At 42.2% G+C, this 57,671-nt stretch carries 45 protein-coding genes (2 of these 45 cut by a window edge); 15 read left to right on the forward strand and 30 right to left on the reverse strand.

Annotated elements, in window-relative coordinates:
- The 16 genes from N5852_RS13755 to N5852_RS13830 form a co-directional block, all read right to left on the reverse strand.
- Window positions 1-216, reverse strand: the start of a protein-coding gene (locus tag N5852_RS13755) for an ABC transporter ATP-binding protein (RefSeq protein WP_262099953.1). The gene continues 561 nt to the left of window position 1, outside the view; the window shows 216 of its 777 coding nt (coding positions 1-216); the start codon lies at window positions 214-216; its stop codon lies beyond the left edge, outside the window.
- Entirely contained in the window at window positions 216-1,088 is an 873-nt protein-coding gene (locus N5852_RS13760) for an ABC transporter ATP-binding protein (protein WP_262099954.1), read from the reverse strand. The genes N5852_RS13755 and N5852_RS13760 overlap by 1 nt, the downstream gene beginning before the upstream one ends.
- Window positions 1,081-2,007 carry a nickel transporter permease gene (gene nikC / locus N5852_RS13765; protein WP_262099955.1) on the reverse strand — a complete coding sequence of 309 codons (927 nt, stop codon included), beginning with the start codon at window positions 2,005-2,007 and terminating at the stop codon, window positions 1,081-1,083. Before nikC ends, N5852_RS13760 begins: the two co-directional genes overlap by 8 nt.
- Window positions 2,008-2,009: 2 nt before the next feature.
- Window positions 2,010-3,083 (reverse strand): ABC transporter permease, encoded by a 1,074-nt coding sequence (locus tag N5852_RS13770; protein ID WP_262099956.1) that lies wholly within the window; start codon window positions 3,081-3,083, stop codon window positions 2,010-2,012.
- Between the two features lie 80 nt (window positions 3,084-3,163).
- Window positions 3,164-4,768 carry an ABC transporter substrate-binding protein gene (locus N5852_RS13775; protein WP_410004272.1) on the reverse strand — a complete coding sequence of 535 codons (1,605 nt, stop codon included), beginning with the start codon at window positions 4,766-4,768 and terminating at the stop codon, window positions 3,164-3,166.
- Window positions 4,769-4,800: 32 nt separating this feature from the next.
- Window positions 4,801-6,423, reverse strand: a complete 1,623-nt coding sequence (locus N5852_RS13780; protein WP_410004273.1) for an ABC transporter substrate-binding protein — start codon at window positions 6,421-6,423, stop codon at window positions 4,801-4,803.
- 35 nt (window positions 6,424-6,458) lie between these two features.
- The gene (locus tag N5852_RS13785; RefSeq protein ID WP_262099957.1) at window positions 6,459-8,090 is read right to left on the reverse strand and encodes an ABC transporter substrate-binding protein; all 1,632 of its coding nucleotides are present in this window, start codon (window positions 8,088-8,090) and stop codon (window positions 6,459-6,461) included.
- A 71-nt stretch (window positions 8,091-8,161) separates the two neighbouring features.
- Window positions 8,162-9,592, reverse strand: a complete 1,431-nt coding sequence (locus tag N5852_RS13790; RefSeq protein WP_262099958.1) for a M20 family metallopeptidase — start codon at window positions 9,590-9,592, stop codon at window positions 8,162-8,164.
- 46 nt (window positions 9,593-9,638) lie between these two features.
- Entirely contained in the window at window positions 9,639-11,069 is a 1,431-nt protein-coding gene (locus N5852_RS13795; protein ID WP_262099959.1) for a M20 family metallopeptidase, read from the reverse strand.
- Window positions 11,070-11,098: 29 nt separating this feature from the next.
- On the reverse strand, window positions 11,099-12,907 hold the full coding sequence (locus N5852_RS13800; protein ID WP_262099960.1) for a S9 family peptidase: 1,809 nt from the start codon (window positions 12,905-12,907) through the stop codon (window positions 11,099-11,101).
- A 308-nt stretch (window positions 12,908-13,215) separates the two neighbouring features.
- Complete coding sequence (locus N5852_RS13805) at window positions 13,216-14,343, reverse strand: M20 family metallopeptidase (protein ID WP_262099961.1); 1,128 nt, start codon at window positions 14,341-14,343, stop codon at window positions 13,216-13,218.
- A gap of 142 nt (window positions 14,344-14,485) precedes the next feature.
- On the reverse strand, window positions 14,486-15,214 hold the full coding sequence (locus N5852_RS13810; protein WP_262099962.1) for an SDR family oxidoreductase: 729 nt from the start codon (window positions 15,212-15,214) through the stop codon (window positions 14,486-14,488).
- Between the two features lie 23 nt (window positions 15,215-15,237).
- The gene (locus N5852_RS13815; RefSeq protein ID WP_262099963.1) at window positions 15,238-16,707 is read right to left on the reverse strand and encodes a mannitol dehydrogenase family protein; all 1,470 of its coding nucleotides are present in this window, start codon (window positions 16,705-16,707) and stop codon (window positions 15,238-15,240) included.
- A 39-nt stretch (window positions 16,708-16,746) separates the two neighbouring features.
- Complete coding sequence (locus N5852_RS13820; protein WP_262099964.1) at window positions 16,747-17,748, reverse strand: ABC transporter ATP-binding protein; 1,002 nt, start codon at window positions 17,746-17,748, stop codon at window positions 16,747-16,749.
- Window positions 17,749-17,761: 13 nt separating this feature from the next.
- Window positions 17,762-18,586 (reverse strand): carbohydrate ABC transporter permease, encoded by an 825-nt coding sequence (locus N5852_RS13825; RefSeq protein ID WP_262099965.1) that lies wholly within the window; start codon window positions 18,584-18,586, stop codon window positions 17,762-17,764.
- A gap of 8 nt (window positions 18,587-18,594) precedes the next feature.
- On the reverse strand, window positions 18,595-19,467 hold the full coding sequence (locus N5852_RS13830) for a carbohydrate ABC transporter permease (RefSeq protein WP_262099966.1): 873 nt from the start codon (window positions 19,465-19,467) through the stop codon (window positions 18,595-18,597).
- Window positions 19,468-20,585: 1,118 nt separating this feature from the next.
- Here N5852_RS13830 and N5852_RS13835 point away from each other — a divergent pair.
- Window positions 20,586-21,506: a carbohydrate kinase family protein gene (locus N5852_RS13835; RefSeq protein WP_262099967.1), complete on the forward strand. Its 921-nt coding sequence runs from the start codon at window positions 20,586-20,588 to the stop codon at window positions 21,504-21,506.
- Window positions 21,507-21,572: 66 nt separating this feature from the next.
- Here N5852_RS13835 and N5852_RS13840 read toward each other — a convergent pair whose 3' ends face one another.
- On the reverse strand, window positions 21,573-22,886 hold the full coding sequence (locus N5852_RS13840) for an ABC transporter substrate-binding protein (RefSeq protein ID WP_410004274.1): 1,314 nt from the start codon (window positions 22,884-22,886) through the stop codon (window positions 21,573-21,575).
- Window positions 22,887-23,156: 270 nt separating this feature from the next.
- On the opposite strand from N5852_RS13840, the gene N5852_RS13845 reads away from it, so the two are divergent.
- The 4 genes from N5852_RS13845 to msrA all read left to right on the forward strand — a co-directional run bounded on the left by N5852_RS13845 (window position 23,157) and on the right by msrA (window position 28,267).
- The gene (locus N5852_RS13845; protein ID WP_410004275.1) at window positions 23,157-24,575 is read left to right on the forward strand and encodes an MFS transporter; all 1,419 of its coding nucleotides are present in this window, start codon (window positions 23,157-23,159) and stop codon (window positions 24,573-24,575) included.
- A gap of 368 nt (window positions 24,576-24,943) precedes the next feature.
- Complete coding sequence (gene msrB, locus N5852_RS13850; RefSeq protein ID WP_262099968.1) at window positions 24,944-25,441, forward strand: peptide-methionine (R)-S-oxide reductase MsrB; 498 nt, start codon at window positions 24,944-24,946, stop codon at window positions 25,439-25,441.
- Window positions 25,442-25,544: 103 nt separating this feature from the next.
- Window positions 25,545-27,461 carry a cytochrome c biogenesis protein DipZ gene (locus tag N5852_RS13855; RefSeq protein ID WP_262099969.1) on the forward strand — a complete coding sequence of 639 codons (1,917 nt, stop codon included), beginning with the start codon at window positions 25,545-25,547 and terminating at the stop codon, window positions 27,459-27,461.
- A gap of 101 nt (window positions 27,462-27,562) precedes the next feature.
- The gene (msrA, locus tag N5852_RS13860) at window positions 27,563-28,267 is read left to right on the forward strand and encodes a peptide-methionine (S)-S-oxide reductase MsrA (protein ID WP_262099970.1); all 705 of its coding nucleotides are present in this window, start codon (window positions 27,563-27,565) and stop codon (window positions 28,265-28,267) included.
- Window positions 28,268-28,364: 97 nt separating this feature from the next.
- Here the strand turns inward: msrA and N5852_RS13865 are convergent, their stop codons facing one another.
- The 6 genes from N5852_RS13865 to N5852_RS13890 form a co-directional block, all read right to left on the reverse strand.
- The gene (locus tag N5852_RS13865) at window positions 28,365-28,913 is read right to left on the reverse strand and encodes a hypothetical protein (RefSeq protein WP_262099971.1); all 549 of its coding nucleotides are present in this window, start codon (window positions 28,911-28,913) and stop codon (window positions 28,365-28,367) included.
- A 523-nt stretch (window positions 28,914-29,436) separates the two neighbouring features.
- The gene (locus tag N5852_RS13870) at window positions 29,437-31,167 is read right to left on the reverse strand and encodes an acetyl/propionyl/methylcrotonyl-CoA carboxylase subunit alpha (RefSeq protein ID WP_262099972.1); all 1,731 of its coding nucleotides are present in this window, start codon (window positions 31,165-31,167) and stop codon (window positions 29,437-29,439) included.
- Between the two features lie 110 nt (window positions 31,168-31,277).
- Window positions 31,278-32,909: a 5-oxoprolinase subunit B/C family protein gene (locus tag N5852_RS13875; protein ID WP_262099973.1), complete on the reverse strand. Its 1,632-nt coding sequence runs from the start codon at window positions 32,907-32,909 to the stop codon at window positions 31,278-31,280.
- Between the two features lie 24 nt (window positions 32,910-32,933).
- Entirely contained in the window at window positions 32,934-33,722 is a 789-nt protein-coding gene (locus tag N5852_RS13880; RefSeq protein ID WP_262099974.1) for a putative hydro-lyase, read from the reverse strand.
- A 166-nt stretch (window positions 33,723-33,888) separates the two neighbouring features.
- Window positions 33,889-34,650: a LamB/YcsF family protein gene (locus N5852_RS13885; RefSeq protein ID WP_262099975.1), complete on the reverse strand. Its 762-nt coding sequence runs from the start codon at window positions 34,648-34,650 to the stop codon at window positions 33,889-33,891.
- Window positions 34,651-34,659: 9 nt separating this feature from the next.
- Entirely contained in the window at window positions 34,660-35,919 is a 1,260-nt protein-coding gene (locus N5852_RS13890) for an NRAMP family divalent metal transporter (RefSeq protein ID WP_262099976.1), read from the reverse strand.
- A 239-nt stretch (window positions 35,920-36,158) separates the two neighbouring features.
- Between N5852_RS13890 and N5852_RS13895 the strand changes: the two genes are divergently transcribed.
- Entirely contained in the window at window positions 36,159-36,842 is a 684-nt protein-coding gene (locus N5852_RS13895) for a GntR family transcriptional regulator (protein WP_262099977.1), read from the forward strand.
- Between the two features lie 124 nt (window positions 36,843-36,966).
- Here N5852_RS13895 and N5852_RS13900 read toward each other — a convergent pair whose 3' ends face one another.
- Window positions 36,967-37,797: an amidohydrolase family protein gene (locus N5852_RS13900; RefSeq protein ID WP_262099978.1), complete on the reverse strand. Its 831-nt coding sequence runs from the start codon at window positions 37,795-37,797 to the stop codon at window positions 36,967-36,969.
- A 97-nt stretch (window positions 37,798-37,894) separates the two neighbouring features.
- Between N5852_RS13900 and N5852_RS13905 the strand changes: the two genes are divergently transcribed.
- The 5 genes from N5852_RS13905 (at window position 37,895) to N5852_RS13925 (ending at window position 41,839) form a co-directional block, all read left to right on the forward strand.
- Entirely contained in the window at window positions 37,895-38,671 is a 777-nt protein-coding gene (locus N5852_RS13905) for an amino acid ABC transporter ATP-binding protein (protein WP_262099979.1), read from the forward strand.
- Window positions 38,672-38,681: 10 nt separating this feature from the next.
- A complete protein-coding gene (locus N5852_RS13910; RefSeq protein WP_262099980.1) occupies window positions 38,682-39,515 on the forward strand; it encodes a glutamate ABC transporter substrate-binding protein in 834 nt (277 codons plus the stop codon).
- A gap of 69 nt (window positions 39,516-39,584) precedes the next feature.
- Entirely contained in the window at window positions 39,585-40,232 is a 648-nt protein-coding gene (locus N5852_RS13915) for an amino acid ABC transporter permease (RefSeq protein WP_262099981.1), read from the forward strand.
- The gene (locus N5852_RS13920; protein ID WP_262099982.1) at window positions 40,229-41,020 is read left to right on the forward strand and encodes an amino acid ABC transporter permease; all 792 of its coding nucleotides are present in this window, start codon (window positions 40,229-40,231) and stop codon (window positions 41,018-41,020) included. Before N5852_RS13915 ends, N5852_RS13920 begins: the two co-directional genes overlap by 4 nt.
- Before the next feature lie 36 nt (window positions 41,021-41,056).
- Window positions 41,057-41,839: a GntR family transcriptional regulator gene (locus N5852_RS13925; protein ID WP_262099983.1), complete on the forward strand. Its 783-nt coding sequence runs from the start codon at window positions 41,057-41,059 to the stop codon at window positions 41,837-41,839.
- 545 nt (window positions 41,840-42,384) lie between these two features.
- On the opposite strand, the gene N5852_RS13930 is transcribed toward N5852_RS13925, so the two are convergent.
- From N5852_RS13930 to N5852_RS13945, 4 genes are all read right to left on the reverse strand, one after another.
- Window positions 42,385-43,560: a tetratricopeptide repeat protein gene (locus tag N5852_RS13930; RefSeq protein ID WP_262099984.1), complete on the reverse strand. Its 1,176-nt coding sequence runs from the start codon at window positions 43,558-43,560 to the stop codon at window positions 42,385-42,387.
- 71 nt (window positions 43,561-43,631) lie between these two features.
- Window positions 43,632-44,807 carry a tetratricopeptide repeat protein gene (locus tag N5852_RS13935; protein ID WP_262099985.1) on the reverse strand — a complete coding sequence of 392 codons (1,176 nt, stop codon included), beginning with the start codon at window positions 44,805-44,807 and terminating at the stop codon, window positions 43,632-43,634.
- Between the two features lie 170 nt (window positions 44,808-44,977).
- A complete protein-coding gene (locus N5852_RS13940) occupies window positions 44,978-46,057 on the reverse strand; it encodes an NAD(P)-dependent alcohol dehydrogenase (protein ID WP_182419825.1) in 1,080 nt (359 codons plus the stop codon).
- A gap of 142 nt (window positions 46,058-46,199) precedes the next feature.
- Complete coding sequence (locus N5852_RS13945) at window positions 46,200-47,618, reverse strand: helix-turn-helix domain-containing protein (protein ID WP_262099986.1); 1,419 nt, start codon at window positions 47,616-47,618, stop codon at window positions 46,200-46,202.
- Window positions 47,619-48,130: 512 nt separating this feature from the next.
- Here N5852_RS13945 and N5852_RS13950 point away from each other — a divergent pair.
- From N5852_RS13950 to mce, 4 genes are read left to right on the forward strand one after another with little or no spacing between them, the layout of a single operon-like run.
- Entirely contained in the window at window positions 48,131-49,663 is a 1,533-nt protein-coding gene (locus tag N5852_RS13950; protein WP_262099987.1) for an acyl-CoA carboxylase subunit beta, read from the forward strand.
- Between the two features lie 18 nt (window positions 49,664-49,681).
- Complete coding sequence (locus N5852_RS13955; RefSeq protein WP_262099988.1) at window positions 49,682-51,694, forward strand: acetyl-CoA carboxylase biotin carboxylase subunit; 2,013 nt, start codon at window positions 49,682-49,684, stop codon at window positions 51,692-51,694.
- Between the two features lies 1 nt (window position 51,695).
- On the forward strand, window positions 51,696-53,846 hold the full coding sequence (gene scpA / locus N5852_RS13960) for a methylmalonyl-CoA mutase (protein ID WP_262099989.1): 2,151 nt from the start codon (window positions 51,696-51,698) through the stop codon (window positions 53,844-53,846).
- A 42-nt stretch (window positions 53,847-53,888) separates the two neighbouring features.
- On the forward strand, window positions 53,889-54,296 hold the full coding sequence (mce, locus tag N5852_RS13965) for a methylmalonyl-CoA epimerase (RefSeq protein ID WP_262099990.1): 408 nt from the start codon (window positions 53,889-53,891) through the stop codon (window positions 54,294-54,296).
- Window positions 54,297-54,648: 352 nt separating this feature from the next.
- On the opposite strand, the gene N5852_RS13970 is transcribed toward mce, so the two are convergent.
- Window positions 54,649-55,452, reverse strand: a complete 804-nt coding sequence (locus N5852_RS13970; protein ID WP_262099991.1) for a tetratricopeptide repeat protein — start codon at window positions 55,450-55,452, stop codon at window positions 54,649-54,651.
- 516 nt (window positions 55,453-55,968) lie between these two features.
- Window positions 55,969-57,671 carry the 3' portion of an AMP-binding protein gene (locus tag N5852_RS13975; protein ID WP_262099992.1) on the reverse strand. 223 nt of this gene lie beyond the right edge of the window, so the window shows 1,703 of its 1,926 coding nt (coding positions 224-1,926); its start codon lies beyond the right edge, outside the window — the gene reads right to left on this strand; its stop codon occupies window positions 55,969-55,971.

Consider the following 57,671-nt stretch of genomic DNA (forward strand, 5'->3'; position numbering starts at 1 on the left):
TTTACCATTAAGCCTATAAGTACCACTATAATCAGGAATGAGACCTGCCATTGCGCGTAATATAGTTGATTTGCCGCAGCCAGATTCCCCGATCAAGCCGTAGGATTCACCACGGCCAATCGAAAAACTAACATTATGAACAACTTGGACCAAGTTGCTACCATAGCCAAAACTCACGGATAAATCGGTAATATCGATCAGTTTGCTATTTTCCATTAATAAACTCCTTCAACGCCGTTGACGAAAGTTGGACCATTAATCCATGATGGATCCCGTTGAGGGACAACCAAACGATCGACCGGATGGTCAAGACGTGGCAGGCTGGCAAGCAAAGCTCGCGTATAGGGGTGTTTGGCATTGTTTAATTGGTTTGCAGGTAAATCCTCCATAATACGGCCAGCATACATTACCAACACGCGATCACAAAAATCAGCAACCATATTAAGATCATGGCTGATAAATATTAACCCCATGCCTGAACGGGTTACCAGCTCGTCTAAAACAGTAAGAACCTGTCTTCTCACCGTAACATCCAATGCCGAAGTTGGCTCATCGGCGATAATTAAATCTGGTTGCGGGATTAGCATCATGGCAATCATTACCCGTTGCCCCATTCCGCCAGAAATTTCATGCGGATAAAGTTTTACAACATGTTCCGGATTACGAATATGTACCGAATTGAGCATTGCGATCGTCTTATCCATCGCGTCTTTTTTCGAAACCTTATAATGCATACGATAGGCTTCAATAATCTGATCGCCAATCCGCATTAATGGGTTGAGTGAATATTTAGGATCTTGCAATATCATCGATATGCGCTTACCGCGGATAGAACGCATTTGCCTTTCACTCATGGCCAATAAATCTATATCGTCAAATTGCATTTTATCTGCACTAACTTTTGCAATCTTTGGATTTAGCTTTAGTAATGAGCGGCCAGTCATGGATTTTCCAGACCCGGACTCGCCAACTATGCCAATTTTTTCTTTGCCAAACGCAAAACTAACACCACGCACAACTTCAATTGGTCCACCAACAGATGGAAAGCTAATGCGTAAATTTTTAATTTCGAGAAGATTTTTATCCATTGCGTGGATCCAATATATCACGAAGACCATCGCCCAAAAGATTAAAGGCAAGACTAGTCAATAAAATTGCACAACCTGGAATTGCTGCAAGCCACCAACTCGTCATCATAAATTCACGGCCAGTGGATAGCATTGCACCCCATTCAGGGCTGGGTGGCTGTGCGCCTAAGCCCAAAAAGCCTAAGCCTGCAGCGGTCAAAATAATTGCCGACATATTAAGCGTTAACCGTACAACCACTGATGGGATACACATAGGTGCAACATGATTAAGAATAATCCTAAGCGGTGATGCACCAAGAAGTCTTACGGCTGAAACATAGTCAGATGAACGAATGGTCAATGTTTCAGCACGTGCGAGGCGAGCAATTGGTGGCCATGCCGCCAAGGATATGGCCATAACTGCATTTTCGATGCCGGGGCCTAAAGCTGCGGCAAAGGCCAAAGCAAGAACAAGGCTTGGAAAAGCAAGGAAAATATCGACTATACGCATAAGCACAACATCAACCCAACCACCAAAATAACCTGATGTTGCGCCAATTATAAGTCCAATCGGCCCAACGATAATTGTCGTGAGTGCAACAATGTAAAGGGTTATGCGCGCACCAAATACAAGTCTGCTAAATATATCGCGTCCCAATTCATCGGTACCAAAAAAATGCGCCGTTGAAGGTGGCTGCAAGCGCATTGCAAGGTCTGTTGTCGTGGTATCATGGGTTGCAATCCAAGGCGCAAAAATTGCAACCAATATAATCAGCATAATAATGAAAAAGCCAAATAAGGCCGAAAGATTGCTACAAAATCTTAAAATAGAACGATAAGATTTTTGAACATGGGATTGTAATGCCGATTGAGGTACAGGCACATTCAACCAAGCATAAAGCGATTTTTTTTCTAACTTATTATCATTAATCGATGTCATGATTAGCGTGTCCTCGGGTCAAAAATGCGATAAAGCAAATCACAAAGCAGATTAATGGCCACAAATGATATGCCGACGATTAATGTACAGCCAATAACCGCGTTCATATCTCCTGCTAACAGTGCATTTGTTAGATAACGACCAAATCCGGGCCAAGCAAAAACTGTTTCGGTTAACACCGCGCCTTCCAGCAAAAAGGCGTAAGATAAAGCGACAACAGTGATAATTTGCACACCAGCATTACGAAAGGCGTGAAACCAAACGGTACGCGCCCATGATAGGCCTTTTACACGGGCAGTGATGATATATTCTTGATTGAGTTGCTCGATCATAAAACCGCGCGTCATACGGCTAATATAGGCCATAGCGCCGAAAGCGAGGATAAGGGCTGGCATGATAATATGGCTAAACGCATTACGAAAAGCCTCCCATTGCCCCTGCATGGCCGTGTCTAACAAAATAAATCCGGTTTTAGGTTCAAAAGAATATTCATATAAGAAATCTATCCTACCCGGCCCCCCTATCCAGCCAAGAATTGCATAAAACAATAATAAAGCCATCAATCCAAGCCAAAAATTTGGCGTTGAATAACCAATAAGTGTAAAAAATCGGACAAAATAATCGATGAATGAATTTCGATACATTGCCGATAATACACCAAAGGGAATACCAAGTCCCGTACCTATGATAATTGCAACCGTTGCCAGTTCAATGGTCGCAGGAAACACTCGCGCAATATCAACAAGAACAGGGCGACCAGAAGTTAAAGCATTACCAAAATCCAAGACACAGATATTTTTGATATAGTTCCAATATTGCACAATGAGCGGCTGATCGAGCCCAAGCCTTTTATACATGGTATCATAGGCTTCTTGGGTGGCATTATCACCAATAATGGCGATAACAGGGTCAAGGGGCAAAAGTCGGCCGATAAAAAAAGTAATTGTTATCAGCCCCAATAATGTTATCAAAATAGAAACAAAAAGTTTGAGCACTTTTAATAGATAGGACTGTAATTTAGAATTTACTTTTTTAGGCGATTGTTCTTGTATTGATGGCGTGGTGATGGATGTCATTATAAAATTCTCCATTCGGGATATAAAGACAAAAACCTGATATTTTTGCCTTTATGGTGATTTACAACAACGAAATAGCCCTATTTTTCAGCCATATCATAATAAACTTGGTATCCGGTCCATGTCCAATTTTTAAGTCTTTTATTGACCCCTGCCAAATAATAGGTTTGAAACAAATAGGCCATAGGGCCATGCTCAAACATATATCGTTGGATTTCATGGTAGTCTTCGCCACGTTTTTTGGGATCAGTTTCAAATAATGCCTTATTGACCATTTTATTGGCTTCTTCATCATAATATCCAACACGCCATGACACATACATATTTTGCTTTTGTGTATAGGTCGCGTCTGGATTAAAAACATGTCGCGACGAATTAGCATGGCCGTCTGGCGCACTGGACTGCCAGCCCATAATGGCGGTATCAAATTCGCCGCCGCGTGTGCGACTGAGCAATTGTGCTTGAGCCATTCGTTCAATTTTCAAATTAATGCCAATTTTTTTGGCGTTATCTTGTATTGATTGGGCAACAGGTGTCATATAAGGCAAGCTGCCAATGAGAAAATTGGCATCAAAACCATTTGGATAGCCAGCCTCGGTAATTAATTGTTTTGCCTTTTCTAAATCAAGCTTGAATGGCTCGCCTTCGCTTTCATCCAAGGCACCAAATGTTTGCAAAGGCAAATAGCTTGCCCGCGGAATGGCTATGCCATTTAAAATGGTTTTACCGAGCGTGTCATAATCAATAAGATAGCGAAATGCCAATCTTACTTTTTCATTGGCCAAAATAGGGTTTTTATTATTGATCATAATATAAACCATTTGTGGCCGTAAGGTTCGTTCTATATTAACATTGCCTTTTTTCTCTAAATCAAGAATATCTTCGGCCGATAAATCCCGTGCGACATCAATATCGCCTTTTTCAAGCAGAAGACGCTGTGTGCCGGATTCTGAAACATGTTTAATAAACACTTGTTTAAGTTTTGGAGCTTTTCCCCAATAATGGTCACTTGCTTGCAATAAGACCACTTCGCTTGGGTTCCATCGCATTAATTTATAAGGTCCAACACAAGCGGTATGGGTTGTAAGATATTTATTCCCCATATCCCCATCCATTGCATTTTTTTCTAATGTTTGGCGGTCAAGTAAATAGGTAACGCGATTGGCACCAATTGCACTTAGTATAAGATCAATAGGATAAGGATCGACAAGCTTTATTACCAATGTATGATCATCAGGCGCACTCACCAATTCATCAATATTATCTTTGGTAAAGCCATATTCTGTCAAAGTGGCCGCATTACCAAGGCCAAGTTTGACAACACGTTGAATAGACCATGCATAATCAGCTGCGGTTGCAACACGGCCATCATCAAATTTCAAATTATCACGCAAATGAAATGTCAAGGTCTTAGCATCATCGGAAATATCCCATGATTGCGCTAGGGCAGGTAAAACATTTGTCGGATCTTTGGGGTCAAATTGCACCAAAGCATCACAGGTATTTTGCAATATTTCTGCCGTAACTACTTCAACCGTTTGAGCAGGGTCAAAAGAGCTAATTGCATCAATATTCCAAGCCATAATTAATGCATTTGGCGGGGTTTGTGCTTGTAGCGGTGAGCCAGATGACAAAGTTAATCCAGTCATAGTGGCAAGAGCTAGAAAATGATTTAATTTAGACATGAGGCCTCCCATTATTATCCTGACGATAATTGCTATTTTTGTGCTAAATTATAATAAACTCTAAACCCATTCCAGGTCCAATTATGGAGTTTTTTATTAAGCCCTGCGACGTAATAGCTTTGGAATATATATGCTATTGGACCATTTTCAAACATGTCACGCTGTAGCTCAAAATATAATTGTTGACGTTTTTCTCGATCTTTCTCAAATAAAGCTTGCATGACTTTTTTATTGACATCTTCATTATAATAACCAACACGCCAGCTTGGATACATGCTTTGTTTTGCATCTGGCCTATTATCAGGATTATAAAGCATACGCGAGGCATTACCATGAGCATCGGGAACGGTGGCTTGCCAAGCCATCATGGAAGTATCAAATTCACGAGCGCGCACACGGCTGAAAAGCTGGTTATTGGCCATGCGTTCAATATTTATTTTTATCCCAACTTTGCTCGCATTATCTTGGATTGATTGAGCGATTGGCGCCGTATAGGGCAAGCTGCCAATCAGCATATTCACTTCAAATCCATTTTCATATCCAGCCTCTAACAATAAGGATCTTGCTTTTTCAATATCGAGTTTAAAAGGTTCGCCTTGTTTTTCATCAAGTGCGCCAAAAGCACCGAGCTGCACAAAACTGGCTCTTGCTATACCAATATCCTTGATAACAGTATCGGCAATTGCCTGATAATCGATAAGATAGCGCATTGCTAAACGCACTTTGGGATGCGAAAATGCGCGATGACCATTATTTAAATTTAAAAAAACCAATTGTGGACGCAATGTCCGTACACTATTGATTTTATTCTGGCCTGCCAAATCCCTCATATCCTCGGGGGAAAGGTCGCGGGCAACATCAACATCACCTTTTTCAAGCAATAGTCTTTGCGTTCCAGCTTCTGTCACATGTCTAATCAGAATATTGCTTAACTTGGGTGCTTCGCCCCAATATTGATCATTGGCTTGTAATTGTACGACTTCACTTGGGTTCCAACGTATTAATCTATAAGGACCAACACAATCCATGTGGGTAGCTAAATATTTATTACCAAAATCGCCGCTAACTTCATTTGCCAATATAGCTTGCTTATTTAAAAGAACCGAAACGCGATTGGCACCAATTGCCGTCAAAAACAAATCCAAAGGATAGGGTTTATCAAGCTTGATAACCAGTGTATATGGGTCCGTTGCAGTTACAGCTGTATCAATAGTTTCCTTTGTAAAACCATATTCGGTTAAAGTTGCAGCATTACCAAGACCAAGTTTAATTACTCTTTGCAGTGACCATGCAAGATCATATGCGGTGGCGGGCTGTCCATCTGAAAATTTTAATGTCTTTCTTAGGTTAAATACAATCTCTAAACCATCATCGCTAAGGTGCCAGCTTTCAGCTAATGCTGGAATAACCTTAGTTTCATTGTCAGGATCAAGATTGACAAGGCTGCTGCAAATATTCATTAAAATTTCATTGGAGACCACCTCACCAATTTGGGCTGGATCAAAGGTGCTGATTGCATCAATATTCCAAGCCATGACTAAGGTATTATCGGGGGTGGCAGCCGTTGCCATCAGGCAATTTGCAGAAACAAAACTACCTCCTAAAATAATTTTAGCCAATATTGATTTGAATAAATTCCCATTTTTAACTTTCATGACGTTCCCCTTCATGGTTGGATTTTTATCCAATTTTATTTTTCAGCTAGATCATAAAATGCTCGATACCCATTCCAAACCCATTTTTTTATCTCTGGACGGAGGCCAGCAACATTATACAGTTGGAAAATATATGCCTGTGGCCCTTTTTCAAACATTTCCTTTTGTAAATCAAAATAGCGTTGCTCACGCTTTTGTGGGTCTTTTTCAAATAAAGCAGCGAGTATTTCGTTATTTACATTTTCATCAAAATAGGACGCACGCCAGCTTGGATAGCCAGCATTTTTCGCCTCCAATCGATTATCGGGGTTATAAATGAGACGCGAGGCATTGCTATGGGCATCAGGCACAGAAGCGGCCCAACCATACATCGCCGTTTGAAATTCGCGACTACGCACCTTGGAAAAAAGCTGCGAATTTGCCATGCGCTCTATTTTTAATTTCACGCCAATTTTTGACGCATTGTCTTGGATAGACTGAGCAATGGGTGATGAATAAGGATGTGTACCGATTAAAACACTCGCCTCAAAGCCATCCTTATATCCAGCTTCTACCAATAATGATTTGGCTTTTTCAATATCTAAAGAAAAGGGCTGGCCTTGCGCTTCATCCAATGCGCCAAATGCTCCCAATTGCACAAAACTTGCTCGTGTTACGCCAACGCCTTTTAGTACAGTTTTAGACAGTCCCTCATAATCAATGAGATAGCGCATTGCCAAACGTACTTTTTCGTTAGAAAATATTGGATCCGCTGTATTAAACGACCAATGATTAAGTGTCGGCCGTAATATCCGACTAACCACGACATCGGTGTTTTTTTCAAGATCATTTACATCTTCAGGCGTAAGATCACGGGCAACATCAATATCGCCCTTTTCCAATAAAAGCCGCTGGGTTCCTGGTTCACCGACATGGCGGATAAGGATTTGCCTGAGCTTTGGCGCGGCACCCCAATAGTTTTTATTTACCGTAAGCAAAACACCTTCGCCGGCATTCCACCTTTGTAATTCATAAGGGCCAACACAGGCTGTATGGGTTATCAAATATTGATTGCCAAAATCGCCATTTTTCTCGTTTTGCATAATTGTTTCGCGATCAAGAGCACTTGCAACACGATTGGCACCAATGGCGGTAAGCGTTAATTGAGGTGGATAGGGCTTATCAAATTTTAAAATTAAAGTCTTGTCATCAATAGCCTTTACTGCTTCATCAATATTATCAGCAGTTATGCCATATTCTTTTAAGGTTGCAGCATTGGCAAAATTTAACTTAACAACGCGTTTTAGCGCCCATTCAATGTCACTTGCACTTGCAGGCCGGCCATCTGCAAATTTTAAATCATCACGCAAATGAAACTTAATTTGGGTATTGTCTTGCGACACTTCCCAACTTTGCGCCAACATTGGTAATATTGCCTTTTCGTTATTAGGATCAATCGACACCAATGAATTACACATGTTTTGGAATATTTCATCGGTAACGACTTCAACAATTTGCGCCGGATCAAAAGTAATGATGGCGTCTATATTCCATGCAATAATAAGTGTATCTGACGGGGTTTTAGCGTTTGCATCAAACGGCAATGTACAAATAGTTGACCCTATCGCCCATATGCTTGCAAAAGTTAATAACTTGCTTTTAAAAGTTTTTATACAATATAACGCCATTGTTTTCCCTTTGCTAAACTCGTTCCCTAAACTATTTTAATTCATTTATTGATATCACTTACTGTAAATTTCTATTCTAGATTTGTTGGTTTTGGTTGTATTGGCGGCTTTACGTCAGCTGGAATTGGGCAAATATAAGGAGTTTTTGCCAAACGCTTTTTATGGTCATTCTTTATTTCTTGCATCAAGACAGGATCGCGTAAAACATCCAATCCAGTGCCCGCCATGACTTTGGCTGCATAGAGCATTCCTTTATGGGCAGCAGGTGCTTTGCCTTGTGCGGTAATTTGCCAAGAATGGCCCGGTGTTCCAATGGCATGGGTTGCAATTTTTGCTTCAACAGTTGGCACCACCCAGCTAACATCACCAACATCGGTTGAGCCAATCATTGGCACACCTTGTTGCGTATAAGGAATAACATAATCACATAGGGGCTTTTGCAAATCCAAAGCCTGCCCTACCCTTAAATAATCGGTTTCTATTTCCTGTGCGCTCAAGGTTGCTTGGATTTCTGCGGCAAATTTACGATCTTTTTCATCAAAAGCTACACCGCCAAGGCAATGCATATTCTTATCCATAACTTCTTGAAGCGGTGTATTGGGCAGCATATTAGAAACGGCACTCATGATGGAAATATCAACTTTAGTTTCCGTCATCATCGCCGCGCCATAAGCAATCTTTTTAACTCTTTCATTAAGATCAAGCATTCCAGATAAGTTGGACGAGCGAATAGCATAACGCACCCACGCCTTTCCCTGCACAACATTAGGGGCAACGCCGCCAGCATCAAGATATGCATAATGAATGCGTGAATCTGAGGGAACATGCTCGCGTAAATAATTGACACCAACATTCATCAATTCAACCGCATCAAGTGCACTGCGGCCAAGATGGGGTGATGCTGCGGCATGGGATGTGCGGCCGGTAAATTTAAAATCCATCCTTGTATTTGCAAGAGACAGGGATTCACCAACACGGGTAAAAGAGGCAGGATGCCATGTAATGGCAATATCAACATCATCAAATGCGCCAGCTCGTGCCATATAGGCCTTTGCTGCGCCCCCCTCCTCTGCTGGGCAACCATAATAACGCACGCGCCCAGCAGTACCCGTTTCTATAAGCCAGTCCTTAACAGCTGCCGCCGCAAGCAGCGCCGCAGAGCCTAACAGATTATGGCCGCAGCCATGACCATTGCCATTTCCTTCAAGGGGGCGATATTGGGCGATATTGGCCTCTTGGCTAAGGCCGGGAAGAGCATCATATTCACCCAAAAATGCAATAATAGGCCCCCCTTCACCGGCCTCGCCGATGATGGCGGTGGGAATACCTGCTACATTTTCATGAAGTTTAAAGCCTTCCGCTTCTAGCATTTTTTTATGCTCAAGCACCGATCTATATTCTGTATAGGCAATTTCAGGCATGCCCCAAACGCGGTCGCTTAATCCTTCATAATCGCTACGCTTTTCCTCAATAATATCCCAAACGCGTTCACTGTTTTGCATTTTCTTCCCCTATTATTTAATACGTTAGAATTGTAAGAATATGGGCTTAAACAAGGTCGCTTGGTTTTGGTTGTATTGGCGGCTTTACGTCAGCTGGAATTGGGCAAATATAAGGAGTTTTTGCTAAACGCTTTTTATGGTCATTCTTGATTTCTTGCATCAAGACAGGATCGCGTAAAACATCCAACCCAGTACCCGCCATGACTTTGGCTGCATAGAGCATTCCTTTATGGGCAGCAGGTGCTTTGCCTTGTGCGGTAATTTGCCAAGAATGGCCAGGTGTTCCAATGGCATGGGTTGCAATTTTTGCTTCAACAGTTGGCACCACCCAGCTTACATCACCAACATCGGTTGAGCCAATCATTGGCACACCTTGTTGCGTATAAGGGATGACATAATCACATAAGGGCTTTTGCAAATCCAAAGCCTGCCCTACCCTTAAATAATCGGTTTCTATTTCTTGTGCGCTCAAGGTTGCTTGGATTTCTGCCGCAAATTTACGATCTTGTTCATCAAAAGCTACACCGCCAAGGCGATGCATATTCTTATCCATAACTTCTTGAAATGGCGTATTGGGCAGCATATTAGAAACGGCACCGCGTACCTTAATCTCGACACTTGTTTCGGTCATCATCGCCGCGCCTTCTGCAACTTTGCGGATGCGTTCATTAAGTTCAACAACCGCTGAATTATTCGCACCGCGAATAGAATAGCGTATAATGGCTTTTCCCTGCACAACATTAGGAGCAACACCGCCGGCATCAAGATAGGCATAATGAATGCGTGAATCTGAAGGAACATGCTCGCGCAAATAATTGACACCAACATTCATCAATTCAACCGCATCAAGTGCACTACGGCCAAGATGGGGTGAAGCTGCGGCATGGGATGTGCGGCCAGAAAAAATAAAATCCGTACGCGTATTAGCAAGAGACAGAGATTCACCAACACGGGTAAAAGAGGCAGGATGCCACGTTATGGCAATATCAACATCATCAAATGCGCCAGCTCGTGCCATATAGGCCTTAGCTGCGCCTCCCTCTTCTGCTGGGCAACCATAATAGCGCACACGCCCAGCAGTACCCGTTTCTTTAAGCCAATCCTTAACAGCTGCCGCCGCAAGCAGCGCCGCAGAGCCTAACAGATTATGGCCGCAGCCATGACCATTGCCATTTCCCTCAAGGGGGCGATATTGGGCGATATTTGCCTCTTGGCTAAGGCCAGGAAGAGCATCATATTCACCCAAAAATGCAATAATAGGCCCCCCTTCACCGGCCTCGCCGATGATGGCGGTGGGAATACCTGCTACATTTTCATGAAGTTTAAAGCCTTCCGCTTCTAGCATTTTTTTATGCTCAAGCACCGATCTATATTCTGTATAGGCAATTTCAGGCATACCCCAAACGCGGTCGCTTAATCCTTCATAATCGCTACGCTTTTCCTCAATAATATCCCAAACGCGTTCACTATTTTGCATTTTCTTCCCTTTTTAATGTTTCAACATTTTTAAAGATGACGCTGCCAAAAATTTGCAACCGCAGTAAAAACATTGATGCGATTATGTTGTTTTAAAAAACCATGCCCTTCTTTTGGAATACGCAAATATTCAACCTCTTTGCCTAACCCGCGTAAGCATGAATAAACCATTTCACTTTCACATGGGGTTACCCTTGGATCCTCAAGACCATGAGCTAGAAAAAGCGGCGCATTGATTGCGCCAATCATATGAATGGGTGAAAACTCTTTAAGTTGTTTGCCCATGCTTTCTATGTCACCATATTCCGCCTCGCGTAAACGTCTGCGCCATGGGCCTGTGGTTTCCAAAAGAGTATGAAAATTGGCAATGCCATAAAAATCAACGCCAGCCTTCCATAAATCAGGATAACGTGTCATGGCAGCAAGAACCATAAAACCGCCATAGGATTGTCCGCAAATCCCTATCCGGCTTTCGTCAATATCGTCCTTGCTGGCAACATCTAATCGGATATTGATGAGATCAAGGACGCTATTTAACCTTAATTTTTGATCGTCTAATTCGCTATATGCACGGCCATATCCAGTTGAACCACGAACATTGGGAGCAATAATAGCTATCCCTTGAGCAAGATAATATTGGATATCTGCCCGAAAATTTGGCTGCCATTGCGACTCTGGACCACCATGAACAAAAATAATAGCTGGAAAACCTGCGAGTGGCGGCTTTTGGTCCGGCATATATATAAAATAAGGGACTTCTAATCCGTCAAAACTTTTAATACTCGCCACCATAGGCTGTCGTGAAGGAGGTAAAATGTTATTTTTTAACGGTGCCTGCTCTTCAAATATTTCACTATTTAAATCATAAATCCAAATGGAAGGAGCAACATTTGGCGCTTCTATACAAAGCAATAATTTTTGGCCATCCTCTAACCAGTCGATAGATTGAATAACACCGGCAAAAGGTAAATTGACCATGCGTGTTGTCTCACCAATGATATCGTAAATAATGAAACGACACCATCCATCATCAATATAACTGATAGCCAAATCTTTTTGATTACTGGATAAGGCAAATAAATCAATGTCTTTATTTTCCAGCAAAAAAACTTGCTGAAGGTCGATTTTTCCTGAAGATTTTTTGGCTATATGAAAAAAATCGTGGCTCTGGTCGGTGATGAGTAAAATGTCGCCATTTGCAGTTGATTTTATATTTTTATAGCGTGCCTTGCCACTATGCGGCAAATAATTTTGATATTCACCACTTAAAAGATCGAGCCGAAAAATATCCTGATCAAAGGATGAGCGGTTTGAATCAAGAATTAAAATCGCATTGTCTTTTTCAATAAAACTCATTGCCGTGCGATAGCCATCACCCTCATAGACGCATCTCGCCTGCCCATCGTCAACAGACATTACATAAATTGCCATGGAAAATTTGTCGTTAAGATTAGCCGAATAGGCAATCGACTTGCCATCTTTAGACCAACACCCCCAATCATGGCGGGTTAATGGGTCTGAGGTTAGTGCCCTTGAGGAATTTGAGCCAGCATCATAAAGCCAAATTTGTAACCGCTCATCGCCACCATTATCGGTTAGAAAAATTAAATCATGCGACAAAGGACGAAAAGATATTTTATATATATTACCGCAATGATCGGTAATTTGGATTTTTTTATTTGTTTGGCGATCAAGCAACCAAATTTGATAGCTGCCGCTAAAATTGCTGCGCCAAGCCAAAAACCGTTTATCATCCGATAAAATAGGATTAAGTTGCGAAAAGATCGCAATATAATCTGCCATATCTTTAAAATTATTATCAAATGGTGTCACTGGCATATTCAACTCCCAAAATACCGCCATTCCATATTGAATATTATCAAATATATTTTTATTGAATCAACCGAATAAACGACGTAACCGGTTGATTTAGTTCCCTTTTTATGTTTATTGGGGTCTTTTATACTGTCATTAAAATTTATAAATATTTTTTTGACAATTTTGACAGTTCATGCCCCATTTTATTATTTTAAATTAGGCTGTAGATTTTTAAATGTCCAGTTTTAAATGTATGGTCATTTATCATCAAAGACCTTAACCTTAATGATAAGGATTAGCTACATTAAGTTTATTGCCATTGCTGACTTTTATTGGCCGCTTCCTAATATTTCCGCTAAAAGTGCCGCACGCTTATGTAAAACATCAATAATCACATGTTCATATTCGGCATGCGGCCCACCGCCCTCAGCGCCAAGACCATCAAGGGTAGGAATATTAAGTGCGGATGTAAAATTACCATCACTACCGCCGCCAACGGAACTGCCGCCAACTACCATACCAAGATTATTGGCCGCCTTTAGCGCGATATCAAATAGTTGCTTATTTCCGGCATTTTGCTCCATGGGTGGTCGGGTCAATTTACCGTTCATTTCTACCTTAGCACCAGCTAAATAGGGTTTGCAGGCTGATAGCGCAGTATGAATACGTTCAGCTTCATCCATTGAGGTAACCCGCACATCTATGGATATTTCGGCAAAATCTGGAATAACATTGATGCGATTGCCAGAAGTTGCAATCCCGACATTAACTGAAGTACCACGCGCCAAATCTTGTAAACTATTAATCCATAAAATTTGATGGGCCATTTCTTCAGCTGCACTGATACCACCTAAGGGATTATTACCCGCATGAGCGGCTTTTCCATAGATTTTTATGAAGAAATTGCCAACACCTTTACGAGCGATTTTTAAATTTCCTGTTCCCTCTTCGCAAGGTTCAAGAACAAATACATCATTGCATTGTTTAGCAATATCTTCAATTAATTGGCGTGAATGGTTACTGCCAATTTCTTCATCACTTGTGCAAAGGAACCAAACTTCACGGCTGTTTAACGCACCCATTTCTTGTAAAGCCTTAAGCGCCCAGATACCTTGAACAAGCCCTGCTTTCATATCAAAAGCGCCGGGCCCATAAAACTTGCCATTTTCAATACGTGTGCCAAGGCGATCAATATCCCAAACCGTATCAAAATGGCCGATTAATAATGAACGGTGATTGCCCTCACCTATTTTGAACAACAGGTTATCGCCAACAAGCGTTTGTTCAAATTTTTCAACACCAATGCCCAATCGTTTTTGAAATAATTCGCTTAAAAAACTACCGCAAACATCAACTGCATGCTTATCATGTGATGGTGATTGCTTGGCAACCAAAGCTTGTAAATCTTCCAATATATCGTGCTTATGACGTTCTAAAAAATTGGCGATATTGTTCATTTTATCCTCCTAATTGCATTGCACCCCACATATAATGGCTAAACTAGGCCTTGCTGGCTTTTAATCAGTAGCTCTGTCTACCCACCATATTAATAGTTTTTACCTCTTTGCAGAGCCGATAATCGGTTAGTGATTTTACCCGTTAAAGGTCAAAATTGGATGGGATAATGACCATATCGCGAATGGTGACATTGCGTGGGCGCGAAAGCATAAAAACGATAGCATCCGCAACTTCGCTAGGCTCCATCAGGCTGCCTTCTTTTTTTGCTTTTTCAAGATTTTCTTCCGGCCAATCAGCAAGTAAGGCACTAATAACCGGGCCCGGTGAAACAGAACCGACGCGTATACCAAAACTGCGTAATTGCCGGCGCATGGTTTGCACAAAGCAATCAACTGCCCATTTTGATGACGCATAGACCGGCTCCCAAACCACTGCGGCATGAGCGGCAAGCGAGCTTGTTACAATAATATCACCGGTTTTGCGTTCCATCATATGCGGCATAATTGAACGAACATTTTTCATAACTACGTTAATATTAAGCTCTAACATGCGATCAATATGATCAAGGTCGGCATTGATAAGATCGCCGCCAATGTAAATACCGGCATTGGCATGGAATATATCGATATGATCAACCACTTCTAGCAGGCGCGAAAGGATGTTTTTACACTCATCGCGGTTTAATAGATCAAGCACCAAAGGCACAGCCATTGAACCTAATTCTTGACAAACTTTATCAAGGGCATTTTTATCGCGGTCAATAAGCACTACTTTTGCGCCTGCATTCATCATGGCACGGGTACTAGCAAGACCAATACCTGATGCAGCACCGGTTATAGCGGCAATTTTTCCTTGTAATATCTTATTCAAAACCTTCTCCTCCTCGTTTTAAATTAGCTATTTATATAGTTGTTAAGGGTAGCTCTTGTTCCGTTTTCGTAAAGAGAATTTAGTGCCTCGCTAAAGCGACGTTGAAACAAGGCAGACTCGGCAAGACGGCCATAAATATCATCCATCGCCAAAAATACTGACGGATCATTCTTCGCTTTAACAGCAGCTTGGTGAAGTTGGTCGGCCTTATCATCATTAAAGATGATTTTTCGTCCGCTATCGGTTGTGCCTTCAAAATAGCGGCACCATAGCGCAGAAGCGAGGGCTAAACCTTTCACATCTTGATCGTCTTTGAGGCGATCCGCAATAGAGGGCAAAATAAATTTTGGTTGCCGATTAGATCCGTCTTGAGCTAGGCGGCTAATGGTGTCGCCAATTTTAGGATTTGAAAACCGCCGCTCAATCAAGGCCAAATAATCTTGCAAATTTATATTTGGCACAGGGGGCACACAAGGGATAATTTCACTTTGTTCAAGCTTGCGCAAATAGCCAGCAATAAGCGGTTCTTCCATCGCTTCATGCACATAATGAATGTCCAATAATTCGCCAGCATAGGCAATGGCGGCATGGCCACCATTAAGAATACGGATTTTCATTAATTCGTAAGGGGCAACATCATCAACAAATGTAACGCCAACCGCTTCAAGCTGTGGGCGGCCAAGGGTAAAATTATCTTCAATAACCCATTGGCGAAACTCCTCACAAAATACCGGACTTTTATCATTAATGCCATAAGTGTCGCGGCAATATTCAATCTCTCGCGCACTGGTTGCTGGCGTGATACGGTCAACCATCGAATTTGGGAAAGCAACATCTTGCTTTATCCAAAGGGCAAGTTCTTGATCAAAAAGCTGCGCAAGGCCAATGACAGTATTTTGTGCAACATGGCCATTTCCAGGAATATTGTCACAAGAGACAATAGTAAAAGGTGCAATGCCCTTAGCTCGACGGCGTTTTAAGCCGGCGATCAAAATACCAAAGACTGTTTTGGGATGGTCGGGGTTTCGCCCATCGGCAATAATAGCTGGGTGATTTGTGTCAAAACTATCGGTGGCTTCGTTGATAAAATAGCCCCCTTCAGTAATCGTCATCGAAACAATGCGAATATCTGGATTGGTCAAGGCTTCAATGATGTTGTCATGATTTTGCGGATCGAGAAAATCAATCATTGCACCGGTAATATGGGCAGCGGATTTGTGACTATCTTGCTCTATAATAGTGGTTAGATAATCTTGTTCACACAATTTGGCTCGCATAGCCTCATCATAGGGCGTAACGCCAGCACCAATAATCGCCCAATCGTGGTCAAGTCCTTGGTTGAAAAGCTCATCAAGATAAACCGCCTGATGAGCGCGGTGGAAATTACCAATGCCAAAATGCACAATTCCAGCCTTAAGCGCGCTGCGCTTATAATTTGGTTTTGCAACATTTTTAGAAATTTCGTCAAGGTTATCTAGGGATAATGCGGTCATGGTAGATCCTAAAATGGAGATCAATAAGAATGAAAAAGATTAGCGAATGGCTTTACCCTTATCGTCAAAATAATGGCACTTGTTAAAATCTGGGGTTAGATAAACCGTGTCATTATATTTAACGTCAAAATCACCCGAGGCACGAACGGTTAATGTTCCTGCCTCGTTTGTATCAACATGAACATAGGTATCAGCGCCAAGATGTTCTGCAACACCAACATGGCCTTGCCAAAGGCCATCGGATTTTGAAATGGCAATATTTTCAGGCCGAAGTCCGATGGTATGGGCATTTTTTTTCGCCGCAACATCACCTGTAATAAAATTGATTGTAGGTGAGCCAAGAAAGCCAGCAACAAATAAATTATCTGGTTTGTGATAAAGCTCTAGCGGTGTTCCCACTTGTTCAATGGATCCAGCATTAAAAACCACAATTTTATCGGCCATGGTCATTGCCTCTACCTGATCATGGGTCACATAGATCATCGTTGTGCCTAATTGCTGGTGCAATTCACTTAATTCAAGGCGCATAGAGCCGCGCAAAGACGCATCAAGATTGGACAAGGGTTCATCAAACAAAAATGCCGCCGGTTCGCGCACAATGGCCCGGCCAATAGCAACACGCTGCCTTTGGCCGCCAGAAAGCTGCCCCGGCCGCCTATCAAGATAATCAGTAAGGTTGAGAATGCGAGCCGCGTCATTTACTTTTTTCTCAATAATTTCGGCAGATAATTTTGCCATTTTAAGCGGAAAAGCAATATTTTTTCGCACACTCATATGCGGATAAAGTGCATAGGATTGAAATACCATGGCAAGCCCCCTTTTACCGGGGGGCGTATCGGTCATGTCCTTGCCATCAATTTCAATTTTTCCCGATGTTGTATCCTCAAGACCTGCAATAAGGCGCAATAATGTAGATTTACCACAACCAGAAGGGCCAACAAAAACAACAAATTCGCCATTTTCAATTGTAAGATCAATGCCGGGTATGACATTAACATTGCCAAAGGTTTTATGGACTTGTTTAAGGATTATGGTTCCCATGATTTTTTCCTATTTATTTGACCGCACCAAAAGTCAGACCACGTACAAGCTGGCGTTGGCAAAACCAGCCAAGAATAAGAATAGGAGCAATGGCAAGGCTTGATGCCGCGCTCAATTTTGCCCAAAATAGACCCTGCGGGCTGGAAAATGATGCAATAAAAGCGGTAAGCGGCGCTGCATCGGTTGTGGTAAGGCGAATGGTCCAAAAAGATTCATTCCAAGCTAGAATGATGGTTAAAAGCAAGGTTGACGCAATACCGGGCAGTGCCATTGGCGTTAGCACATGGACAATCTCGTCCCACAAAGACGCGCCATCCATTCGTGCTGCTTCTAAAATTTCACCAGGAATTTCGCGAAAATATGTATAGAGCATCCAAACAACAATCGGCAGGTTGATGAGCATTAATAAGATTGTCATGCCTATTTTTGTATCAAGAATACCTAAATTGCGGAAAATCAGATAAATTGGCACAAGAACAGCAACGGCTGGCATCATCTTCGTTGATAACATCCAAAGCAAAATGTCTTTGGTGCGCTTAGTTGGCGAAAAAGCCATAGACCAAGCAGCAGGAATAGCAAAAAGCAGTGCCAATAGCGCCGAACCAACTGAAAGAATAACCGAGTTCATAAACGGCGTAAAATAGCCTTTTTGGCTTTGGACTTCCCTATAGCTTTCAATCGTCCAAGAGGGGATAAGGTTAAAGCCGCTAATTGCTTCAATTTCAGTTTTAAAGCTGGTTAACAGGGTATAAAGAATGGGGAAAAATAGAAGCAAAGCAACAAACCATGCAATGATGGATACAATAATCTTGCGTCTTATAGATGCTGACTTTTTCATATTGGCTCCTATTTATCGAGATTTTTGCCGACGGCACGCATGAGGAAAAACGCAACAATATTGGCTAAAATGACCGCAATCACACCGCCAGCCGATGCGCCGCCAACGTCATATCCTAACAAGGCTGTCCGATAAATTAAGAACGGCAAATTGGTAGATGCATAGCCGGGGCCACCATTGGTCGTCACCAAAATTTCAGCATATACGCCAAGTAAAAAAATGGTCTGGATTAATATGACAACCGTAATCGAACGCGCAAGATGAGGAATGATGAGATGAATAAAGCGGTTGTAAAAATTGGCGCCATCAAGCTCTGCGGCTTCCTTTTGTTCGCTATCTAAAGATTGTAAGGCGGTAAATAAAATAAGAATAGCAAAAGGCAGCCATTGCCAAGCAACGATAATTATAATCGACAATAGCGGATATTGCGAAAACCAATCAACCGGACTAAATCCCATGGTGCGGCTAATATCGGCTAACACACCATATTCAGGATGCATAATCATATTTTTCCATATAAGGGCCGCAACCGGTGGCATGACAAAAAATGGCGATATGATAAGAATGCGAACAATGCCTTGCCCCCATATCGGCTGATCTAATAGCAAGGCAATCGCCGTGCCACCTATAATGGTAATAGCAAGAACACCAACAACAATTAGCAATGTATTAATAATGGATTGAAAAAAAGCAGGGTCGGTATAGAAAAATTCATAATTTAAAAGACCTGCAAAACTAACATTGTCAGGATTGAGCAAATTATAATTTTCAAATGAAAACCATAAGGTCATTGCAAGGGGAACAATCATCCATATTAAAAGCAGGACGATTGAAGGGGTCATCATGATGCGCGCAAGAATGCTGGTATTGCGTGTTGCCATTTCGTCACTTTCTCCTCAAAGTGCCTTGGTTTTTTTAAACCATTTTTGCATTACAATTTCGAAATGATGAAATTGTACCAATGCCCGCAAAATGCATTTTTACTAAAAATGCATTTTGAACCTTGCTGCTTTTGCTTAACCTTCAAAATAACGCCGTTTTGGATAAAAATACCACAAACCCGAAGGTAAATCTTAATTCAACCAAGCCTTTATTAATGATGAGAAAATACCAAAATAGAGGTCTATACTTTAAGGTAATATAAGCAGCGCGATAAGGATTATTGGTTGAGACAACTTAAATTATAATGCAAGATAACATAGTTTTTCGTTACAAACATTTATTGCCTGTATCATTAAATTTGTCTCGATAAATCTGTGTTTGCCTCATTAAACATGTCTCCTCCATATTTAACAAACTATGATTGCTTCATAAAAATCTCAACACCTGCATGAAATGACCATTTATAAAAAATGACAAAAAATACAAACTTGTTGTTAATTTTACCTGTCAATTTTAACTAAAACCAGCCAATATAAGCGATTTCAACTTCCTTCCCATCGACAAATTAATTTATCGCTGAAGACATTACAATGTCAATCAATTTTTACACGTGTTAATTATTTACGATAAAAGTCGAAAAGTCCAAATTATAATCTATATGATTGCCTGCTGGGTCATAATAATGTTGATTTTGTGCAATTATTTTAGGATTAAACCCCGTATTTGAATTAATACCATAAATTTATCTACCATCTTTATAGGTAAAATTATGTTACACTATACTATCAGGCTTACCACAGCTTGAATGATATTCAAATTCTTCCAAATTTTTTTCTGTAACTTTATAAATGATCGCGGTTGATTGACATTTTCAAAACTTGATTAACGGTGGCGCTATTCATTTCATTTCTTTACATTATTTGTTTTTATTTGCACCTTAGACATTAAAAAATTGCTTGGAATATCAGCTCGATTGGCAAAGTCTTACCCCTAGTAGAAGCTGAAGAAAACGATTTACTATTTTGCGGTTAAAGCTCTTGTAAGATATCACATAGCTTTATAAGAATAGAGATTAAAGGCGGAGCCTTTATTGGGATGGAAACGAGGAAAAACAATAATGATATTATGCTGTGGTGAATCTTTGATCGACATGTTGCCTGTTGCAACGCATAATGGTGAAAGTGCCTTTTTGCCAGTTGTTGGCGGCTCGGTGTTTAATAGTGCAGTTTCCTTAGGGCGATTGGGTATTCAAACCGGCTTTTTTTCTGGCCTAAGCCATGATTTTTTTGGAAAAATGCTATGCGATACGCTTGACGAAGCCAAGGTTGATTATTCTTTTGCCACCTTATCTGATCGGCCAACAACGCTAGCTTTTGTAAAAATGGTTGGACAGCATGCACAATATGCATTTTTTGACGAGAATACCGCAGGCAGAATGTTGCATGAAAGTGATATGCCGGTGCTTGATGAACACATTAAGGCATTATTATTTGGCTGTATAAGCCTTATTTCCGAGCCTTGTGGCAGTGTTTATGAAGCCTTAATGACCAAAGCCTCTCGTGAAAATGTTATTTATCTTGATCCTAATATTCGCGTAGATTTTATAAAAGATCGTCAAAAGCATCTTGATCGCCTGTCAAGAATGATCCGGCATAGTGACATAGTCAAGCTATCGAATGATGATTTAAAATGGTTTGCTGATGATGTTGACGAAAAGGTGCTTGCACAAGAATGGTTGAATAATGGCGCAAAATTAGTCGTTATTACCAAAGGGGCGGATGGCATGGTGGCTTATTCGCAACAATTTTGCGTTGAAATAGAAAGCGAAAAGGTCGAGATTGTTGACACAGTTGGCGCAGGTGATACCGTCAATGCTGGAATACTTGCTAGTCTTGAAGATCATGGCCTTTTAAACAAGCAAGCTATTACAAAATTGAATGAAGCGCAAATATATGAAGCGTTACACCTTGCCAAGCAAGTTGCCGCTATCACTGTTGCAAGAGCCGGTGCAAACCCACCTTGGCGTCATGAATTATAAAGGTATTTCACCTATAGGCTTGCAGTGAAAAACTCCTCTGCAAGCCATCATTGATATTAACTAGTTTTATTTTGGATAGCCAGCACGGCGCATATCGCGTGCTACCTGATTTTGCGCTTGCGACAAGGCATCTTCTACCGATGTTTGCCCAGCAAGAGCCGCACTAATTTGTTGGCCAACAAATGTTCCTATCGATTGAAATTCGGGTATAGCGACAAACTGAATACCGGTATAGGGAACTGGATCTTTGGTTGGATGATTAGGATCTGCCGATTCAATTGCTTTTAACACTGTATCATAAAAAGGTGCAGCTTTTTGATAGTTGGCATTAGCATAGGTTGATTTACGTGTGCCTGGTGGAACCGCTACCCAACCCTGCGTCTTACCAACTCGCGTAATGTAGTTTTTAGATGTTGCCCATTTGACAAAAGATTTTGCGGTATCGGCCTTTTTGGTCGATTTTGGAATAGCAAGGCTCCAAGTATAGATCCAGCTTGAACCGTTAGCGGTTGCCTGTGTTGGCGCTCTGGTTACAGCAACTTTGTCAGCAACAGTGCTTTGTTTTGGGTCATAAACCCGTCCTGCCGCAGATGTTGCATCAATCCAAATAGCACAATGGCCCGTCGCAAACATGGTTTGAGTTTCGTTAAATCCATTGGCATTAGACCCTGCGGGTCCATAATCATTTAATAATTTTACATAATCGGTAATGGCGTTTTTCCAAGGCTCTGTATTGAGTTGCGCTTTCCATTCCATATCAAACCAACGGCCACCATAGGCATTAATCATCGGGTTAAGATAAGCCATGTTTTCACCCCAGCCCGACTTTCCGCGCAGGCAAATGCCATATTGCTGCTTTGACTTATCGGTTAACTTTGCCGCAAAATCCTTTATTTGATCATAGGTCGGGTTGTCAGGCATGGTAATGCCAGCATTTTCAAAAAGGTCTTTACGGTAAAAGGTAAAGGAACTCTCAGCATAAAACGGGACACCATAGAGATTATCGCCAACAGCAAGGCCATCTCTTACCGGTTTAATAAGATCATTATAATCATAATCATCGCCAAGGTCATTAAGCGGGGTTAGCCAACCGCTTTTGCCCCACATTGGTGTTTCATAATTACTGATGGTAATAACATCGAATTGGCCGCCTTGCGTTGCAACATCGGTGGTCACCCGTTCACGCAAAACATTTTCCTCCAAAATGATCCAATTGATCTTATCGCCTGTCTCTTTTTCCCATTCAGTGGACAGCTTCTGCATAATAATCATATCGCCATTATTAACCGTTGCGACATTGATCGTTTCAGCACTGCCAGCAATAGTCATGGCACCAAAAATAGCCACGGTTGACGACAATAAAAGAAACAATTTTCCCATGTGTTTTTCCTCCTCGACACATTAGAGTTTCAACTGTCATTTAAAATTAAAAAAATTAATGAGGCAAGCAAATAATCTCTATCCCTTACCATCGCTTATTTTCTGATAAATGCACTTTGGCAATAAGCTTTGCCCATCCTAGCTACGACCTACTTAATTTTACTGCAATGCCATGCTTATCACTTGGAAAATATTGGTTCTTGCACTCTCTTGCCTTCAAACTTAAGCTCTGACATAGTAGCGTTTTTATAGTGCTTATGGGTAGTGTCAATGCAACAGCCGCAAACCGCCATTCATGACAACTCCAACACGGCCAAAGGGTACAAAGAGTTAAAGGGTCAAACATCTGCGCAAGATGGACTGCCCGCACCGCAAATTTATTGGGCATGGGCAACTTTGATGATTGGCCTTACCCTTGCCGTGCTTGATGGCACAATTGCCAATGTTGCTCTCCCCACCATTGCGCGCGATTTTAATGCTGGTGCTGCAGCTTCCATTTGGATTGTAAATGGTTACCAACTTGCCATTGTTATTACTATTTTGCCCTTTGCTGCTTTAGGCGAGATTTATGGCTATCGTCGTATTTATCTTAGCGGTGTTGCGCTATTTACACTTGCTTCGCTGGCATGCGTTTTTGCCAATTCGCTTGAAATGCTCACCTTTTCGCGCGTTATTCAAGGTTTTGGTGCGGCAGGCCTCATGAGTGTTAATACCGCTTTATTACGCTTTTGTGTGCCACAGGCAAAGTTTGGTACTGCCATTGGTTTAAATGCCTTTTTTGTGGCTCTTTCCTCGACTATTGGTCCAAGTCTTGCAGGCGTAATTTTGCATTTTTTAAGCTGGCCATGGTTGTTTTTTATCAATGTTCCCCTTGGATTATTAACCCTTATTTTAGGGGTAAAAAGCCTGCCGCTTAATGATTTATCTGCCCGCAAGTTTGACATTTTAAGCGCGGTTTTAACGGCAATTGTCCTTGGGCTTATTGTTATTACTATTGATAATGCTGGAGCAAATACACCAATCTTTGCAATTATATTACAAATTATCATTGCGGGTTTTGCATGTGTCTGGCTAATTAAGCGCTCCATGCACAAGCAAGACCCACTTTTACCGCTTGATCTCTTGCGTATTCCAGTATTTAGCCTATCACTTTGCACTTCAATCATGTCATTTATAGCGCAAATGATGGCGCTTTTATCGCTGCCATTTTTGTTTCAGGTGGTCTTTGGTTATCAACCAATTGCCGTTGGTTTTTTAATGATGCCATGGCCAATTGCTCTTGCCATCATCGCGCCTTTTTCTGGTAAATTATCGGATCGATATTCACCGGCGCTTTTAGGACTAATTGGGCTAATAATTTTTGCCATTGGCCTTATTCTTGTGGGGTTTTTGCCAAGCGAGCCAAGCATTGTCGATATTTGCTGGCGAATGGCTATTTGCGGCATTGGTTTTGGTTTTTTTCAAGCTCCCAATAATCGCATGATTATTACCTCAGCTCCCAAAAAACGCAGTGGCGCTGCAAGTGGCATGTTAGGAACGGCGCGCTTGCTTGGCCAATCGCTTGGAGCTGCATTCGTTGCCCTGTTTTTATCTACCATGGGGGTTCAAAATATTCCCCATATTATGTTTATTGCAGCAAGTTTTGCAATAATCGCTGCTTTAATTAGTATTTCGCGAGCAAAGACCTAAGCTATTTAAAAACATTGTTTTTAAGATTTGACATTAGCGGTTACTTTATTTCCTAACTTAATGCCCTAAATTTAGTGTTTGATTAAAGTTTTTGCATTGGTAACCAGTTATTTTCAATTAAGAAAATAGTGTTTCCATGCAAGTGTTTAATTGTGAGCTTATGGTCAATTTTGCTGAATAATGCGTGCTTTTCTAATTGAAATGATAATAAAGATGGATCATTCGCTTAAAAGTGTTGCCCATAATTATTAAATTTTTTTAATGGGAATAAAATCGCGCGCCAACTGTCTAACTATCATATGAAACAGCTAAATTTATTGTAGCCAATCTTTAAAAATTAAGAAAAGCCCTATTAAAAGGAAAAATCTATGATCAATCGTCGTGGTTTTTTATTAAGTGGTGTCATTGGTACAGGGGCACTTGGACTTGCATGGCAAGTAAATCGTTCAGCCGATGCCGCACCACAAGAAGCCGGTACTTTTCCAGTGTCAATGAGTGATGATGAGTGGAAAAAACGTCTTAATGATCGCCAATATCGAATTTTACGCCAACAGGGCACTGAGCGCCCTTATTCTAGCCCATTAAATGACGAGCATCGCCGTGGCACTTTTGCTTGTGCTGGCTGTGCCAACGATCTTTTTGCTTCAAGTACCAAATTTGATAGCGGTACTGGCTGGCCAAGTTTTTGGGCGCCGCTAAAAAATGCGGTTGGCGAAACTAAAGACACATCTTATGGCATGGTGCGCGTTGAAGTGCACTGCGCCCAATGTGGTGGCCATTTAGGCCATGTCTTTAATGATGGGCCAAAGCCAACCGGTTTGCGTTATTGCATGAATGGCGATGCCATGACCTTTAAAGCAATATGATCTAATTAATACGCAATTGGTTTTGCAATTTTGTTAAAAGCATACACGCGACATAAACAGGGATGCCCCCATAACTGTTTTAACTTATAGAATTGAGATAAATATGCTGATATTTGTAATTGCCTATCTTGGCGGTGTTTTAACCGTCATCAGCCCATGCATATTGCCGGTTTTGCCTTTTGTGTTTACACGCACCGGCCAACCTTTCATGCGCTCTGGCTTGCCCATGTTGCTTGGTATGGCAATAAGCTTTGCAATTGTTGCGTCACTCGCGGCCGTTGCTGGTGGCTGGGTGGTTGCAGCAAACCAATATGGACGTTTATTTGCACTTATTCTATTAATGCTTTTTGCAATAACGCTGCTTTTTCCAAGCCTTGCAACTAAATTTGCCGCGCCCTTTGTGGCGCTTGGCAACCGTCTTTCCAATGATGTCGGTAATAATGCAAAAAACGGTAATATTTGGGGCTCTGCGCTTTTGGGGGTGGCAACAGGGCTTTTATGGGCGCCTTGTGCTGGCCCTATACTTGGGCTTATCCTCACCGGTGCGGCGATTAATGGCCCCAATGCCAATACGTCTATTTTGCTGCTTGCCTATGCTTTAGGAGCAATCACATCGCTTGCAGTTATTTTATTAGTGGGTGGCCGTTTGGTTAGCTTATTAAAGCGTTCATTTGGCGTTACCGATTGGGCGCGGCGCGGCCTTGGCATTGTGGTATTATTGGCCGTGGGAGCAATTGCTAGCGGCCTTGATACGGGCTATTTGACCCAAGTGTCAACTGCCAGCACCAATGCGCTTGAGCAAAATTTGATGTCGCGTTTAGCCAGCGGTAATAACACCCTCAATAATAACGCGCCCAATAATGATGGTGCTAGCAATGCGATGATGGCAGCAAATCCGGCAATGATGAGCGCAAATGGCGCAGCAGATAATGCTGGTAACAATGCAATGTCGGGCAGCAATGCGATGATGGCAGCAAATCCAGCAATGATGGCCGGCAATAATGCCATGATGATGAGTAGCAATAGCGAGCAAAGTGCCGCGCCGCAATTACCAATTGAAGGCACAGCCCCAGATTTTACCGGCGCTACCGAGTGGCTAAACTCACCGCCGCTTGACCTTGCAAGTCTTAAAGGCAAAGTGGTATTGGTGGATTTTTGGACCTATTCTTGCATTAATTGCTTGCGAGCCATTCCTTATGTTCGCGCTTGGGCAGAAAAATATAAGGATCAAGGTTTAGTCGTTATTGGTGTTCATTCCCCAGAATTTGCTTTTGAGCGTGATGTCAATAATGTCAAAAACGCTGTACAAAAATTAAATGTCACCTATCCGGTGGCGGTTGATAATAGCTATGCCATTTGGCGCGCTTATAAAAACCAATATTGGCCAGCTCATTATTTCATTGATGCCAAGGGGCACATTCGCCACCATCATTTTGGTGAAGGTGATTATGAACAATCAGAACGCGTTATTCAAAGCCTATTAGCTGAAGCTGGACACACAAATATTGATAATAATGTTGTTGACGTAAAAGCAACCGGCGAAGAAGCCGCACCCGACCTTGCCAATGTACTTTCACCTGAAACCTATATTGGTTTTGAGCGAGCAGAAAATTTTGTGTCCCCTGATGGCTTAGTTGAAAATGCACCTAAGGATTATCGCGATGGCGAGCCACGCCTTAATGAATGGGGCTTAAACGGCAATTGGACGATTGGCAAAGAAAATGCCACCTTAAATAGTCAAACAGGCAGCATTGTTTTTCGTTTCCATGCCCGCGACTTGCACCTTGTGCTTGGCCCTAAAGAACAAGGTAAGACCATTGCTTTTAAGGTAAAAATTGACGGTAAAGCGCCCCAAAATGCCCATGGTAGCGACGTTGATGAAAATGGCGAGGGCATTGTCAAAGAACAAAGACTTTATCAACTTATCCGTCAAAAAGATGGCGCAGGTGATGAAGATCATCTTTTTGAAATTGAATTTATGCAACCGGGCGTTGAGGCCTATGCCTTTACCTTTGGCTAGTAAAAACTCAACGCTAATATGCGGCAAACTCATTATTTACCGCATATTTACAATAATAACCGCTTCACACTTTTTTGTAAAATATGCTGTGGGAGACAAACATGACATCAAGAATAAAAGCATCTTTGGCGCTTATAACGACACTATTAGGCTTGATTGGCTTTGCAATATTTATGCCTGCAAGTGCCCAAGAAGGCATTGCCATTCCACCACCAAAAGCCAATATAAACCCGACCAAAGGACCACAAGTGGTTGTTTTAGCCGGCGGTTGTTTTTGGGGAGTGCAAGGCGTATTTCAACATACTAAAGGTGTGATAAGCGCGGTTGCCGGCTATGCAGGCGGCGCTAGCCAAACAGCTAATTATGGTGCTGTCACCACTGGCACAACTGGCCATGCGGAAGCAGTTAAGGTTACATTTGACCCTGCGCAAATCAGTTATGGCGAAATTTTGCAAATCTATTTTTCTGTTGCCCATGACCCAACCCAGCTTAACCGCCAAGGGCCAGACCGCGGCACGCAATATAGATCGGCTATTTTCCCACAAAATGCCGATCAAGCCAAATTTGCCAAGGCCTATATTGGTGAACTAAATACTGCGCGTGTTTTTAATAGTGCTATTGTTACCAAAATTGAAACAGATAAGCCATTTTATCCAGCAGAAAGCTATCATCAAGATTATATGACCAATAATCCAACCCAACCTTATATTGTTTATAATGACCTGCCAAAGGTTGAACATCTTAAAAAGCTATTTGCAAAGCAATATAGTGCCGCGCCGCGCCTCGTTGCGCAAACTGGTATATAATCAATTTTAAAGTTTCGGGTTAGGATTGCGCCTAATATTTAAACCTAAAACTTTTTAAACATGTACTAACCAAACACATATTTCAGAAATTATTATTTTACCATGTGCCAGGCCTTGAAAAATAAAGTGCAGCAGCAAATCCAATAAAAAGCGGTAAAATCCAAATGGCTGTTGCAATGATAACGCCGCAAACACCATGACAAAAACGTGGTAAAGGCAATTCCTTATGATTTTTAGGATAAGGTTTTTCGCCCTCCTCATGGGAAACAACAAAAAGCCCAAAATGTAAAATTGGTATAAACAGCATGATTGCGAAAATACCACGTCCAAAAGCATCACGTGCGCGCATAACGGATAATGTCATTGCTAAAAACATTTGCACACATAATATCATTAATAAAGCTTGGATGGATAAATAGTCTAAGAAGTTAAATAATTTATCGGCATAGAAAGACCATGAAAATATCAAACTCATAAGTAAAAAATAAGGGCTTCGCTGTAGAATATAACGGCGCGGCACCATGTAAAATGGTAATAAGCCGCTAAAAAAAAGCGCCAATACTGCTAAGCCCATCATAAGATAAGGGCTACTAGTAATTCCTTGCGCCAATACTTCCAACATGTTCTGATCATCACTATTTATCAAGATATTTTTTCCCAAATTTTGATAAAAGCAACATCTATAGAATTTATATACAAATGGAAAGATAGAAACATCAAGTTTTTACAAGTTTTATAAAATCATAATAAAGCAATAAATATTGAATGTAACAAAATACTTGCCTTTGTTTCACAGCATAACATACTAGCGATTTTGAGCTTGAATAATAGGTAATCTTTTTGCCCAGCATAAATATTTGAAAACATTTTATTAAATTAAAAATATAAAGACTAGATCTTGCGAGCTTTATGGGGTGACGTAAACAAGCGTAAAGAAATCAAAAAATCATTCAAAAGTTTTGTATGCTTTTAATGCGGTTTTTTTTAAAAATTCACAAATGATATGTATAGGCGGTGCAAGTGTTAATTTTTAAACAATAGGTTTTTGCAAAAAATATATAATTTTTGACATGAATCTCTTTGATTTGAACCTCACTGGCATGAACAAAGAATTGTAAGTAAAAGAGGGGCTGAATATTTATCCCACCCCTTTTAAAGCAATTATCGCTTTACGCTTCAATACGGCCAATAATATTGCCAAGCTTCTGCACTGTGCCAGCCAATGCCGTAATTGACAATGTGCCGCTTATTGGTGCAAAAATTGTGGTTTCCATTTTCATCGCCTCCATAACAGCAATGGCATCACCTTCTTGCACCTTGGTTTGATCCTCAACCAGCCAAGCGCGGATAGAGCCGGGAACAGTAGCTTTTACTGCATTTGGCTCGTTAGAATTTTCAATTGAATCATTTGCCGCTTGTGAGCCAAGGGAAAATGCACCAAGGCTTTTTAAAAAAGCTTCCGGTAGCCCGAGCGATACGCGCTTGCCATCAATTTCGATAAATGAGCGTTTCATGGTGACAGGTTCAGGAATAGCCCGCATGCCCATTTCCAATTCAGCGCTAAAATCCGTTTCAATCCAGCGTGTATGAACTTTAAAACCATTTTCGGCAGTAAAATCACTATGCTCAACCACAAGGCGGTGGAAGGGCAGAACACTGGCAACCCCTTCAATGGCAAATTCACTTAAAGCACGCTTGGCGCGGTGCAAAGCATCCTCACGATTTTTACCACGCACAATGAGTTTTGCCATCATCGAGTCAAACATTGGTGCAACTTGTGAACCACTCGCAACGCCGCTATCTATGCGTATGCCTGCTCCAAATGGTGCAGAAAATAAAGTAATTTCGCCAGGGGCAGGCAAAAATCCACGTGCCACGTCTTCGGCATTAATACGAAATTCAATTGCGTGGCCGATAGGTTGCGGTGTTTCATCAATTGAAAGGCGTAAACCTTCAGCAATGCGGAATTGTTCAACAACCAAATCAATATTGGTTGTTTCTTCGGTAACTGGATGCTCAACTTGTAGTCTGGTATTGACTTCTAGGAAAGAAATAACGCCATTTTGCCCTAGCAAAAATTCAACAGTACCCGCACCAACATAGCCAGCTTCTTTGCAAATGGCGGCTGCTGACACATGAATACGCTGACGTTGCTCATCGGTTAAAAAGGGTGCTGGCGCTTCTTCGATTAGTTTTTGGTTACGGCGTTGCATAGAACAATCACGCGTACCAACCACAACAACATTGCCATGTTTATCGGCAATAATTTGCGCTTCGACATGGCGTGGACGATCTAAAAACTGTTCAACATAACACTCACCGCGGCCAAAGGCGGTTACAGCTTCGCGCACGGCAGAATGATAACTGTCAACAATATCGGCTTCTTGCCAAACCACTTTCATACCACGGCCGCCGCCGCCATGGGCCGCTTTAATTGCTAAGGGAAAACCATATTTTTTGGCAAAAGCCGCAACTTCCTCTGGGCTATTGACGGCGCCATCACTACCAGCAACCAAAGGCGCGCCTACTTTTTGCGCTGTTGCCCGCGCTTCTACCTTGTCGCCCAACATATCAATGACTTCAGGCGACGGGCCGATAAAAATAAGGCCAGCTTCTTCAATTTTACGGGCAAATTCTGAGCGTTCTGACAAAAATCCATAGCCGGGATGAATAGCATCAGCACCAGATTTTTTGGCAATTGCAATGATTTTTTCAATATTCAAATAGGTGTCGCTGGGTGTGTCACCACCAAGCGCATAGGCTTCATCCGCATAGCGCACAAATAAGGCATCACAATCGCTATCAGCATAAATTGCAACGGATTGTAGTCCATAATCCTTGGCGGCTTGAATGATACGAACTGCAATTTCACCACGATTGGCAATAAGAACTTTTTTCATGTTATTTCCTTATAGCATTTTAGTAAAACCAAAACCGATCTTTTTAAAAATGCGTAAAAACAAAATATGAGAGCACTAAAACTTAAAGCATTTCCGCAAAGGCTTACAACTTAAAGCATTTCCGCAAAGGCTTGCTGGGAATTTACAACTTTAAATTGTATAAAACAACCAGCTGGCAATTGGCCAGCAAGGTCTAAATGATGGTTTGCGACACAAGCAATAACTGGATAGCCGCCTGTCAAAGGATGGTCGGCCAAAAACAATACTGGTTGTCCGCTTGCTGGCACTTGAATAGCACCTGTTGCCGTACCCTCGCTTGGTAACTCGTCAAGGATTTTGCGGCTCAAGGCCTGTTCACCATTTAAGCGGTTGCCTACCCGATCTGATTGGGGCGTGACTTGCCATTTCTGGTTTAAAAAAACCTCAATTGCATCAAGCGTAAACCAATCGGTTCTTGGCCCCAAAACAACATCAATATCCACAACGTCACCAGCCTTTGGCATGGCAAAAGCAGGGGTCAATCCAAGTTCTACTGGTTTTTGCACCCGCTTACCGCTAGCAAAAAGAACATCACCCGTTTTAACTGGCTCTGGCCCGATATTAGCTAAAATATCGCGTGAACTACTATTCATTATTTTTGCAACATCAAAACCACCGCGAACAGTGAAATAAAGTCGCAAACCAGAATTTGCTGGTGCAATAGTAAGTATATCGCCCTTTTCAACGCCAATAGGCTGATTAGCTTGGAGTTTAATTGCGCGGCCGTTTTGCGCCGTTAACGTAACGGGGCAATCAGCGCCACTAAAGGCAATAACTGTATCGCTTAATATTTCAAATTCAACTCCGCCAAAAACTATTTCTAAAACCGGATCATTGTCATCATTACCAACAATTTTGTTAATAGCTTTAAAAGCACCTTTATCCAATGCACCGCTTGGCGATATGCCCTGACTTGCTTGATGAATACGGCCATTATCTTCAAAATAAAGCGCAAAAGCGCATTGTTTAACTTGAATAAGCGGAACTTTGATAAGCGGCTTTGCTGCCTTGCTATCAACATTATCATCAAGACGTGAATCTGTGCTTGTTAACGTCGCTTGATTATCACAGTTTTTTACTGCAATGGGCTTTGATGGCTGTTCAATAAAGCGCACGCGGTCACCCGGTTTTAATAGGCTAGCAGGATTGCGGTTAATATCAAACATTGGCGTATCGGTTGTGCCAATCAGCTGCCAACCACCGGGGGTGGCTTGCGGATAAATGCCGCTAAAACGCCCAGCTAGCCCAAGGGATCCCGCCGGAATACGCGTGCGCGGTGTTTTTTTACGTGGCACATCAAAAAGTGCGTCACTTGATGTCATATAGGCAAAACCGGGGGCAAAGCCGGTAAAGGCAACGGTAAATTCTGCATTTTTATGGCGTGCAATAAGGTCTGCAATGCTAAGTTGTAAATAATCGGCAACTTCCTCTAAATCTTCGCCATCATAGCGCACCGCTATTTCAATAATCTGCTCACTTTTGGCTCGCTTGTTGGATAAATCACGCTGCTTAATTTGGCTAATCAAATTTTGAGCGGTAATTTTTATCGGATTAAAATACACCATAATTGTGCGAGCAGCAGGAACAAGCTCTTCAACACCATCAATTGGATTGGCATTTAAGGAGTCAAATAAAGCCAATGTTTCATCAAGATCGGCAAGTTCGGTTAAAAATATGGTTTCATTAACAGGCAAAAAGCGCATTTTTATGACCTTGAATGCTGGCGTTTAAACGCGATAGGTAACATCTGGCACATCGGTTATAAACATATGACCGGGTGCATGAGTAATGGCAAAGGGTAATTTTGAAGCCATAAGAACTGCTTGCGGCGTTACACCACAAGCCCAAAAGACTGGCAATTCACCCGTCCGGATTGACACAGCATCGCCAAAATCGGGCTTCATAATATCAGCTATGCCAAGGGCGGCAGGATCACCAATATGCACGGGTGCGCCGTGAACCGCAGGAAAAGAACCAGAAATCATAGCGGCATCAGCAATGCGATCACTCGCAATCGGCCGCATGGAAACCACCATTTCACCACCAAGACTACCAGCTTTACGGCACTGGCGATTGGTGCGATACATGGGAACATTGCATTTTTCTTCAATATGACGAATGCCAATCCCTGCTTCCATTAAAGGCCATTCAAAGGTAAAACTACAACCGATAAGAAAAGTAACAAGGCTGGGATGCTGTTCCCAAATTGCTGTTGCATCTTTGATTTCATCAACCAATTCGCCATTTTTCCAAATTCGATAAAGTGGAAAATCGGTGCGTAAATCGGCGTCATTTGCCAAAACAGTGCGCCATGAACCAGCATCACTCACATCAAGAATGGGGCATGGCTTTTGATTGCGTTGCGCAAAAAGTAAAAAATCATAGGCCCATTCTTTGGATACGGCAATCATATTTGCTTGGGTCATGCCAGGTGCAATGCCACAGGTTGGCTCAACAATGCCACTTCTATAACGCAATCTTGCAGCCTTAGCTGCTTGCTGGTTTGAATTTTCCATTTTTCCTCCACTCCCTTTATTGTTTTAGAGCGTTTTCCGAAAAGTGTGAAGCGGTTTTCGGACAAAAAACGCGGTGTAAACAAAGGATTAGAGCGCCGATCTGATCCAGTCAGATCGAAAAGCGCTCTAAGCTGGCACAATTAAACATCGTGCCAGCCTTTATGTTTTAACTGACAAAGGATTGCAGATTTATCCCTGCTTCATTAAGCCTTGTTGCAACTGCCTTTGCCATGATAACCGCATCAGGATTATCGCCATGCAAGCAAATGGATTGCGCATCAATTTTAACCATTGTGCCATCTTGTGCTTCAATTTGGCCGGTGGTTACTAAGTGAAGCATGCGTTCGGCTACCAACTTTGGATCATGCAAGGTGGCACCTTTTTCACGCCTTGAAACAAGGCTGCCATCGCTATTATAGGCACGGTCAGCGAAAGCTTCAGCGACCACTTGAAGGCCAGCCTTTTTAGCTTCATCAATCAGCGGTGAACCAGCAAGAGCCATTAATACAAGTGATTTATCAATACGACAAATCGCATCAATAACCGCTTTTCCTTGCACCATATCATGGGCAATGCGGTTATAAAGCGCACCATGGGGCTTTACATAGCGCACGGTTGTTTTACAAGCATGGCTAAGGCCTTGCAAAGCTCCAATTTGATAAAGGGCATCGCCTAATAATTCATCATAAGTTGGGTCCATATTACGGCGGCCAAAACCAACCAAATCGCGATAACCAATATGGGCGCCAATGGTGACATTATTTCTAACGGCTGCTTCTATAGTTTTCAAAATGCCAACAGGATCACCAGCATGAAAACCGCAGGCAATATTGGCACTGGTTACAATTTGCAGCATGGCGGCGTCATCGCCCATTTTCCATGCGCCAAAGCTTTCACCAAGATCACTATTCAAATCGATATAATGCATTTTTTCCCCTTAGCTTAACAAGAGTTCGAAAATTTTTGAGAAAGCAAGTGCACCCATGTACCACGTTAGCAAACAAGTTAGTGCGCTGATAATCAAAAATGGACGCGAATATTTATAGCCTTCCATTAGGTCAGAGCGGAAAAAGCCAACATAAATAAATATGGTTAAACCAATTGGTAAAATAAGACCATTAAAGCCACCAGCAAAAACCAATAAAGCGGCAGGTGTGGTACCTAATAATTCGTAAGCAATAAGACCAATCACAATAAAGATAATGGTTGCAGGGCCTTGGCCATTTTTATCAAGATCCTTATAAAAAGCACTCATAAAGGTCACAGATGTGTAGGCTGCACCAATAATACTTGTAATGGCAGCCGCCCAAAAAATAAGGCCAAAAAGGCGCAAGCCAATTTCACCAAGTGCTATTTGAAAAGCGCGTCCTGCTGGATTGTCAATAGTACCTACTGACGTTAAAACACCACCTGCCGTAACAACACCCAAAATACCCAAAAACAAAATATAGCGCATAACACCAGTGATAAAAATGCCGCTTAATGCGCCTTTGGTAATGGCAGGCAAATTTTCTTTGCCAACTGTGCCACGGTCAAGCAAGCGATGTGCACCTGCATAGGTAATATAACCACCAACCGTACCACCAATGATGGTGGTGATAGTGGCAAAATTAATGTGACTTGGCCAAACCGTTTGTTTTAACGCTTCACCTACAGGTGGATGTGAAGAAAAGGCCATATAAATTGTCATGGCAATCATCAACAGCCCAAATAAAATCATCACCCGATCAACGGTGGTGCCTAATTTTTTTGTACTAAACAACAAAATCGCCAAAATAGCACTAATTGCACCGCCTATTTTAGGGTCAAGACCAAGCATGGCATTCATGCCAAGGCCAGCACCAGCAATATTACCAATATTAAATACCAAACCGCCAAAAATGACCAAGGCCGCCAATACATAACCACTGCCCGGCAATGCAAGATTGGCAATATCAGAAGCACGCTTGCGTGTTAGGGCAACAATTCGCCAAACATTAAGCTGAACAACAAAATCAACCAAAATGGAGGCTAAAATAGCAAAGGCAAAGGCCGCACCCATTTGTTCAGTAAATGTAGCAGTTTGTGTAATAAAACCCGGGCCAATGGCCGAAGTTGCCATCATAAAAATAGCCGCAAGCAGTGAACCGCGCGTGCTATGGCGTACCGCTTTACTTTTTAATGTTTCAATTTTTTCCGGTGCAGAATCCTGAGCCATATTAAACTCCCATTGCATATGGTTTAGTTTATTGCGTTTCGCGCAACAATATTTCAAAGATTGTTCAACATATTGCCTTTAATTATTCATAATTGCAACACAATTGTGTAACAGCCGAATTTTATGCACAAAGCCTATTTTCTTTTGCTATAAAAACTGCTTTGCCTTTTTGAGAATTCATATTTAACGTGAATCGTGATCAGTTTATATGAATTGAAACAAGACGGGGGAAATGCATCATGGACAAAACTAACTTAAAGGCCCTTGCCGAACGCGCCAAAAAAGATGATGGATCCCTTGCTGATAATATTAGTGCTTTTATTCGCGATAGTATTTTAAAAGGACTTTTTAAACCCGGTGCCCATTTATCCGAAAGCCATCTTTGCCAAGAATTTAATATTTCCCGTAATACTTTGCGTGAAGCTTTTCGTAACCTTGCTAAAGATGGTCTTTTGCGCCACGAGGTCAATAGGGGTGTATTTGTAATTATTCCTGACCTTGCCGCCATTATTGATGTTTATACTGTTAGGCGAATTATCGAATGTGGGGCAATTTTACAGGCACACCCTTTGCATAATGCTATTGTGGTAATGCGCCAAGCGGTTGAAAGGGCCGAAAAATTCCGGCTTGAAAATAAATGGCTAGAGGCAGGAACGGCTGATATTGAATTTCATAGCGCAATTGTGAGCCTTGCGGGAAGCAAGCGATTAAGCCAACAATTTGAAAAAATAATGGTGGAGCTAAGGCTCATTTTTGGCTTGCTTGATGATCCGCAATTTTTACATGCGCCCTATATTTCTTTAAATCAAAAAATACTCACCTTAGTAGAAAATGGCGATTATCGGCTAGCAGCTAGCGAGCTTGAACAATATTTATTGCAGGCCGAGCGAATGATTTTAGCCACCTATGCGCAAAAAATCTAGCCTACCGAAATTGCCAATCCTATTGGTTGTATACTTCATTTATCGATAATTTAGCGTATTTCAACCAATATCATATAATATTGCAGATCATCATCTTTATCTATTAAGGCGCGGTTAAAGCACTCTATGAGAACGAATTAGAAATATCATAAAGTTTTTTTGGGTTGGTTGTTAATATTTGCTTTAAGAGCTGCTCATCATTTACCAATTGTGCGAGCCAAGTTAATGTGTCTTCATAACAAAACTGGCTTTCAAATTGTGTCCATGGCCAATCACTACCCCAAACAATGCGCTGTTGAAATTGTGCTTTAAAAATCTGCTGAGCAATTAAAAATGTCGATACAAAATTGGAACGATAAGGTGCTGAAAATTTAAACCATAAATTATTATTTTTTTGGGCGCAGTCCATAAGCGCATCAAGACTAGCTGCATATCTCGCCATATTAATACGGCCAAAATGATCAATAAGCACTTTACATTCCATATTTGCAAGCGATACGGCCAAAGCCTGCCATTGTTGATCTTGCGCCTGAATTTCAAGCACAAAATTATATTTGGCTAATTTTTCTGCAAAGCTTTGTAATTGGTAGCAATCTGGAAGATTTTTAACGCCAATAAGGTTCAAACGAACGCCAACTATGCCTTTTAATTTTAGATTTTGTAATTGACTATCATCAACATCAAATGGAACCACAGCAATTCCAGCATATTTTGCGGGATTTTGAGCAATCACCTCAATAATATAACGATTGTCGAAGCCTAAAAAGCTTGGTTGAACAAGAAACGTACGCGCAATCTGGAAAGGTTTTTGTACTTCTTCAAGGTCATCTGCAAGCGCGTTATAAACGGGCTCATAACGGCGATTCGCGCTCATCGCCAAATCATTTCTAAAGACATGAACATGCGTATCTATTCCACCTTTTATCGACAATACCGATGCTTTGGAACTGTTCATTATCAAAAAACCTCTTGCAATTCTTTTATTCTTATATAAGACTATATATCTGTAATACTTAAAAAGCAATAATCCAATTACATGGGATACATTTAAGATGACGATAGGAGGAATACTCGGGCCAAAATCTGTTGGCGAATTGGCGGCGATTGATATTAGTGGCGTGAGTAAATATTATGAACGGTTTAAGGCCTTAGATGATGTTTATTTGAAAGTGCCTAAAGGCCAAGTTTATGTGATTATTGGTCCATCAGGTTCTGGAAAATCGACTTTATGTCGCACCGTAAATCGTTTGGAAACGATCAATGAAGGCACTATTCTCATTGATGGGCAAAAACTACCTGAAGAGGGCAAAGAGCTTACCAAGCTACGTTCTAAAGTCGGTATGGTTTTTCAATCATTTAATTTATTTTCCCACCGCACAATTCTTGACAATGTTACCCTTGGCCCTATTCGGGTTAAAAAGCTGACAAAAAAGGCGGCAGAGGAACTGGCACTTGATTTGCTAGATCAAGTTGGCGTTAGCGCACAAGCAAATAAAATGCCCGCAGAATTATCGGGCGGTCAACAACAGCGCGTTGCTATAGCACGGGCTTTAGCCATGAATCCAGATATTATGCTGTTTGATGAGCCAACATCGGCATTAGATCCTGAAATGGTCAGTGGTGTTTTGGATGTAATGCTCAAACTTGCTAATAGCGGTATGACAATGCTTGTTGTCACCCATGAAATGGGTTTTGCACGCTCGGCAGCAAATAGTGTTGTGTTTATGGATAAGGGTAAAATTATTGAGCAAAACACGCCTGAGGCCTTTTTCCATGCACCTCAATCAGAACGCGCACAAGATTTTTTAAGCAAAATTTTACAACATTAAGGGAGGAATTATGAAAAAAATATTATCAACTTTGTCGGCTTTTGCGTGGCTTTTAGGTGTATCTGCGGCGGGCGCGCAAGATTTTCCAGCTAACTCAACCATGGCAAAATTACAAGAAAAAGGTCAACTCCATATTGGAGTAAAATTTGACCAACCACTATTTGGCCTACGTAATCTAAGCGGTAAGCCAGTTGGATTTGATATTGAAATAGCCAAACTCATTGCTAAAAAGCTTGGCATTGAGGAAAGTAATATTATTTTTGTTGAAACATCTTCCGCAAATCGCGAGCCTTTTTTGCAGCAAAAAAAGGTTGATTATGTTGTTGCAACTTATGCAATGAATGACAAACGCAAAAAGGTATTAGATTTTGCCGGCCCCTATGTTATTGGCGGACAAGATCTAATCGTGCAAAAAGGCAATCCTAAAAATATCAAAGGTCCTCACGACCTCGCCGGCAAAAAAGTATGTGTTATGAATGGTAGCGAAGGCCAGTCTGCCATTGTTAATAATTACCCTGACGCGCAAATTGTTCCTTTTGATGTGATTTCAAAATGTGTAGGGGCACTTAAAAATGGCTCGGTTGATGCAGTCGCTACAACTAATTTTATTCTTGCTGGACTTGTTAGCCGTGAGCCAAATAAAATTGAGATCGTTGGCAATATGTTTACCCGCGAGCCATGGGGTGTTGGAATACGCAAAGATGAAAAAGATTTTTGCCAATTTGTGCAAACTGTTTTGATAGACGCTGACAAGGACGGAACCTATAAAGAACTTTATGACAAATTTCTACAAGACTATGTTCCAGGCGATGGCAAATTGCCGCCCCTTGACCCTTGTGAATAACTCTTAATTCTTCACTTTAGGTCATGACCTATATCCTAGCAGAAAAAAATCTTTCGATTGGGAGATGTAATGAGTGCGTTTCTAGATAATTTTCATGTTTTCGCCAGCGGGCTTGGTATGACGCTTGCTCTTGCGGTAATAGCCATTTGCTGTGCATTGCCGCTTGGATTAATTCTGGCAACCATGCGTATATCCCCCATTGATGGATGGCGTACATTAAGTAGCGCCTATGTTGGCCTTGTCCGCAATGTTCCATTAACAGTTTTGTTCTTTTTTGCAGCTTTCGTTCTTCCGCAACTTGGCTTGCGATTTTCCTATTTTACCTTCGCAATTATTGCACTCGTTACTTATTATGGGCCGTTTTACTGTGAAGCTATTCGCTCAGGTGTTAATTCTGTCCCCATAGGCCAAGCCGAAGCTGCCCGCGCCATCGGTCTTTCTTTTACGGATTGTTTGCGATTTGTTATTTTACCGCAAGCGATACGTAGCGCAATTCCTCCAATCGTTAATGTCACCATTGCCTTAATCAAAAATACTGCAATCGCATCAGCTTTTGGCGTTGCAGAACTATTAGCAGCAATGGAACGGGTCGCTAATGAGCAAAGCCATGCAGTATTATTCATTCTTTTTGCAACCGCAGCAATTTATTTATGTATCACAATTCCATTGGGATTGCTTTCATCTTTAATTGAAAAGAAAGGAGCATTCAGACAATGAGTATTGTTCTTTATGACCGCCAAGGTCCAAATGCCAGAAAAGTTTCAAAACGCATTAGCTTAGTCACATGGGTTGTTTTTGCATTATTGCTTGGTGTAGCTTTTACCTCACTTTTTGAAAAAGGCTATTTTGAGCCAGTTTTATGGTTAACCCTATTGGATGGAGAGTTTATTACATTACTTTTCCATGGCCTTGTTTCAACATTTACGGCGGCATTAACCGCAATGTTCTTTTCCTTAAGCGGCGGAGCACTTATTGCGTTTTTGTTCATGTCGCAGTCAAAACTAGTGCGATCCTGTGTTAGACTATGGATAGAGTTTTTTCGCGGTATTCCGCTTTTATTACTTATCTTTTTCATTTTTCTTGGTGGGCCAGCTCTTGGCTTGGATATTTCGACATTTTGGTCGCTTGTCATCGGCTTATCGCTATTTAATAGTGTTGTAATCGCAGAAATTTTTCGCGCCGGTATTTTATCTCTGCCAAAAGGACAAGCAGAGGCAGCTTATGCGATTGGGCTTTCGCGCAATGAAACATTTAGGGTTATATTGCTACCACAAGCAATAAGACGCATGGCACCCTCGCTCATCGCGCAACTTATTGTTTTGCTGAAAGAAACTAGCTTTGGATTTATTATTGGCTACACAGAGTTTCTACGCGATGCGCGTACCGCCGTAGAATTTCTTGGCGATAATTATTCACTTTCCGTTTATACTCTCGTTGCTATTATTTATTTTATCGTTAATTGGTTATTGTCGTTAGCGGCAAAGCAATCGCAAAAGTTGATTTAAAAGAAAAATAAAATTGAAATAACTGGATTAATACATATGACGTGGATAAATGAACGCTATGAAGAGAAGCAAGCTAAAGTAGAGGGGCAGCATACTCTACTTGGCAGCGCCCATTTGCCGCTTTATCGAAGATTACATGAAACACTGCTTCATCAAATAGCGGATGGCACCTTTAGATCTGGGGCGCCATTGCCAGCAGAAATGGATTTAGCTAAAATTTATGGAGTAGCGCCTGGAACGGCAAGAAAAGCAATTGATCAATTGGCCGAAGACGGTTTAGTTGAACGCCGCCAAGGCGCAGGAACATTTATACGGCGTCCCAATTTTGATAATTTAATGATTAGATTTTTTCAGCACCGATTGACTGATGGTAGCAATATCATACCTGAGAGTCGCATAATTAAGCGATGTAAGGCAAAGGCCGATGCGCAAATTGCAGCGGCGCTTGATATTAAACTTGATGCAGATATTATTCATCTTGTGCGTCATCGATCTTGGGATGGCCAAACAAAACTTTTAGAAGATATATTCCTTTCTTTTGAATTGTTTCATCCCCTTTTTGATATTCCGCTTGCCGATATTGGCCCATTACTTTATCCGGCATATGATGAATATTGTCATCAACTTGTTTGTTTTATCGAAGAAGAAATAACCGTTGATAAAGCCAGCGATGAAGATGCGAACGATCTTGGTATAGAAAAGGATGCCCTGTCTATTTTTATTCATAGACAGGCCAAAAACGCTAAAAATTGCCCGATTGAATGGCGCATTTCACGCGCAGATGTTCGTAATTTCCATTATCGTATTAAAGTAAATTAGTGATACCAATGTAAATATGCAAAAAGATCTGCTAATTTTAAGACTAAGGTTTTTAAGTCTTGCGAGCAAATAGACCTTGCAAAAATTGGCAGATCCCAAGTTAAAAAATGTCTCATGCTATTATTTTGGCTTAATGTAGATCATGGCAATTTGTACGTAACCAAGCCAGTTTTGCAAATATTTCTATATTGGCTGGCAAGTTTTCTGCATTGCTTAAATTCTAAAAAGAGTTTTTTAACAATAATATTTGGCTTATAAATATACTTATCAAAGGCAAACACCATAAGCTTCACGCGCGTGCATTTAATTTATATTGCTTGCATGCGCGAGACAAATCTCGACGTTGATCAAATCTGCACATTGATAAAGCGCCATTTATTGGTGTTACATTCACGCTGTTCAATACATCTATAAAAGTAAATCGTGTTAAACGCTCCCATTATTCATCTGTAATGGCGTCAATCATTGTGCCTTCCATAAGGCTGTCGATACAATGAGACTATAACAAAATAACTATTGTTAGCTGTGCTGCCTAAAACAATCGCCTAAAGAGTTTTTAAAGCGTCTATGGCGTCGCTATAGCCTTGGGCGGCTGATAGGCGGTACCATTTTTCGGCTTCGACCAGATTTTTGCCAACAGCTTCGCCAATGTGATATAGTTCACCTAGATTATATTGTGATGTAGGCTCACCTTGCTCTGCCGCCAAGCGATACCATTTTTCCGCCTCAATAATGTTTTTTGCAATGCCATCACCAACGCCATATAAATAGCCCAAATTAGCTTGAGCGCGCACATTGCCTTGCTCTGCAGAAAGGCGATACCATTTGGCAGCTTCCATTTTGTTTTCTGCAACACCTTCGCCATAATCATACATATAAGCAACATTATGCTGGGCTTCATCATGGCCTTGTTCACCAGCTAAGCGAAACCATTTCAAGGCTTCTTGCTTATCTTCATTAACGCCATTGCCTAAATCATAAAAACAACCAAGACTAAATTGCGCTTCCATATTGCCTTGATCTGCGGCTAAGCGGCACCATTTCAGCGCTTCTTGTAAATTATATTCAACGCCAATACCGGAGGCATAAAGTTTCACCAAATAGGACTGGGCGGCAGCTTCCCCTTGTTTTGCGGCGCGTAAAAGCCAAAATGCTGCTTGCACACTATCTTGCTCTAAGCCAACCCCCTCTTCATAAAGGCAGCCCAGCACAAATTCTGCCTCGGCAAAACCTTGCTCTGCGGCAAGGCGAACCAATCTTAATGCCTCTTTTTCATTATAGGTAACGCCTTCACCATTCAAATAAAGCCTTGCAAGATAGAGTTGTGCATTGGGATAATTTTTTGCAGCCACCAATTTATAAAGCCTAGCAGCCTCGGCCTTATCGACAGCAACGCCCAGGCCGTTTTCATAAAGCAAAGCTAATTCAAATTGGGCATCAGCGTAATCTTGGTCACTTGCAAGCTGATATAAACGTGCCGCGTCAACATAACTTTGCCTGACAAGATCACCCGTTTGATACAATGAAGCCAGATTATATTGAGCAAGGACATAACCATTATCAGCCGCAAGATGTAACCATTTGATCGCCTGTTCAAGATCAACCGTGGCCCCCTGTCCGCTATAAAAAATATAAGCAAGCTGATATTGTGCTTTTGCATCGCCATTTTCAGCTAAGTTGCGTAAAGCAGTTATATTTGTGTCATTTGAAAGCGAACTCATTGATAATTCCCCGCATTTTAACATTTCGCCTGTCATAAGATATCACTATGCACCCCCGCATAGTGTCATTATCAAAGAGCTTTTAATGCTTTTTCAGCCTCGCTGTCGCCTTGTTCTGCCGCTAAGCGGTACCATTTAGCCGCTTCAATCTTATCTTGCACTACACCATCACCATTTTGATATAATTCGCCAAGATTAAACTGGGCATCGCCATCGCCCTGCTTTGCTGCTAAGCTATACCATTTAACAGCTTCATTCTTATCTTGGGGCAAGCCTTCACCCTCGCTATACATATAGCCTAAATTAAATTGGGCAACAGGATGTCCTTGCTCAGCCGCCAATGTATACCATTTAGCCGCTTGCGCCTTATCTTCTTCAACACCGTCACCATTATCATAAAGGCAGGCTAAAACAAATTGGCCATCTTCATCGCCTTGCTCTGCGGCAAGACGCGCCCATTTAGCAGCTTGCGTAAAATCTTGTTCAACAATTTCGCCTTCAAGATAGAGTTTCGCAATGGCTATTTGGGCAGCAGAATTTCCAGCCTCTGCTGCCAAACGGTACCATTTTTCAGCCTCTTGCATATCCTCGTCAATGCCTAAACCATTTTCATAAATATAGGCTAAATTATATTGGGCAAATTCATAACCTTGTTCTGCCGCAAGCTGGTATAGTCTTAAGGCATCTTGGCTATCTTTTGCCGCAATTGAGCCGCTATGATAAAGCTCGGCCAAATTAAATTGCGCAACAACATCACCTTGCTCGGCAGCAAGACTATACCATTTTTCAGCTTCACTATTATCTTGGGCAACGCCATCGCCATCAGCATACATAACGCCCAAATTGCATTGGGCTTCGGCATTACCTTGCTCACCAGCACGTGTAAGCCATTTAACCGCCTCTTGCTTATCTTGCACAACGCCTTGGCCGGTATCATAAAAACAACCAAGTACAAATTGCGCTTCAGCAAGATCTTGTTCGGCAGCAAGATGTAGCCATTTTACGGCTTGCTTAAGGTCCTGCTCAACGCCTTCGCCTTCAAAAAACATTTTAGCAAGATTTAACTGAGCATTCATCTCGCCTTGAGCGGCTGCAAGTTGAAACCATTTAAGCGCTTCTTTCTTATCTTGCGCCACACCATGACCTTCATCATAAATGACCGCCAAATTATTTTGTGCACTTGCATCGCCGTTTTCGGCCTCACTGCGAAGAGCTGCTATATTGGCGTCATTTGAAGCTGAACCCATAAGATAAATCCTTGTATTTTTAAATTGTTTAATTCTCGGCATGGTTAAAACGCAAGCGTTTTGACCATAGAGTAGTTTTGCGACACTGTGAAGCTAACAGCATTAAAATATACAAAAAAGAGCATCTTCGCCATGAAGCGAAAATGCTCTTTTTTCATTTTTTTATGACCTTAAGCGGCGGTTTTAATCGCGATTTTCATCACGCCATCAGCTTGATGAGCAAAAAGCTCATAGGCTTTTTCAATATCATCAAGGCTATAGCTATGGGTTACCAATGGCTTTAAGTCAATTTCGCCATTTTCAAGCACACTCATCAAGCGCCGCATCCGTTCCTTGCCGCCGGGGCAAAGACCACTAACAATATCAATATCACCCAAGCCTGCTCGGTAGCCAGCAAGCGGAATCTTTAAATCATCCGAGTAAACGCCAAGGCTTGACAATTTACCACCAGGGCGCAAAACATTAAGGCAAGATTCAAAGGTTGATTGCAAGCCTAAAGCTTCAATCGACACATCAACACCGCGCCCATCGGTAATGCGCATAATTTCTTCCACCGCATTACACGCTTTAAAATCCACCACATGGGTTGCGCCTAGTTGTTTGGCCATTGCCATGCGGGTTGGTACCGTATCAACGCCGATGATGGTCGTCGCACCGCAAAGTTTAGCGCCAGCCACAGCACAAAGCCCAATTGGGCCAAGTGCCCAAACCACCACCATATCGCCAATTTTAACGCCGCCGCGCTCAGCCCCAGAAAAGCCTGTTGACATAATATCAGGGCACATCAACACTTGTTCATCGCTTAGCTTGTCGGGAATAGCGCATAAATTAGCAGCTGCATTATTTACCCGCAAAAATTCAGCTTGTGCGCCATCAATCGTATTGCCAAATTTCCAGCCACCCATCGCTTGAAAGCCATGCTTTGTGCCAGGGCCATCTTGCGAACTACAACCACACATACAGGCATTGGATATACCACTTGGCGTGATAGCGCCTGCAATAACGCGCTGCCCTTCTTTAAAACCTTTGACCTCGCTGCCGAGCTTTTCAATAATACCAACCGGCTCATGGCCGATGGTTAGGCCTTTTGCTACGGGGTATTCCCCTTTAAGAATATGAATATCAGTACCGCAAATGGTTGTTGTGGTGATGCGAATAAGCGCATCTTGCGGGCCAATATCTGGAATTGGCTTTTCATCAAGAACAATACGGTTCTTTTCAACAAAAATTGCTGCTTTCATTTTAGCCATGTTTATCGCCTCTCCAAATATGCCTTATCGGCCACACCGAATTTTAAGGGTTTCACCCTACTCCAAGCATAGCACAAGCCATTCACTTGTTTATGACATTGCTTGCGTATTATTGCCGCAGGGTTGATTTTATGGCAAAATTTTATCCAATTTGCTCCAACGTATAGGGTAAAACATCACGCAAATCATGATTAATGTTTAAACGATGCTTTAAAGGTGGTACGGCGCGGTTGGCGCATTTTGTGCGCGCACAAATGCGGCAAGAAATACCAATAGCTTCATAGGCTGCGCCATTGCCAAGATCCAAGTCATCACAATAGACAAAGCTTTTAGCATTGGAAATTTCGCAACCAAAAGCCAAGGCATAATGGGGGTGTGTACTGCGATAACCGCCATTACCCTTAACCACTTGCACTGCAAGGCAAAGATAGCGCACGCCGTCTGGCGTTTCAGCCAATTGGCGAATAATGCTGCCCGGCGTTTCAAAAGCTTGGTGAGCATTCCATACCGGACAGGCCGAGCCAAAACGGGCAAATTGCAATTTTGCCGCACTATGGCGTTTTGTAATATTGCCGGCGCGATCAACACGGGCAAAAAATATTGGTACACCTTTTGAGCCGGGGCGTTGCAAAGTCGATAAACGGTGACAAACCTGCTCTAACGAGACACCAAAACGTGCAGCTAATAATTCAATATCATGACGTAATAGTTCAGCTGTGCGCAAAAATGGCATATAAGGCAACACCAAAGCACCTGCAAAATAATTGTGCAGCCCAATACGGCAAATTTCCTCAGCTTCACGCGATTTAAAATTGGCTTGATTGATAATTTCTTCACAAAGGTCATTGGTTTCAAATTGCGCTAATTGTACAGCAAGTTGAAAAATGCGGGTTTGCACTGGCGCATAAGGGTTAAGAGTTAAAGTTTTGCTCATGGCATCAAAACGACGCACGGTGGTGTCGTCAAGGCTACCCCAACGAACCAATATTTGATATTTTTCTTCCAAAATGCGGATTAAAGCGGCATGATTATCATTTTCGCCAATACCAATAGAAGTGGCTAGATTTTCAGCTGCCTTATCAAGGCTATCAATATAATTATCGACAAAATGAAAAAAATCCCGCACTTCTTCATAGGGCGAAACTTCGCTAAGCCCACTGGTTTGCAAGCGATCATCACTGCTTGCCAATTGTTCTGAAGCCAGCCGATAAGCTTGATGACACGAAATCAAAGCACGGGCAAGACTGGGGGCATTTTGTGCAATAAGCCGCAACTCTTGGAGGCTCGCACGGTTACTTTCAAAAAGTGGGTCGCTTAGTGTTTCACTTAACGCTGAAAGCAAACGGTCGTCTTCACCAGATGAAAGGCTTGCTATATCAATGTGAAATTTTTCAGCAAGCGATAGTAGCACAGCCGCAGAAACGGGTCTTTGATTATTCTCTATCTGGTTGAGATAAGAGGTTGATATGCCAATGCGCTCGGCAAATTGCATCTGGGTATTTTGATGCTCTTCACGCAATTTACGCACTTTGCGCCCAATGTATAATTTACCAATAGCCATGATTTTCACAATTTTGCAATTTACAATTTGCATTTTTATAACTTATGCATTTGCACACAATCAAGCTTTATTATTTACAAAAATCTGTTACTTTGATTCTTAAGCGAATATGGTTGAGGGTCTGAGTGCAAACAAATCTCTGCCAGATTTGCCATTTTAAAAGATTACGTTTGGCCGGGGAGGCACAGGGGTTGGTATGCTTATGGTGAGTTAACGAGCGCTATTGGTTTAAGGAGAAATAACCAATAGCGCATTGTTACACGAAGAAGCATCGTCATTAATAATAGGCATACCACCCTTTTTGAATTTATCTTTACACCATAAACCGCTGTAATCATTGTTTAATTATTAGCTGAATTACTCAACGTAATTTTAGCGCTTGAAAACTTAACTTGAATAGTTGGGACATTTAAAGAAGTTTAGGCTGAAGCCTGAGACAGTGTATAAGGCAATCATATTATTAAGCCGACTAATTATTTTGACTTAAAAATATTAACGGGATGGGAGTTATAATGCGGGCAATCTTGCAACAATTGGAAGAGCGGCGTGAAAATGCGCGCCAAGGCGGTGGAGAGCGGCGCATCAAGGCACAGCATGAAAAGGGTAAATTAACCGCCCGTGAGCGGCTTGACGTTTTGCTTGATGCCAATTCTTTTGAAGAATATGACATGTTTGTTAGCCATCGCTGTACAGATTTTAGCATGGAACAGCAAAAATATGCAGGTGACGGCGTTGTAACCGGTTGGGGCACCATTAATGGTCGGCAAGTTTATGTTTTTTCACAAGATTTTACTGTTTTAGGCGGATCACTATCTGAAACCCATGCACAAAAAATATGCAAAATAATGGATATGGCGGCACGCAATGGTGCGCCCGTCATTGGTCTTAATGATTCAGGCGGGGCGCGTATTCAAGAAGGTGTCGCGTCTCTTGCAGGTTATGCGGAAGTATTTCGCCGCAATGTTGAAGCCTCTGGCGTTGTGCCGCAAATCTCGGTAATTATGGGGCCTTGTGCTGGCGGCGCGGTCTATTCACCGGCAATGACTGATTTCATCTTCATGGTGCGGGACTCGTCCTATATGTTTGTGACCGGCCCTGATGTGGTTAAAATCGTTACCAATGAAATTGTCAGCGCCGAAGAACTTGGCGGCGCCACCACCCATACGCAAAAATCATCCGTTGCCGATGGGGCTTTTGAAAATGATATTGAAGCCCTTGAAAATATCCGCCTGCTTTTTGATTATTTGCCTTTAAATAGTCAAGAAAAGCCACCTGTGCGGCCATTTTATGATGATCCGCAACGCCTTGATATGAAGCTTGATACGCTTATTCCAGATTCTTCCACCAAGCCATATGATATGAAAGAGCTTATCCATACCATTGCTGATGAGGGTAGTTTTTTTGAAGTGAAGGCAGATTTTGCCAAAAACCTCATCACGGGCTTTATTCGCATGGAGGGGCGCAGTATTGGCGTTGTCGCCAATCAACCCATGGTGCTTGCCGGCTGTCTTGATATTGATACGGCGCGAAAAGGCGCGCGTTTTGTGCGCTTTTGCGATGCTTTTAATATTCCTATTTTAACCCTTGTTGATGTACCGGGCTTTTTGCCAGGAACTGCGCAGGAATATAATGGCGTTATTATTCATGGTGCAAAATTGCTTTTTGCCTATTCGCAAGCAAGTGTGCCCATGGTGACAGTCATTACCCGTAAAGCCTATGGTGGTGCTTATGATGTGATGGCATCCAAACATATTGGCGCAGACGTTAATTATGCATGGCCAACGGCAGAAATTGCAGTAATGGGTGCCAAGGGCGCAACGGAAATTCTTTACCGCTCCGACCTTGGCAATGAGGAAAAAATTGCAGCCCACACCGCAGAATATGAAAGCCGTTTTGCCAATCCCTTTGTGGCGGCGGAACGCGGCTTTATTGATGAAGTGATTATGCCCCATTCAACCCGCAAGCGCGTTGCGCGAGCTTTTGCAGCGCTGCGCAATAAAAAGGTTGAGAGCCGCAAGCGCAAGCATGACACCATTCCTTTGTAAAACCATTGTGAGGCACAAATGATACAAAAAATTCTGATCGCCAATCGTGGTGAAATTGCTTGCCGTGTTATTCGCACCGCACGCAAAATGGGTATTGCCACTGTTGCCGTTTATTCTGATGCCGATGCTAACGCCTTACATGTCCGCGAAGCAGATGAGGCTATTCATATTGGCCCCTCGCCGTCAGCGCAATCCTATTTGGTCATTGATAAAATCATTGAAGCCGCTAAGATTAGCGGCGCCGATGCTGTTCACCCCGGCTATGGTTTTTTGTCGGAAAATCCAATTTTTGCCGAGCGTTTACAAGAAAATGGCATTATTTTAATTGGCCCGCCTGCCAATGCCATGCGTGCCATGGGCGACAAAATTACCAGTAAAAAACTTGCAAGCGAAGCTGGTGTTTCCACTGTGCCAGGTCACATGGGCTTGATTGAAAACAGCGATGAAGCGGTCAAAATTGCCAGTCAAATTGGCTTTCCAGTGATGATTAAGGCGTCAGCTGGCGGCGGCGGCAAAGGCATGCGTATTGCATGGAATGATGAAGAAGCCCGTGAAGGCTTTCAAGCCTCTAAAAACGAGGCAAAAGCATCTTTTGGTGATGACCGCATTTTTATCGAGAAATTTGTCACCGAACCGCGCCATATTGAAATTCAAATTATTGGTGATAAGCATGGCAATATTATTGCCCTTGGCGAGCGCGAATGTTCCATTCAACGGCGCAATCAAAAGGTTATTGAAGAAGCGCCATCGCCATTTTTAGATAGTGCCACCCGTAAAGCCATGGGCGAAGAAGCCGTAGCACTTGCCCGCGCCGTTGGCTATTATTCTGCCGGTACGGTGGAATTTATTGTTGATGGCAATCGCAATTTTTATTTCCTTGAAATGAATACGCGCTTACAAGTCGAGCATCCGGTCACTGAATTTATCACTGGACTTGATCTTGTCGAATTAATGATCAAAATTGCTGATGGTCAACCCTTGCCGCTTACTCAAGACGAGGTAAAATTGCATGGTTGGGCAATGGAATGTCGGCTATATGCGGAAGACCCATTTCGCAATTTTTTACCCTCAACTGGGCGTTTAAGCCGCTACCAATTCCCAAGCCATATTGATGGTTTGGATGATATAAAATTGCGCAATGATACGGGCGTTTATGAAGGTGGCGAAATATCCATCTATTATGATCCAATGATTTCAAAATTAGTGACATGGGGCAAAGATCGGCAAACTGCTATTAAAGCGATGAGTGAAGCGCTTGACCGTTTTGAGGTCGAAGGCATTGGCCATAACATTCCATTTTTGTCGGCCGTTATGGGGCAACAGCGCTTTCAAGAAGGCCGCTTAACCACCGCTTATATTGCTGAAGAATTTGCTGATGGTTTTCATGGTGTTGCTCCAAATGCTGGGCAAGCGCGCGCCCTTGCTGCAATTGCTGGTTTTATCAATCTCATTTTACAAAAACGCGCCACCATGATTTCTGGCACTTTAGATAATCACCGCCGCATTATTGGCAAGGATTGGGTGGTTACTCTTAATGGTCTTGATGAAAACTCCTTTAACCTCAAAATAACAGAAGACGATAAAACCATATTGATGCACTTTGACGATGGTGAAACCATGAGCGTTGAAAGTGATTGGCAACCTGGCATGAGCCTTGGTATTTTCAACCTTGATGGGCTAATCCTCGCAGTTAAAACCGAGATTAAAGGCACAGCAATAAGGCTGCGCTATGCCGGTATTGATGTTTTAGCAAGAATACGCGAGCCCCATGTGGCGGCACTTGCCAGCATAATGCCCGTGAAATTACCGCCTGACACCTCAAAAATGTTGCTTTGCCCGATGCCGGGGGTGATTACCGCCATTTTGGTCAATGAAGGCGATGAGATTGAAGCAGGCCAGCCACTCGCAATTGTTGAAGCAATGAAAATGGAAAATATGCTGCGGGCAGAAAAGAAAAGCCAAGTTACAAAAATTGCCGCCAATATTGGCCAAAGCCTAGCGGTTGATCAAATTATTATGGAGTTTCGTTAAAATGCCCCATAAGCCAAATAACCCAAAGATTGATGAATGGGCAAAACTTGCCGAAAAAGAACTAAAAGGCTCACCCGACCAACTTATCTGGCACACAGCAGAAGGCATTGACATTAAGCCAGTTTATACCGCAGATGATATTGCAGATATTGCCGAATTGGATAGTTTGCCGGGGCTTGATCCGTTTTTGCGTGGCCCTAGGGCAACCATGTATACAGGGCGGCCATGGACTATCCGCCAATATGCAGGTTTTTCCACCGCCGAGGAATCCAATGCTTTTTATAAAAAAGCATTAAATGCAGGGCAAAAAGGCCTATCTGTTGCCTTTGATCTTGCAACCCATCGCGGTTATGACTCTGACCACCCACGCGTCGTTGGCGATGTTGGCAAGGCTGGCGTTGCCATTGATAGTGTCGAGGATATGAAAATCCTTTTTGATGGTATACCGCTTCATGAAATGTCGGTATCTATGACCATGAATGGCGCGGTAATCCCCATTTTGGCAAATTTTATTGTGGCAGGTGAAGAACAAGGCGTGCCAAGGTCCGAGCTTTCTGGCACCATTCAAAATGACATTTTAAAAGAATTTATGGTCCGCAACACCTATATTTATCCCCCCGAAGCCTCGATGCGGATTATTGCCGATATTATTGAATATACCGCACAGGAAATGCCAAAATTCAATTCTATTTCAATTTCTGGCTATCACATGCAAGAAGCTGGTGCAACGTTAGTGCAGGAACTCGCTTTCACCTTAGCAGATGGCCGCGAATATGTACGCGCTGCCCTTGCCAAAGGGCTTGATATTGACCAATTTGCAGGGCGATTATCGTTTTTCTTTGCCATTGGCATGAATTTCTTTATGGAAGCGGCAAAATTGCGGGCAGCAAGGCTTTTATGGTCGCGAATTATGCATGAGTTTGCGCCCAAAAAACCTTCATCTTTAATGCTGCGCACCCATTGTCAAACCTCTGGCGTGTCGCTGCAAGAACAAGACCCTTATAATAATATTGTGCGTACCGCTTATGAAGCATTAGCGGCGGTGCTTGGTGGCACACAATCCTTACATACCAATTCTTTTGATGAGGCAATTGCACTGCCAACCGAGTTTTCCGCCCGTATTGCTCGTAACACGCAGCTTATTTTAAACCATGAAACGGGTGTCACCAAAGTGGTGGATCCTTTGGCTGGCTCTTATTATGTTGAAAGCCTTACCCATGAATTAGCGCAAAAAGCATGGGCATTGATTGCAGAAGTAGAAGCGCTTGGCGGCATGACCAAGGCGGTAAAAGACGGATTACCTAAACGCTTGATTGAGGAAGCGGCAACTGCGCGGCAAGCAGCTATTGATAAGGGGGATGAGGTAATTGTTGGCGTTAATAAATATCGCCTTGAAAATGAAGACACGCTCGACATTTTGGAAATTGACAACAGTAAAGTGCGCTTATCGCAAATTGCCCGCCTTACCAAAATGCGTAAAAGCCGCGATCCTGCCAAAGTTGCAAAAACCCTTAGCGACTTGGAAAATATCGCCAAAAGCGGCAAAGGCAATTTATTGGCAGCAGCGGTTGAAGCGGCGCGGGCGCGGGCAAGTGTTGGCGAAATATCGGATGCCATGCGCAAGGTTTTTGGCGATCATGTTGCAACGCCAAAAGTTGTGAAAAATATTTATGGTAAAGCCTATAAAAATGAGCCAGAATATCAGCATTTACAAAGGCGCATGGGCGAAATAGCCAGTAAAATTGGCCAAAAACCGCGTATTATGGTGGCAAAGCTGGGACAAGACGGCCATGATCGCGGTGCAAAAATCATTGCCTCCGCCTTTGGTGACATTGGTTTTGAAGTTATTGCTGGCCCACTTTTCCAAACACCGGATGAAGCAGCCGATATGGCAATTGCCAAAAAAGTACAACTTATTGGTGTATCTTCCCTTGCTGCCGGTCATAAAACCTTGTTGCCGCAACTGGTAGAAGAACTCAAAAAACGGGGAAATAGTGATATTATCGTAGTGTGCGGCGGTGTAGTACCGCGCCAAGATTATGAATTTTTACAAGCCCATGGTGTTGCCGCAGTGTTTGGACCGGGCACCAATGTGGTAGAGGCAGCGGCAAAAATTCTTGATCTTTTGGAAGGTAAATTACGTAATGATTAGAATAAAAACGCAATTTGCCACAAAGCATAAGGGGAGTTTAGTATGAGCCAATTTGGCCGCCTTAATCATGTGGCAATTGCCGTTCCAAACCTCGAGCAAGCGGCAAAACGCTATAAAATGCTTGGCGCAGAAGTATCAAGCATAGAAGATTTACCAGAGCATGGCGTAAGCGTTGTTTTCATCACCTTTAAAAATAGTAAGATTGAACTATTATATCCGCTTGGTGAACATTCTCCCATTGCTGGTTTTTTAGCCAAAAATCCTAACGGCGGCGTGCATCATATTTGTTTTGAAGTTGATGATATATTGGCAATGCGCGATAAGTTAAAAGCAAATAATTTTCGTATTTTGGGCGATGGAATACCCAAAATTGGCGCTCATGGTAAGCCGGTGCTTTTTATCCACCCTAAGGATTTTGACGGTACTTTAATTGAAATTGAACAAGCTTAGCTAGTGATTGGAACAAGCTCGATTATTTGCAGCGTGCTTTATTTTGATTTTCGCGCTAAGCCCATTTATGCTGCGTAAAATAATAACTGCGTGAATTCAAACCAAGATCATTATTATTTTTGCGTTTTAGCCTATCAAAGGCTAAATTATTCGCCTAATTGCGTTAAGGCTCGATATGCATCAACATCACCTTGCTCGGCTTTATTATGAAGATCTATGATAGTTTCATTGCTCTAACCATAATTGACAAGCAACATACTTGCCATTGCTATTAATAAAATTTTGATTATGTGCGTTTTCAATGACAACTCCTATAGCGGTTTAATCGCCGTAATGGCTTTAGATTTATACCTTATTTACCCAGTTGCTTTAACGTATCTTGGGCAAATCTATGGCCTTGAGCCGCCGCAAGCTGAAACCATTTAACAGCTTCATCCATATTTTTTTCCACCCCTTCGCCATGCATATAATTACAACCAAGGTTAAATTGCGCATCGGCATATCCTTGATCGGCAGAGCGCCTATACCACTTTGCCGCCTCAACCTTATCCATGGTGACACCCATTCCATTATAATAGATAATTCCTAGATTATATTGAGATTTAGCATCGCCTTGCTCGGCAGCAAGTTTGAATAGCATAATCCCTTGCTCTCTATCCTTATCAACCCCTTCGCCAAAGAAATATATGTTTGCTAAAGCAAATTGCGCATCGACATAGCCCTGATCTGAGGCAAGTTTAAACCACTTTATTGCTTCCTGCGTATTTTTAACTTCCCCTTCACCCGTTAAATAGGCGGTAGCAACATTATATTGAGATCGAACTTCGCCTTGTTCTGCTGCTCTTTTAAACCATTTTACAGCTTCCAGCTTATTCATTTCAACGCCATCACCAAGCAAGTATTTAACCGCTAAATTAAATTGGGCTTTTGAAAACCCTTGATCGGCTGAAAGGCGATACCACTTAACCGCTTGCACCTTATCTTGCGCAATGGCTTTGCCGATATCATAGGCTGCCCCCATTTCAAATTGAGCAATTGCATCGCCTTGCTCGGCTTTTTGGCGAAAATCTGCAATAAGGTCCTTACTGTGAGCAAAATTGACGAAAACCATACTGGCTATTGCAATAAATAAAAGTTTTAAAATCGGCGTTTTCAATAACCGCTCCTATAGATGTTAAGGGGCAGCCCCCAAATAGATGATCTGCTTTTAGCTACTGCAATAGTACACATTATTTAGGCTCTCGCCAATTCATAATAGTGTTGCGCCAAACAGGATTAATTTTTTCCTGCTAGAGGATTAAAATCAGTTTTGAACTCAATTTTTCCACCAAAAAAAACAGGACCAAGTTGCAGCTGCGCCACTTCAACTCTACGCCAAATGCATCACCAATAAAATTATTAAGCTGCTTAAAAGTTAAACGTGCCATCAATTAAAACTGATTTTTCCACCCGGTCACAGCCGTAATTGCTAATAGCTCGCCAATATAACGAGCAACAAGCCCTTTATTGTTCCCCTAACGGCTGGGGAACTGTAGCTTATTTTAAATTTGTGTTTGGCAACTATAATGCTGAATATTTTAAAACCAAAATTACATGTTATCATCATAAAGAACATTAGCGGCTATCTGGGTGAATAGCCGCTAAAGAGGAGTTATCAAAAATGTTTTATGTTTCAAGCCACTTGACGAATATTGCGTTCAATCAGTAATTGCTGCACCTCTTGCAAAGTTGATGGGTCTTCAATTGTGCTTGGCACTGTCCATTCCTCGCCATCGGCAATTTTGCGCATCATGCCACGCAATATTTTACCCGAGCGGGTTTTGGGTAATTTATGCACAGTTACCACCAGCTTGAAAGCTGCAACGGGGCCAATAATGTCGCGGATACGGTCAACACATTCTTTTTCAATGATATCATTGGTACGATTAACATCATGTTTTAGCACAATAAAACCGCATGGGACTTGGCCTTTCAACTTGTCATTAATGCCGATAACCGCACATTCAGCAACATCTTGATGACCAGAAATGGCTTCTTCCATGCCGCCCGTTGATAAACGATGGCCCGCAACATTGATAATATCATCGGTGCGGCTCATCACAAAAACATAGCCATCCTTATCAACATAGCCTGCATCTGCCGAGTTATAATAGCCGGGAAAGCGCTCAAGATAGCTTTTTTTAAACTGCTCCTCGGCTTGCCAAAGGGTTGGCAAACAGCCAGGTGGCAATGGCAGGCGGAAGGCCAGATTGCCAAAACTATCGGGCGGTAGTTTTTGTCCATCATCATCAAGCACATCAATAGCATAGCCGGGCATGGGTCGCGTTGGTGAACCAAGTTTAATCGGCATTAATTCAACGCCAATAGGATTTGCGGCAATTGGCCAGCCTGTCTCGGTCTGCCACCAATTATCAATGATGGGAATGTCAAAAAGCTCATGCGCCCAATTTAATGTATCAGGATCGGCACGCTCACCGGCTAAAAACATCGCTTGCAAATTGGGTAATTGGTAATTTTTGGCAAAATCGCCATGGGGATCTTCACGCTTGATCGAGCGAAGCGCGGTTGGCGAAGAAAAGAACGAGCGCACATTATATTCAGCGCAGATGCGCCAAAATGTACCGGAATCTGGTGTACCAACGGGTTTGCCTTCGTAAAGCACCGTAGTTGCGCCAATCAATAATGGCGCATAAATAATATAGGAATGGCCGACCACCCAACCAACATCAGAGGCGGTAAACATCACCTCTTGCGGTTTAACGTTAAAAATTGCCCCCATAGACCAAGCAAGCGCCACAAGATAGCCGCCTACATCGCGCATTACCCCTTTGGGCTTGCCGGTGGTGCCAGATGTGTAAAGAATGTAAAGCGGATCAGTCGAGTCCACCTCAACGCAAGCGACTTTGCGCCCCATATTTTCCTTCAGCACCACGGCAAAATCAAAATCGCGACCTTCTTTTAATTCAAATAAGCCTTCAGGCTTTTCTTGAATGATGGGGCGTTCATGAACAATACAATGCTCCACCTGATGCTCAGCCATGCTGATTGCTTGATTAACCATGGATTGGTAAGGCACGATGCGATTAGGCTCGATACCGCAAGATGCGGCAAGAATAAGTTTTGGCTTGCAATCATCAATACGGATCGCAAGCTCCTTGGCAGCAAAGCCACCAAAAACAATTGAATGGATAGCGCCAATACGCGTACATGCCATAACAGAGGTGAAAACCTGCGGTATCATCGGCATATAAATCAGAACGCGGTCGCCCTTTTTAATGCCAAGATCTTGCATGAAAGCAGCTAATGCCTGCACTTCGTCCAATAATTCGCGATAGGTAATGGCACGCTTGCCATGGCTTACCGGACTATCATAAT

The sequence above is a fragment of the Bartonella sp. HY328 genome (genome assembly GCF_025449335.1).
Taxonomy (GTDB): Bacteria; Pseudomonadota; Alphaproteobacteria; order Rhizobiales; family Rhizobiaceae; genus HY038.

Bases quoted from the DNA above. Each gene is read 5' to 3' on its own strand.
- N5852_RS13760 (WP_262099954.1), bottom strand. From the start codon at position 1,088: ATGGATAAAAATCTTCTCGAAATTAAAAATTTACGCATTAGCTTTCCA.
- nikC (WP_262099955.1), bottom strand. From the start codon at position 2,007: ATGACATCGATTAATGATAATAAGTTAGAAAAAAAATCGCTTTATGCT.
- N5852_RS13770 (WP_262099956.1), bottom strand. From the start codon at position 3,083: ATGACATCCATCACCACGCCATCAATACAAGAACAATCGCCTAAAAAA.
- N5852_RS13775 (WP_410004272.1), bottom strand. From the start codon at position 4,768: ATGTCTAAATTAAATCATTTTCTAGCTCTTGCCACTATGACTGGATTA.
- N5852_RS13780 (WP_410004273.1), bottom strand. From the start codon at position 6,423: ATGAAAGTTAAAAATGGGAATTTATTCAAATCAATATTGGCTAAAATT.
- N5852_RS13785 (WP_262099957.1), bottom strand. From the start codon at position 8,090: ATGGCGTTATATTGTATAAAAACTTTTAAAAGCAAGTTATTAACTTTT.
- N5852_RS13790 (WP_262099958.1), bottom strand. From the start codon at position 9,592: ATGCAAAACAGTGAACGCGTTTGGGATATTATTGAGGAAAAGCGTAGC.
- N5852_RS13795 (WP_262099959.1), bottom strand. From the start codon at position 11,069: ATGCAAAATAGTGAACGCGTTTGGGATATTATTGAGGAAAAGCGTAGC.
- N5852_RS13800 (WP_262099960.1), bottom strand. From the start codon at position 12,907: ATGCCAGTGACACCATTTGATAATAATTTTAAAGATATGGCAGATTAT.
- N5852_RS13805 (WP_262099961.1), bottom strand. From the start codon at position 14,343: ATGAACAATATCGCCAATTTTTTAGAACGTCATAAGCACGATATATTG.
- N5852_RS13815 (WP_262099963.1), bottom strand. From the start codon at position 16,707: ATGACCGCATTATCCCTAGATAACCTTGACGAAATTTCTAAAAATGTT.
- N5852_RS13820 (WP_262099964.1), bottom strand. From the start codon at position 17,748: ATGGGAACCATAATCCTTAAACAAGTCCATAAAACCTTTGGCAATGTT.
- N5852_RS13825 (WP_262099965.1), bottom strand. From the start codon at position 18,586: ATGAAAAAGTCAGCATCTATAAGACGCAAGATTATTGTATCCATCATT.
- N5852_RS13830 (WP_262099966.1), bottom strand. From the start codon at position 19,467: ATGGCAACACGCAATACCAGCATTCTTGCGCGCATCATGATGACCCCT.
- N5852_RS13835 (WP_262099967.1), top strand. From the start codon at position 20,586: ATGATATTATGCTGTGGTGAATCTTTGATCGACATGTTGCCTGTTGCA.
- N5852_RS13840 (WP_410004274.1), bottom strand. From the start codon at position 22,886: ATGGGAAAATTGTTTCTTTTATTGTCGTCAACCGTGGCTATTTTTGGT.
- N5852_RS13845 (WP_410004275.1), top strand. From the start codon at position 23,157: ATGCAACAGCCGCAAACCGCCATTCATGACAACTCCAACACGGCCAAA.
- msrB (WP_262099968.1), top strand. From the start codon at position 24,944: ATGATCAATCGTCGTGGTTTTTTATTAAGTGGTGTCATTGGTACAGGG.
- N5852_RS13855 (WP_262099969.1), top strand. From the start codon at position 25,545: ATGCTGATATTTGTAATTGCCTATCTTGGCGGTGTTTTAACCGTCATC.
- msrA (WP_262099970.1), top strand. From the start codon at position 27,563: ATGACATCAAGAATAAAAGCATCTTTGGCGCTTATAACGACACTATTA.
- N5852_RS13870 (WP_262099972.1), bottom strand. From the start codon at position 31,167: ATGAAAAAAGTTCTTATTGCCAATCGTGGTGAAATTGCAGTTCGTATC.
- N5852_RS13875 (WP_262099973.1), bottom strand. From the start codon at position 32,909: ATGCGCTTTTTGCCTGTTAATGAAACCATATTTTTAACCGAACTTGCC.
- N5852_RS13880 (WP_262099974.1), bottom strand. From the start codon at position 33,722: ATGGAAAATTCAAACCAGCAAGCAGCTAAGGCTGCAAGATTGCGTTAT.
- N5852_RS13885 (WP_262099975.1), bottom strand. From the start codon at position 34,650: ATGCATTATATCGATTTGAATAGTGATCTTGGTGAAAGCTTTGGCGCA.
- N5852_RS13890 (WP_262099976.1), bottom strand. From the start codon at position 35,919: ATGGCTCAGGATTCTGCACCGGAAAAAATTGAAACATTAAAAAGTAAA.
- N5852_RS13895 (WP_262099977.1), top strand. From the start codon at position 36,159: ATGGACAAAACTAACTTAAAGGCCCTTGCCGAACGCGCCAAAAAAGAT.
- N5852_RS13900 (WP_262099978.1), bottom strand. From the start codon at position 37,797: ATGAACAGTTCCAAAGCATCGGTATTGTCGATAAAAGGTGGAATAGAT.
- N5852_RS13905 (WP_262099979.1), top strand. From the start codon at position 37,895: ATGACGATAGGAGGAATACTCGGGCCAAAATCTGTTGGCGAATTGGCG.
- N5852_RS13910 (WP_262099980.1), top strand. From the start codon at position 38,682: ATGAAAAAAATATTATCAACTTTGTCGGCTTTTGCGTGGCTTTTAGGT.
- N5852_RS13915 (WP_262099981.1), top strand. From the start codon at position 39,585: ATGAGTGCGTTTCTAGATAATTTTCATGTTTTCGCCAGCGGGCTTGGT.
- N5852_RS13920 (WP_262099982.1), top strand. From the start codon at position 40,229: ATGAGTATTGTTCTTTATGACCGCCAAGGTCCAAATGCCAGAAAAGTT.
- N5852_RS13925 (WP_262099983.1), top strand. From the start codon at position 41,057: ATGACGTGGATAAATGAACGCTATGAAGAGAAGCAAGCTAAAGTAGAG.
- N5852_RS13930 (WP_262099984.1), bottom strand. From the start codon at position 43,560: ATGAGTTCGCTTTCAAATGACACAAATATAACTGCTTTACGCAACTTA.
- N5852_RS13935 (WP_262099985.1), bottom strand. From the start codon at position 44,807: ATGGGTTCAGCTTCAAATGACGCCAATATAGCAGCTCTTCGCAGTGAG.
- N5852_RS13940 (WP_182419825.1), bottom strand. From the start codon at position 46,057: ATGGCTAAAATGAAAGCAGCAATTTTTGTTGAAAAGAACCGTATTGTT.
- N5852_RS13945 (WP_262099986.1), bottom strand. From the start codon at position 47,618: ATGGCTATTGGTAAATTATACATTGGGCGCAAAGTGCGTAAATTGCGT.
- N5852_RS13950 (WP_262099987.1), top strand. From the start codon at position 48,131: ATGCGGGCAATCTTGCAACAATTGGAAGAGCGGCGTGAAAATGCGCGC.
- N5852_RS13955 (WP_262099988.1), top strand. From the start codon at position 49,682: ATGATACAAAAAATTCTGATCGCCAATCGTGGTGAAATTGCTTGCCGT.
- scpA (WP_262099989.1), top strand. From the start codon at position 51,696: ATGCCCCATAAGCCAAATAACCCAAAGATTGATGAATGGGCAAAACTT.
- mce (WP_262099990.1), top strand. From the start codon at position 53,889: ATGAGCCAATTTGGCCGCCTTAATCATGTGGCAATTGCCGTTCCAAAC.